The organism is Streptomyces sp. NPDC088762, assembly GCF_044750905.1.
Taxonomy (GTDB): domain Bacteria; phylum Actinomycetota; class Actinomycetes; order Streptomycetales; family Streptomycetaceae; genus Streptomyces.
In genome coordinates this window covers 335,683-391,424 of the sequence record NZ_JBIVKT010000005.1, presented here as the reverse complement: position 1 = coordinate 391,424, position 55,742 = coordinate 335,683, and the positions used below count along the sequence as shown (strand labels likewise).

Annotated in this window: 49 protein-coding genes and 1 pseudogene (2 of these 50 only partly in view); 20 read left to right on the top strand and 30 right to left on the bottom strand. The window is 74.0% G+C overall.

Annotated elements, in window-relative coordinates; genetic code table 11:
- Positions 1-717, top strand: partial view of a serine hydrolase gene (locus tag ACIP5M_RS15975; protein WP_401197129.1) — the final stretch only. The gene continues 1,044 nt to the left of window position 1, outside the view; 717 of the gene's 1,761 nt are visible here — the last part of the coding sequence; its start codon lies beyond the left edge, outside the window; its stop codon occupies positions 715-717.
- Positions 718-757: 40 nt separating this feature from the next.
- Here ACIP5M_RS15975 and ACIP5M_RS15970 read toward each other — a convergent pair whose 3' ends face one another.
- Positions 758-1,135 carry a VOC family protein gene (locus ACIP5M_RS15970; protein WP_401197127.1) on the bottom strand — a complete coding sequence of 126 codons (378 nt, stop codon included), beginning with the start codon at positions 1,133-1,135 and terminating at the stop codon, positions 758-760.
- A 124-nt stretch (positions 1,136-1,259) separates the two neighbouring features.
- Here ACIP5M_RS15970 and ACIP5M_RS15965 point away from each other — a divergent pair, with 124 nt between their 5' ends.
- Entirely contained in the window at positions 1,260-1,709 is a 450-nt protein-coding gene (locus ACIP5M_RS15965; protein WP_401197125.1) for a nitroreductase family deazaflavin-dependent oxidoreductase, read from the top strand.
- A gap of 13 nt (positions 1,710-1,722) precedes the next feature.
- Here ACIP5M_RS15965 and ACIP5M_RS15960 read toward each other — a convergent pair whose 3' ends face one another.
- From ACIP5M_RS15960 to ACIP5M_RS15950, 3 genes are read right to left on the bottom strand one after another with little or no spacing between them, the layout of a single operon-like run.
- Positions 1,723-3,303: a phytoene desaturase family protein gene (locus tag ACIP5M_RS15960; RefSeq protein WP_401197122.1), complete on the bottom strand. Its 1,581-nt coding sequence runs from the start codon at positions 3,301-3,303 to the stop codon at positions 1,723-1,725.
- Positions 3,300-5,480 (bottom strand): tetratricopeptide repeat protein, encoded by a 2,181-nt coding sequence (locus ACIP5M_RS15955; RefSeq protein ID WP_401197120.1) that lies wholly within the window; start codon positions 5,478-5,480, stop codon positions 3,300-3,302. Before ACIP5M_RS15955 ends, ACIP5M_RS15960 begins: the two co-directional genes overlap by 4 nt.
- Entirely contained in the window at positions 5,462-6,439 is a 978-nt protein-coding gene (locus tag ACIP5M_RS15950) for an oxygenase MpaB family protein (protein WP_401197117.1), read from the bottom strand. The genes ACIP5M_RS15955 and ACIP5M_RS15950 overlap by 19 nt, the downstream gene beginning before the upstream one ends.
- 249 nt (positions 6,440-6,688) lie before the next feature.
- On the opposite strand from ACIP5M_RS15950, the gene ACIP5M_RS15945 reads away from it, so the two are divergent.
- Positions 6,689-7,678, top strand: a complete 990-nt coding sequence (locus ACIP5M_RS15945; protein ID WP_401197115.1) for an Acg family FMN-binding oxidoreductase — start codon at positions 6,689-6,691, stop codon at positions 7,676-7,678.
- 102 nt (positions 7,679-7,780) lie between these two features.
- Here the strand turns inward: ACIP5M_RS15945 and ACIP5M_RS15940 are convergent, their stop codons facing one another.
- The 6 genes from ACIP5M_RS15940 to ACIP5M_RS15915 form a co-directional block, all read right to left on the bottom strand.
- Complete coding sequence (locus ACIP5M_RS15940; protein ID WP_401197112.1) at positions 7,781-8,473, bottom strand: hypothetical protein; 693 nt, start codon at positions 8,471-8,473, stop codon at positions 7,781-7,783.
- Between the two features lie 101 nt (positions 8,474-8,574).
- On the bottom strand, positions 8,575-9,765 hold the full coding sequence (locus tag ACIP5M_RS15935; protein WP_401197110.1) for an acyl-CoA dehydrogenase family protein: 1,191 nt from the start codon (positions 9,763-9,765) through the stop codon (positions 8,575-8,577).
- A 117-nt stretch (positions 9,766-9,882) separates the two neighbouring features.
- Positions 9,883-10,953, bottom strand: a complete 1,071-nt coding sequence (locus tag ACIP5M_RS15930) for a zinc-binding dehydrogenase (protein WP_401197108.1) — start codon at positions 10,951-10,953, stop codon at positions 9,883-9,885.
- Positions 10,950-12,122: an LLM class flavin-dependent oxidoreductase gene (locus ACIP5M_RS15925; protein WP_401197105.1), complete on the bottom strand. Its 1,173-nt coding sequence runs from the start codon at positions 12,120-12,122 to the stop codon at positions 10,950-10,952. The genes ACIP5M_RS15930 and ACIP5M_RS15925 overlap by 4 nt, the downstream gene beginning before the upstream one ends.
- Before the next feature lie 194 nt (positions 12,123-12,316).
- Positions 12,317-13,153 (bottom strand): class II fructose-bisphosphate aldolase, encoded by an 837-nt coding sequence (locus ACIP5M_RS15920; protein WP_401197102.1) that lies wholly within the window; start codon positions 13,151-13,153, stop codon positions 12,317-12,319.
- Positions 13,150-14,052 carry an SIS domain-containing protein gene (locus tag ACIP5M_RS15915; protein ID WP_401197099.1) on the bottom strand — a complete coding sequence of 301 codons (903 nt, stop codon included), beginning with the start codon at positions 14,050-14,052 and terminating at the stop codon, positions 13,150-13,152. The genes ACIP5M_RS15920 and ACIP5M_RS15915 overlap by 4 nt, the downstream gene beginning before the upstream one ends.
- Before the next feature lie 159 nt (positions 14,053-14,211).
- Here ACIP5M_RS15915 and ACIP5M_RS15910 point away from each other — a divergent pair, with 159 nt between their 5' ends.
- Positions 14,212-14,991 carry a DeoR/GlpR family DNA-binding transcription regulator gene (locus tag ACIP5M_RS15910; RefSeq protein ID WP_401197096.1) on the top strand — a complete coding sequence of 260 codons (780 nt, stop codon included), beginning with the start codon at positions 14,212-14,214 and terminating at the stop codon, positions 14,989-14,991.
- Positions 14,992-15,064: 73 nt separating this feature from the next.
- Here ACIP5M_RS15910 and eno read toward each other — a convergent pair whose 3' ends face one another.
- Entirely contained in the window at positions 15,065-16,363 is a 1,299-nt protein-coding gene (eno, locus tag ACIP5M_RS15905) for a phosphopyruvate hydratase (protein ID WP_401197093.1), read from the bottom strand.
- A gap of 144 nt (positions 16,364-16,507) precedes the next feature.
- Between eno and ACIP5M_RS15900 the strand changes: the two genes are divergently transcribed.
- Positions 16,508-16,996 carry a MarR family winged helix-turn-helix transcriptional regulator gene (locus ACIP5M_RS15900; protein ID WP_401197090.1) on the top strand — a complete coding sequence of 163 codons (489 nt, stop codon included), beginning with the start codon at positions 16,508-16,510 and terminating at the stop codon, positions 16,994-16,996.
- A 29-nt stretch (positions 16,997-17,025) separates the two neighbouring features.
- Here ACIP5M_RS15900 and ACIP5M_RS15895 read toward each other — a convergent pair whose 3' ends face one another.
- From ACIP5M_RS15895 to tdh, 3 genes are all read right to left on the bottom strand, one after another.
- Positions 17,026-17,940, bottom strand: coding sequence for a LysR substrate-binding domain-containing protein (locus ACIP5M_RS15895; protein ID WP_401197088.1), 915 nt, complete (start codon positions 17,938-17,940; stop codon positions 17,026-17,028).
- Between the two features lie 12 nt (positions 17,941-17,952).
- Positions 17,953-19,155, bottom strand: a complete 1,203-nt coding sequence (locus ACIP5M_RS15890; protein WP_401197085.1) for a glycine C-acetyltransferase — start codon at positions 19,153-19,155, stop codon at positions 17,953-17,955.
- A gap of 261 nt (positions 19,156-19,416) precedes the next feature.
- A complete protein-coding gene (tdh, locus tag ACIP5M_RS15885) occupies positions 19,417-20,445 on the bottom strand; it encodes an L-threonine 3-dehydrogenase (RefSeq protein WP_401197082.1) in 1,029 nt (342 codons plus the stop codon).
- 211 nt (positions 20,446-20,656) lie between these two features.
- On the opposite strand from tdh, the gene ACIP5M_RS15880 reads away from it, so the two are divergent.
- Complete coding sequence (locus ACIP5M_RS15880) at positions 20,657-21,565, top strand: alpha/beta hydrolase fold domain-containing protein (protein ID WP_401197079.1); 909 nt, start codon at positions 20,657-20,659, stop codon at positions 21,563-21,565.
- Positions 21,566-21,580: 15 nt separating this feature from the next.
- Here the strand turns inward: ACIP5M_RS15880 and ACIP5M_RS15875 are convergent, their stop codons facing one another.
- Both ACIP5M_RS15875 and ACIP5M_RS15870 read right to left on the bottom strand, forming a co-directional pair.
- Entirely contained in the window at positions 21,581-22,321 is a 741-nt protein-coding gene (locus tag ACIP5M_RS15875; RefSeq protein WP_401197076.1) for a class I SAM-dependent methyltransferase, read from the bottom strand.
- A gap of 169 nt (positions 22,322-22,490) precedes the next feature.
- A complete protein-coding gene (locus ACIP5M_RS15870) occupies positions 22,491-23,402 on the bottom strand; it encodes a LysR family transcriptional regulator (protein ID WP_401197074.1) in 912 nt (303 codons plus the stop codon).
- A 127-nt stretch (positions 23,403-23,529) separates the two neighbouring features.
- Between ACIP5M_RS15870 and ACIP5M_RS15865 the strand changes: the two genes are divergently transcribed.
- From ACIP5M_RS15865 to ACIP5M_RS15855, 3 genes are all read left to right on the top strand, one after another.
- Positions 23,530-24,957, top strand: coding sequence for an MFS transporter (locus ACIP5M_RS15865; RefSeq protein ID WP_401197072.1), 1,428 nt, complete (start codon positions 23,530-23,532; stop codon positions 24,955-24,957).
- A gap of 17 nt (positions 24,958-24,974) precedes the next feature.
- Positions 24,975-27,176 (top strand): SpoIIE family protein phosphatase, encoded by a 2,202-nt coding sequence (locus ACIP5M_RS15860; protein ID WP_401197070.1) that lies wholly within the window; start codon positions 24,975-24,977, stop codon positions 27,174-27,176.
- Positions 27,177-27,486: 310 nt separating this feature from the next.
- Positions 27,487-28,893 carry an APC family permease gene (locus ACIP5M_RS15855; protein WP_401197067.1) on the top strand — a complete coding sequence of 469 codons (1,407 nt, stop codon included), beginning with the start codon at positions 27,487-27,489 and terminating at the stop codon, positions 28,891-28,893.
- Between the two features lie 52 nt (positions 28,894-28,945).
- Here the strand turns inward: ACIP5M_RS15855 and ACIP5M_RS15850 are convergent, their stop codons facing one another.
- Positions 28,946-29,974, bottom strand: a complete 1,029-nt coding sequence (locus ACIP5M_RS15850) for an NAD(P)-dependent alcohol dehydrogenase (protein WP_401197066.1) — start codon at positions 29,972-29,974, stop codon at positions 28,946-28,948.
- Positions 29,975-30,101: 127 nt separating this feature from the next.
- Between ACIP5M_RS15850 and ACIP5M_RS15845 the strand changes: the two genes are divergently transcribed.
- Entirely contained in the window at positions 30,102-30,929 is an 828-nt protein-coding gene (locus tag ACIP5M_RS15845) for a helix-turn-helix domain-containing protein (protein ID WP_401197064.1), read from the top strand.
- A 75-nt stretch (positions 30,930-31,004) separates the two neighbouring features.
- On the opposite strand, the gene ACIP5M_RS15840 is transcribed toward ACIP5M_RS15845, so the two are convergent.
- Together ACIP5M_RS15840 and ACIP5M_RS15835 are read right to left on the bottom strand one after the other, a co-directional pair.
- Positions 31,005-32,798: a glycoside hydrolase family 15 protein gene (locus tag ACIP5M_RS15840; RefSeq protein WP_401197063.1), complete on the bottom strand. Its 1,794-nt coding sequence runs from the start codon at positions 32,796-32,798 to the stop codon at positions 31,005-31,007.
- A 63-nt stretch (positions 32,799-32,861) separates the two neighbouring features.
- Complete coding sequence (locus ACIP5M_RS15835; RefSeq protein WP_401197060.1) at positions 32,862-33,428, bottom strand: DoxX family protein; 567 nt, start codon at positions 33,426-33,428, stop codon at positions 32,862-32,864.
- Between the two features lie 130 nt (positions 33,429-33,558).
- Between ACIP5M_RS15835 and ACIP5M_RS15830 the strand changes: the two genes are divergently transcribed.
- On the top strand, positions 33,559-34,023 hold the full coding sequence (locus tag ACIP5M_RS15830) for a MarR family winged helix-turn-helix transcriptional regulator (RefSeq protein WP_401197057.1): 465 nt from the start codon (positions 33,559-33,561) through the stop codon (positions 34,021-34,023).
- 43 nt (positions 34,024-34,066) lie between these two features.
- Positions 34,067-34,357 (top strand): YkvA family protein, encoded by a 291-nt coding sequence (locus tag ACIP5M_RS15825; protein WP_401197054.1) that lies wholly within the window; start codon positions 34,067-34,069, stop codon positions 34,355-34,357.
- Positions 34,358-34,375: 18 nt separating this feature from the next.
- On the opposite strand, the gene ACIP5M_RS15820 is transcribed toward ACIP5M_RS15825, so the two are convergent.
- From ACIP5M_RS15820 to ACIP5M_RS15805, 4 genes are all read right to left on the bottom strand, one after another.
- The gene (locus ACIP5M_RS15820; RefSeq protein WP_401197053.1) at positions 34,376-35,038 is read right to left on the bottom strand and encodes an alpha-ketoglutarate-dependent dioxygenase AlkB; all 663 of its coding nucleotides are present in this window, start codon (positions 35,036-35,038) and stop codon (positions 34,376-34,378) included.
- A gap of 56 nt (positions 35,039-35,094) precedes the next feature.
- Complete coding sequence (locus tag ACIP5M_RS15815) at positions 35,095-37,005, bottom strand: potassium channel family protein (RefSeq protein ID WP_401197223.1); 1,911 nt, start codon at positions 37,003-37,005, stop codon at positions 35,095-35,097.
- Between the two features lie 87 nt (positions 37,006-37,092).
- Positions 37,093-38,079, bottom strand: coding sequence for an NAD-dependent epimerase/dehydratase family protein (locus ACIP5M_RS15810; RefSeq protein ID WP_401197051.1), 987 nt, complete (start codon positions 38,077-38,079; stop codon positions 37,093-37,095).
- Between the two features lie 122 nt (positions 38,080-38,201).
- The gene (locus ACIP5M_RS15805; RefSeq protein WP_401197048.1) at positions 38,202-38,618 is read right to left on the bottom strand and encodes a VOC family protein; all 417 of its coding nucleotides are present in this window, start codon (positions 38,616-38,618) and stop codon (positions 38,202-38,204) included.
- A 190-nt stretch (positions 38,619-38,808) separates the two neighbouring features.
- Here ACIP5M_RS15805 and dhaK point away from each other — a divergent pair, with 190 nt between their 5' ends.
- The 3 genes from dhaK to ACIP5M_RS15790 are packed head-to-tail and all read left to right on the top strand — an operon-like array spanning position 38,809 to position 40,888.
- The gene (gene dhaK / locus ACIP5M_RS15800) at positions 38,809-39,810 is read left to right on the top strand and encodes a dihydroxyacetone kinase subunit DhaK (RefSeq protein ID WP_401197046.1); all 1,002 of its coding nucleotides are present in this window, start codon (positions 38,809-38,811) and stop codon (positions 39,808-39,810) included.
- Between the two features lie 56 nt (positions 39,811-39,866).
- Complete coding sequence (dhaL, locus tag ACIP5M_RS15795) at positions 39,867-40,472, top strand: dihydroxyacetone kinase subunit DhaL (RefSeq protein WP_401197044.1); 606 nt, start codon at positions 39,867-39,869, stop codon at positions 40,470-40,472.
- Positions 40,469-40,888: a PTS-dependent dihydroxyacetone kinase phosphotransferase subunit DhaM gene (locus ACIP5M_RS15790; RefSeq protein ID WP_401197042.1), complete on the top strand. Its 420-nt coding sequence runs from the start codon at positions 40,469-40,471 to the stop codon at positions 40,886-40,888. Before dhaL ends, ACIP5M_RS15790 begins: the two co-directional genes overlap by 4 nt.
- A 30-nt stretch (positions 40,889-40,918) precedes the next feature.
- Here the strand turns inward: ACIP5M_RS15790 and ACIP5M_RS15785 are convergent, their stop codons facing one another.
- The gene (locus ACIP5M_RS15785; RefSeq protein WP_401197039.1) at positions 40,919-41,308 is read right to left on the bottom strand and encodes an RNA-binding S4 domain-containing protein; all 390 of its coding nucleotides are present in this window, start codon (positions 41,306-41,308) and stop codon (positions 40,919-40,921) included.
- A 228-nt stretch (positions 41,309-41,536) separates the two neighbouring features.
- Here ACIP5M_RS15785 and modA point away from each other — a divergent pair, with 228 nt between their 5' ends.
- From modA to ACIP5M_RS15770, 3 genes are all read left to right on the top strand, one after another.
- Positions 41,537-42,346, top strand: a complete 810-nt coding sequence (modA, locus tag ACIP5M_RS15780) for a molybdate ABC transporter substrate-binding protein (RefSeq protein WP_401197037.1) — start codon at positions 41,537-41,539, stop codon at positions 42,344-42,346.
- Positions 42,347-42,608: 262 nt separating this feature from the next.
- Positions 42,609-44,534 (top strand): ABC transporter permease, encoded by a 1,926-nt coding sequence (locus ACIP5M_RS15775; protein ID WP_401197035.1) that lies wholly within the window; start codon positions 42,609-42,611, stop codon positions 44,532-44,534.
- 46 nt (positions 44,535-44,580) lie between these two features.
- On the top strand, positions 44,581-45,279 hold the full coding sequence (locus ACIP5M_RS15770; RefSeq protein ID WP_401197033.1) for an alpha/beta fold hydrolase: 699 nt from the start codon (positions 44,581-44,583) through the stop codon (positions 45,277-45,279).
- A 53-nt stretch (positions 45,280-45,332) separates the two neighbouring features.
- Here the strand turns inward: ACIP5M_RS15770 and ACIP5M_RS15765 are convergent, their stop codons facing one another.
- From ACIP5M_RS15765 to ACIP5M_RS15755, 3 genes are all read right to left on the bottom strand, one after another.
- A complete protein-coding gene (locus ACIP5M_RS15765; RefSeq protein ID WP_401197030.1) occupies positions 45,333-47,432 on the bottom strand; it encodes a SpoIIE family protein phosphatase in 2,100 nt (699 codons plus the stop codon).
- Positions 47,433-47,595: 163 nt separating this feature from the next.
- A complete protein-coding gene (locus ACIP5M_RS15760; protein WP_401197027.1) occupies positions 47,596-48,258 on the bottom strand; it encodes a response regulator in 663 nt (220 codons plus the stop codon).
- A gap of 14 nt (positions 48,259-48,272) precedes the next feature.
- Complete coding sequence (locus tag ACIP5M_RS15755) at positions 48,273-49,463, bottom strand: sensor histidine kinase (protein ID WP_401197025.1); 1,191 nt, start codon at positions 49,461-49,463, stop codon at positions 48,273-48,275.
- A 126-nt stretch (positions 49,464-49,589) separates the two neighbouring features.
- On the opposite strand from ACIP5M_RS15755, the gene ACIP5M_RS15750 reads away from it, so the two are divergent.
- A complete protein-coding gene (locus tag ACIP5M_RS15750; RefSeq protein WP_401197024.1) occupies positions 49,590-49,829 on the top strand; it encodes a hypothetical protein in 240 nt (79 codons plus the stop codon).
- Between the two features lie 358 nt (positions 49,830-50,187).
- Here the strand turns inward: ACIP5M_RS15750 and ACIP5M_RS15745 are convergent.
- Positions 50,188-51,513, bottom strand: a pseudogene (locus tag ACIP5M_RS15745) (DUF6777 domain-containing protein); the annotation flags it as partial.
- Positions 51,514-51,607: 94 nt separating this feature from the next.
- On the opposite strand from ACIP5M_RS15745, the gene ACIP5M_RS15740 reads away from it, so the two are divergent.
- The gene (locus ACIP5M_RS15740; RefSeq protein WP_401197021.1) at positions 51,608-52,858 is read left to right on the top strand and encodes a streptophobe family protein; all 1,251 of its coding nucleotides are present in this window, start codon (positions 51,608-51,610) and stop codon (positions 52,856-52,858) included.
- A 35-nt stretch (positions 52,859-52,893) separates the two neighbouring features.
- On the opposite strand, the gene ACIP5M_RS15735 is transcribed toward ACIP5M_RS15740, so the two are convergent.
- Both ACIP5M_RS15735 and ACIP5M_RS15730 read right to left on the bottom strand, forming a co-directional pair.
- On the bottom strand, positions 52,894-53,574 hold the full coding sequence (locus ACIP5M_RS15735; protein WP_401197018.1) for a hypothetical protein: 681 nt from the start codon (positions 53,572-53,574) through the stop codon (positions 52,894-52,896).
- A protein-coding gene (locus ACIP5M_RS15730) for an FHA domain-containing protein (RefSeq protein WP_401197016.1) crosses the window boundary here: on the bottom strand, positions 53,571-55,742 show its 3' portion. The gene runs 201 nt beyond the window's last position; 2,172 of the gene's 2,373 nt are visible here — the last part of the coding sequence; the start codon falls outside the window, past its right edge; the stop codon is at positions 53,571-53,573. Before ACIP5M_RS15730 ends, ACIP5M_RS15735 begins: the two co-directional genes overlap by 4 nt.

Genomic DNA, 55,742 nt, shown 5'->3' with positions numbered 1-55,742 from the left:
GACGACCACGGTCTGGGTTTCGAGCTCTACCAGCACTGGTACATGGGCGCCATGGCCACCCCGCACTCCGCGGGCCACACCGGCTTCACCGGCACCTCCCTCGTCCTCGACCCCTCCACCGACTCCTTCCTGATCCTGCTCGGCAACTCCGTGCACCCCGTGCGCACCTGGCGGGCCGGCAGCGCGCCCCGCGTCGCCGTCGGCAACCGCTTCGCGCGCGCCGTCCCCGTCCGTACGAGGCACGGAGGTCCCGCCTGGTACTCCGGCATGGAGACGGGCGGCTCGGGCACCCTCACCCTGCCCCCGCTCTCCCCGGCCACGGGCTCCGCCCGGCTGCGCTGCGCCGTGTGGTGGGACACCGTGCCCGGCGAGGGGGCCTTCCACCTGGAGGCCTCGCCCGACGGGCAGCGGTGGGAGCCGCTGCCGTTCAGCACCGTCCGGGCCACGGGCGGCGCCGCCGAGCCGTGGCCCCGGGGCTCCGCGGGCGGCTGGTCCGGCCGCATCTGGCACCGCCTGGAGGCCCCCCTCACGGCCGCCTGGGCGGGCCGCGAGGTACGGCTCCGCTTCCGACACACCGCGACCGGCCGCTACGTCGGCCGCGGGGTCTACGTGGACCTCATCCGCGTGTCGGAACCGGCCCGCCTGCTCTTCGCGGAGGACCGCCCCGCGGACGCCGCCCGCATCGAGGCGACGGGCTGGACGCGTTCGGCGGACTGAGGGCCCCGGCAGGCGGTTCGCGTGCGGACCGAGCGAAGGCTCAGTGCCGGACCAGGCAGAACGGATGCCCCGCCGGGTCCGCGTAGACGTCCCAGCCGCGGTCGGCGGATCCCTCCTCGAGCAGGGTCGCGCCGGCCGCCAGGGCCTCCTCCCGCGCCGCCCGCAGGTCGGGGACGCCGAAGTCCAGGTGGAACTGCTGCGGGCGGGCGGGGTCGCCCCACTGCGGCGGCCTGTGGTCCGGAGACCGCTGGAAGGCGAGGACCAGGCCGGCCGGGGTGTGCAGCGTCGCCCAGTCCTCGTCGGTCTGCCACCGGCGGTCCCGGCGGTTGACGGTGCCGCCCAGCAGGGACCGGTAGAACGCGGCGAGCCGCCCCGGATCGGGACAGTCGAGGACCACGCACTGCAGCTCAGCGATCATGGCTGGATGCTAGCGCTGCGGCCGGGCGCGCGCTCCGCCGTCCCGGGACGAAGCACGTGCCCGCGGGTGTTGGTGCTCGTTGTCGAGGTTCGTTGACCGTTCAACACGAAGGCAGGCAGACCGCATGACCATCGGCATCGACTGGGACAACCCAACCGACCCCAGGCCGGGAAGCCGGCAGTTGGACCACGTCGAGCAGTACGTGGGCTCGAACGGAGCCGAGGGCCACTACTGGAACGGCACCCAGACCCTCCTGCTCACCACCGTGGGCCGGATCTCCGGGAACCCCGTGCGGACCCCCCTCATCTACGGGGAAGACGACGGCCGTTACCTCCTCGTCGCCTCCAAGGGCGGCGACCCGGCCCACCCGCTCTGGTACCGGAACCTCACCGAGCACCCCGAGGTCCGCATCCAGGTCGGCTCCGAGACCCTGGAGGGGGCCGCCCGCACCGCGACCCCGGAGGAGCGCACCGCGTACTGGCCGGTCATGGTCCGGCACTGGCCCTCGTACGACGCGTACCAGGCCAAGACCGACCGCGAGATCCCGATCGTCGTCATCGAACCGGTTCGCTAGCGCGGCCGGCGGCTCAGTGCCCGAGCACCGCCATCGCCGCGTTGTGCCCGGGGACCCCGCTCACGCCGCCGCCCCTGACCGCCCCCGCGCCGCACAGCAGTACGTTGCGGTGGGCGGTCTCCACGCCCCACCGGCCGCCCGCGCCGGCGTACGGCCACGACAGGTCCCGGTGGAAGATGTGGCCCCCGGGCAGCCGCAGGTCGCGCTCCAGGTCCAGCGGGGTCTTCGCCTCGATGCAGGGGCGGCCGTCCGCGTCGAAGGCGAGGCAGTCGGTAAGCGGTTCGGCCAGGTGCGCGTCGAGCTGCGCCAGGGTGGCGGTCAGCAGCACCTCGCGCGCCTGCTGGTTGTCGTGCCGGAAGAGCCGGGCCGGGGTGTGCAGGCCGAAGAGGGTCAGCGTCTGGTAGCCCTGCTCCACCAGATCCGGCCCGAGGATCGTCGGATCGGTCAGCGAGTGGCAGTAGATCTCCGAGGGCGGTACGGACGGCAGTTCGCCGGACGCCGCCTCCGCGTGAGCCCGCGCGAGCTCGGCGTACCCCTCGGCGATGTGGAAGGTGCCGCCGAAGGCCTCGCGCGGGTCGACGGCGGTGTCCCGCAGCCGCGGCAGGCGCCGCAGCAGCATGTTGACCTTGAGCTGGGCGCCCTCGGGGGCCGGCTCCGCCGCCGGGGCTTCGCCGAGGAGTTCGGCCAGCGCCTGCGGCGAGGCGTTCACCAGCACCGTGCGGCCGACGACCCGCCCCTCCCCCGCCGCGGTACGGAACACCACCTCGGCCGGGGCGATCCCGTCCGCGTCGATCCGCAGCACCTCGTGCCCGGTGGCGATCTCCGCCCCGGCCTCCCGGGCGGCCGCCGCCAGGGCGTCCGTCAGGGCGCCCATGCCCCCGACCGGGACGTCCCAGTCGCCCGTGCCGCCGCCGATGACGTGGTAGAGGAAGCAGCGGTTCTGTGCGAGCGAGGGGTCGTGGGCGTCGGCGAAGGTGCCGATGAGCCCGTCCGTCAGGACCACGCCCCGGACCAGGTCGTCGGTGAAGTGGGCCTCGACCGCCCGCCCGAGGGGTTCTTCGAACAGCATCCGCCAGGCGGCGTCGTCGTCGATCCGGGCCCGCAGCTCCTCGCGGGTGGGCAGCGGCTCGGTGAGGGTCGGGAACACCTTCTCGGCGACCCGGCCCGTGGTCCCGTAGAAGGCGCGCCAGCTCTCGTACTCCCGCTCCGAGCCGGTCAGCCGTGCGAAGGACTCCCGGGTACGGGCCTCACCGCCGCCGACCAGCAGGCCGCCGGGCCGGCCGCCGCGCTCGACGGGCGTGTAGGAGGACACCGTGCGCCGGCGCACCGAGAAGCGCAGCCCCAGATCGCGCACGATCTTCGCCGGGAGCAGGGAGACGAGGTAGGAGTAGCGCGACAGCCGGGCGTCGAGGCCGGCGAAGGGGCGGCTGGAGATCGCTGCCCCGCCGGTGTTCCCGAGGCGTTCCAGGACCAGGACCGAGCGGCCCGCCCGGGCCAGGTAGGCCGCGGCGACCAGGCCGTTGTGCCCGCCGCCCACGATCACGTCGTCGTATACGTCGCGCCCGAAGGCACCGGAGCCCCGCATGGCTGTCATGGCTCTTGGTAGCACACCTGGCCGAGCCGCTCCAGGCAGTGCGCCTCGTCGGCGTGGGCCAGGGCGGTGTCGGGATGCTCGTCGCCGAGGGACCGTTCGCGGATGCCCGCGAGGTCCCGGTAGATGGGCAGCGCCTCGTCCCAGCGGCCCAGCCGGCCCAGTCCGGCGGCCAGTTCGCGGCGGCTGACCAGGGTGTCGGGGTGCTCGGGCCCGAGGGCCCTGGCCCGGGCGGCGCCCACCTGCCTGGCCTCGGCGACGGCCTCCTCCCAGCGGTCCAGGCGGCCCAGGTTGACGCCGAGGACGTGCCGGGCGCGCAGCGTCTCGGGGTCGTTGGCCCCGTAGGCGCGGGTACGGTCGCGGACCAGGGCCCGGAAGAGGTCGAGGGCCTGGGCGCTGTTGCCGGTACGGCCGAGCGCGATGCCGACCTCGTAGCGTGCGGCGAGGGTGTCGGGGTGGTCGCGGCCGAGGACGCGCTCGCGTACGGCGGCGACCTCGCGGAAACCGGCCAGGGCCTCCTCCCAGCGGTCCAGCCGGCCGAGCGCGTACGCCACCTCGTAGCGGGTCAGGAGCGTGTCCGCGTGCTCTGCTCCGAGCACGGCCTCCCGGTCGGCGGCGACCTCGGCGGCGGCGTTGTGGGCCTCCGAGAACCGGCCGAGGGCGCCCAGGGCGCAGGCCAGGTTGTGGCGGCAGCGCAGGGTGTCGGGGTGGAGCGGCCCCATGGTGCGCCGGCGGGCGGCGAGCACCGCGACGTAGATGTCGTAGGCCTCCCGGTGGCGTCCGAGCCTGCCCAGTTCGTACGCCGCCTCCTGGCGCGCGGCGAGGGTGTCGGCGTGGTCCGGGCCGAGGGTCCGGGTGCGTCCCTCGGCCACGGCTTCGTACACGGCCAGGGCTTCCTCGGGCCGGCCCGCGCGGCTGAGGGCGAAGGCCCTGGTGTGGCCGGCGGCGAGGGCCTCGGGTCCGGTTTCCCGCGGGCCGGGGACGCGCGGGATCCCGTAGGCGGCGGTGAGCCGCGGGTCTTCGTCGGGGGCGGGCCGGACGATCCGCTGGGGGCCGCTCGGGTGCGGGGCGGCGTGCTCGCCGCTCGGGCGGGGAACGGCGGGCGTGGCCGGATGGGCGGGCGTGGCCGGGTGGGCGGGCGTGGCCGGCTGTTCGGGGGTGGTCCGCTGCTCGCCGCTGGGGCGCGCGGCCGCCCAGGAGCCGGTGAGGACGGCCCATTCGCCGCTCGCGGGGCGGGCGTCGATGCCGGCCTTGCGGCCGGCCGTCATCCCGCGGGCCCAGGCCGGCAGCGGGGCCTGCGCGCCGGCCGGGCCGCCGGGGCCAAGGCGGGCCTCGACGAGGCGCCGGTGCAGGTGGCGGGCGTCGCCGGGACGGTCCTCGGGGCGCTTGGCGAGCAGGTCGAGGACGGCCCGCTCGAAGTATGCGGGCAGTTCGGGACGGTGCTCTCGGGGCGGCACGGGCGGGGTGTCGCGGTGGCCGACCAGGACCGACCAGGAATCGCCGAGGTCGAAGGGCGGGGCGCCGGTGGCGATCTCGTAGAGGACGCAGCCGAGGGAGTAGAGGTCGCTGCGGTGGTCGACCTCGCCGCCCGCGATCTGCTCGGGCGACATGTAGTGCGGGGTGCCCATGGCCATGCCGCCGCCGGTGAGCTTGGCGGTGAAGCCGATGTCGTGTGCGAGGCGGGCGATGCCGAAGTCGCAGATCTTCACGGTGCCGTCGGCGAGCCGCATGATGTTGGCCGGCTTCAGGTCGCGGTGGACCACGCCCTGGTCGTGGGTGTAGCCGAGGGCGGCGGCCATCTGCTCGGCGATGTCGACGACCACGTCCACGGGGAGCGGGCGGCTCTCGTTGTCGGCGAGGAGCTGGCTGAGGTTGCGGCCGTCGAGGAGCTCCATGACGAGGTAGAGGGGGCCGCCCGCGGCGCTGTCGTCGCCGAAGTCGTGGACGACGGTGACGCCCCGGTGCTGGAGGGACGCGGCGACGCGGGCCTCGCGGCGGAACCGCTCGCGCAGCACCTGGGTGAAGTGGGCGTCCTGCTCTGGTCCGAGCGGTTTGAGGCACTTCACGGCGACCTGTCGGCCCAGCGACTCGTCTCGGGCGCGCCACACCTCGCCCATGCCGCCGCGGCCGATCAGATCGAGCGACCTGTACCGGCCCTGGATCAGTCTGGACTCCGCCATGTCTTGAAGCCGCCCCCGTCGTCGTGCGATGCCCTCCCCGGCCGGTCCAGTATGGCCGCTGATGTGCGCAGTGTGTACGGCGAGGGGCGACTCCCGGGGCCCATGCGGCGCATCGCTCTCAAGATGTGACCTGGCGGCAGCTTCCAGCGCAGACCTGCGGGAATGCTGCGCAGCACGCGTCCGGTGAGGCGCAGGCGGCGGGTGGTGAGGTGCGGGGCCGGTGCGGGGTGCCCGTACAGCTGGTGCGCCCAGCCGGGGAGGGTGTCGTAGGCGAGGCGGGAGAGGGGGCGCCACAGCAGGTTTCGGCCAGGGACGAGGAGCGGGTGGACGGGTGGCGCGTACAGGAAGTCGTACACGTCGTGGGCGTCGGGGCCGGCGGCGAGCTCGGGGCGGACCGTCTCGAAGTAGGCGGCGAGCGCCGCCGTGTCGGCCGGTACTCCGGCCGGGTCGAGGCCGACGAGGCGGGCGTTGACCCGGTTCTCGTCGACGTAGCGGTCGGCCTGGGCGGGGGTGAGCGGGACGCCGGAGCGGAGCAGGACGTGCAGGAAGCTGTCGATCTGGGCGCAGTGCACCCAGAGCAGGAGCCCGGGGTCATCCACGGGGAAGCGCTCGCCGGTGTCCGGGTCGGTGGCGGACAGCGTGCGGTGGATGGCCCGCACCCTGGCGCCGGCGCGTTCGGCGGTCTCGGTCGTGGCGTAGGTGATCGCCCCGACGAAATCGGCGGTGCGCAGCAGCCGTCCCCAGGCGTCCTTGCGGAAGTCTGAGTTCTCCATGACGCCTCGGACGGCGCGCGGGTGCAGGGCCTGCAGGTAGAGCGCGCGGACGCCGGCGATCCACATCACCGGGTCGCCGTGGCACTGCCAGGTGACGGAGTCCGGCCCGTACAGCCCGGGGTCCGCACCGGCCGCCGCGCCGGTGCCGGTGTCGCCGCCGGATGCGGGTCGCGCGGTGTTCTCCACCCCGCACCTCTACCCGCACGAGCCGCCGGCGATGCGCACGGGGCTTCTTCGGCGTCACGACCCGGCGCCCGCCGGGGCACACCGTTGCCGGGGCCGACACGGCCGTTTCCGCTCAGGGAGGGCCGCTCGGCCCTACCCCGGAGCCCGGGCGGCGGCGGATCCTGGAAGCGGCGAACATCGCATATCGGGAGGAACATCATGTCGAACCGGTGGTCCCCGCCTCCGGGCCGCACAGACAGGACCAGTGCCGTGACCGCACCACGCCTCGACACCGAAACCGTCGCCCTGCTGGTCGGTGACGCCGTCACCGCGCCCTCCATGCACAACGCCCAGCCCTGGAAGTTCGTCTTCCGCCCCGGCGCCGACGTCATCGAGCTGCACGGCGACCCGGAACGGGCCATGACCCGCACCGACCCCGATCACCGTGCGCTCCACCTCGGCTGCGCCGCGGCGCTGCTCAATCTGCGCGTCTCCGCGGCCCGGGCGGGGCTGCCGGCCCGCGTGGAGCTGCTGCCCGACGACTCCGAGCCGTGGCTGCTGAGCAGGGTGTGCTTCGACGCGTCCGAGGGCGAGGACCAGGATCTGGCTCCGCTGCACGATGCGCTGCGGCGCCGGCACACCAGCCGTCACCCGTTCAGCGACGAACCCGTGCCGGACGCGCTGCTGGACGGCCTGTGCGCCGCGGCCCGCTTGGAGGGCTGCCGGCTGACCGTCCCGGACGACTGGCACACCGACACCCTGCTGGGGCTCCTGCGCGACGCGGAGCACCGGGAGGAGACGGATCCGCTCGTCCGGGAGGAGACGGCCGCATGGACGACCGGGGCGCCGGGCGCGTCCGCGACGCGCCCGGACGGCATTCCCGCGGCGGCGTTCGGCCCGCGGAGCTCCGGCGGGCCGGCCCCCGTGCGCGATTTCGGCCGGGCCGGCCCGGTACCGGACCGCGGGTGGGCCGTGTTCGAGAAGCGGCCCCGGCTGGCCCTGCTGGGCACGCCGGGGGACACCCGGACCGACTGGCTGCGCGCGGGCCAGGCACTGGAGCGCGTCCTCCTCCAGGCCACGGTCGACGGCCTGGCCACCTCGATGACCTCCCAAGCCCTGGAGTGGCCGGAGCTGCGGTGGACCGTACGCGACCCGGTCGCGCCCACGGGCCACGTCCACATGGTCTTGCGCCTCGGCTACGGCCCCCAGGGAGCCGCCACACCGCGCCGCCCGGTGACGGAGGTCCTGGACATCCGGTGACGCCCCCTGGGGGGCGGGCTGCGATGCACACCCGAGGACCCGGGGCGACGGGCGCCTCCACCTCCGTGTGGTGCGGAAGGGAGGGCGCCCCCGTGGGAGACGTCAGGCGGCGGCGGCCGCGTAGTGATCGGCGTATGCCTGAAGGCGGGGAGCGAGTTGCCCTTCCGCGTCGGCGGAGTCGAGCTGCACCCACAGCTCGTTCTCCACGACGAAGCGGTACGCGAACTCCTCGAAGGAATCGGCGCACCGTATCAGCGAGCCGGCGGCGGCCTCCCGGAACTCATCGGCCCGCTCCCCGGCCAACCAGTCCTCGGCGGACTCCAGCTCGATGTGCGAGCACACCACGAACGCTTCCCCCGAGGTCCGCAGGTACAGGTACCAGATGACGCAGTCCTGCTGGTCCCGCAGGAACCGCACGAGACGGGCGCCCTCCTCGGCCGGGCTGCGCAGCGCCGCGGACAGATCGGTCCAACAGGCCGTCACCGACACCTCGTCGAAGGCGCGGCAGAGTCGCTCGCTGCTGTAGAACGCGGCGAAGTCCGAAGGCAGCGTGAGCCCGACCGCCGCCAGCTCCCGTTCCAGCGCCTCCAGATGCGCCACGTGCTCCGACGGCCCGGTGCTCCCGCCGCCCATCCACCCGAACCCGCCGTCGAGTCCCACGGCGTCCAGCGGCGGCAGGCTGTCCAAGGGGTAGACCTCGTAGGTGGAGTCGCAGGGTCGGAACCGGCCCAGGTCGGTGGCGCACCAGCCGGTGGGGAAGCGGACGGACGCGGCGTCGGATACGGCAATGGACATGGGTAACCCCTCGTGATGAGCCCGGATCAGCGGTACGCATCCATCGTGCCGATCACCACTGACAACGGCCGCCGGAGCCGTCCGGTGCCCCCATGAGGCCCTCAGCGGCGGACGCGGGGCATGCCGAGGCCGATCCAGGAGATGATCTCGCGCTGGATCTCGTTGTTGCCGCCGCCGAAGGTGAAGATGACGGCGCTGCGGTAGCCGCGTTCGAGTTCGCCGTGCAGGACCGCGCCGGCGGAGCCGTCCTTGAGGGGGCCGGCCGCGGCGACGATCTCCATGAGCCAGGCGTACGCGTCCCTGCGGGCTTCGGAGCCGTAGACCTTGACGGCGGACGCGTCCTGCGGGGTGAGGGTGCCGTCCTGGACGGCGCCCACCATCTGCCAGTTGAGGAGCTTCATCGCGTCGAGCCGGGCGTGGGTGCGGGCGAGGCGGCCGCGGACCCAGGAGAGGTCGATGACGCGGCGGCCGTCGGCGAGCTTGGTCTCGGCGGCCCAGCGCTGGACGTCGTGCAGGGCGCGGATCGCCATGGTGCCGTGGGCGGCGAGGGTGACGCGCTCGTGGTTGAGCTGGTTGGTGATCAGGCGCCAGCCCTTGTTCTCCTGGCCGACGCGGCGGCTCGCGGGGACGCGGATGTTCTCGTAGTAGCTGGCGGTGGTGTCGTGCGAGGCGAGGGTGTTGATGAGCGTGCAGGAGTACCCGGGGTCGGAGGTCGGCACGAGGAGCATGGTGATGCCCTTGTGTGCCGGGGCGTCGGGGTCGGTGCGGACGGCGAGCCAGACCCAGTCGGCGGTGTCGCCGTTGGTGGTCCAGATCTTCTGGCCGTTGACGACGTAGGTGCCGGTCTCCTCGTCGCCCTCGCGGACGGCCTTGCACTTGAGGGCGGCGAGGTCGGTGCCGGCGTCGGGCTCGCTGTAGCCGATGGCGAAGTCGATCTCGCCGGAGAGGATGCGCGGGAGGAAGTACGCCTTCTGCTCGTCGGTGCCGAACTGCATGATGGTCGGGCCGACCGTGTTGAGGGCCATCAGGGGCAGCGGCACGACGGCCTGGGCGGCCTCGTCGAAGAAGATGAACTGGTCCATGGGCGACATGCCGCGCCCGCCGTACTCCTTGGGCCAGCCGACCCCGAGCCAGCCGTCGGCGCCGAGGCGGCGGATCGTCTCCCGGTAGAAGCGCTTCTGGGCGGCCGGGTCCTCGTAGCGTGCGTAGACGTCCTCGGGGATCAGCTCCGCGAAGTAGGCGCGCAGCTCGGTGCGCAACTGCTGCTGCTCAGGCGTGTATTCGAGGTGCACGGCCCCTCCGGGAGTCTCGCGGTCCAGCCGGTCGCTGTGTGGCGGCGGTCAGAGTAGAACCTGTTGCAAGAATCCGGAAGGGCCGCCGCGGGCCTCCGCCGCGCGGTCAGTAGTAGCTCAGCTCTTCACCTTTGTGATGCCGGCCCCCGCCCGCTCCGGTCTGATGAGGACCTTGATGTGCTCCTCCGGACGGCGCAGCGCGGCGAAGGCCGCGTCCATGCCGCCGAAACCGGCCTCGCCCGTGACCAGCGCGGCCGGATCGATCCGGCCGGCGGCGAGGCGGGCCAGGGTGGCGCCGAATTCCCGCGGCGGGTAGGTCAGGCACATGCGGAGGGTGACGTCCTTGTAGATGCCGACGACCGGGCGGATCACGTCCTCGGTCATCACCCCGCCGATCTGCAGGATCTCGGTGCCGCGCGGGACGGTGTGCAGGAGCCGGTTCAGCATGCCGGGCACGCCCACGCAGTTGACCACCACGGTCGGACGCGCGGAGCTCCCGGCCAGCTCCGCGCAGCGGGCCACCGGGTCCGCGCCGACCGCCGGATCCACCACCGCGTGCGCGCCCAGCCGGGACGCGGCCGCGCGGCGCAGCGCCGAGGGGTCGGAGGCGACCACCGGACCGGCGCCGCGCTCCAGGAGGACCGCGACGGCACCCAGCCCCACGGGACCGCAGCCGATGACCACGGCCGGGGTGCCCGCGCCGGCGCAGCTGCGCGCGACGTTCCCGAAGCCGACGGCCAGCGGCTCGGTGAGGGAGGCCAGGGCCAGGTCCAGGGAGGCCGGTACGGGCAGCAGCGCCTGAGCCTGTACGACGATCCGCTCGCCGAACCCGCCGGGGAAGGCGTTGCTGTACCCGACGGTTCGGACCACTCCCCCGGCATCGACCGCCCAGGGCAGGCCGACCACCCCGGTCCCCGGCTCCGGTCCGCTCGCGCCGGGTCCGTAGGCGAGCACCCGGCCGGAGAACTCGTGGCCCATGACCAGGGGCCGGTCCGGGTCGAAGAGGAAGCCGGCGGTGCCGCTGTCCCGGGAGGCCCGGAGGAACTCGTCGGTGTGGGCGACCGCGCTGAGGTCGGAGCCGCAGATGCCGCAGGCCGCCGTCTCGACGAGGGCCTGTCCGGGTCCGGGCACGGGGTCCGGGTACTCCCGTACGAGGAAGCGGCCGTCCTCCAGTACCGCCGCCCTCAACGGACCTCTCCCTTACGGGCGATGGCCTCGAGGGTGGAGCGGCGCACGGCCCCGGTGAACCGCTCGCTGTTGCGGCCGGCCCAGGCGAGGCTTGCACGGCGGGCGTCGGTGGTCCCGGTCAGGCGCGGTACGACGCGTTCGGCGAAGAGCTCCAGGCTGCGCAGGGCGGCCGCGGGCTCGGCGATGTCGAGCTGGAGGATCAGGAAGGTGCCGAAACCCCCGGTTTTAGACGCGAGTTGGCCGATCCGCTCGACCGCGTCGTCCGCGGTGCCGATGACGGCCCGGCCGAACGTGGGCAGCCCCTCCGTGACCCAGCGCTCCACGGCAGAGGCGGGCGTGCCGCAGCCTTCGGGCCGTGTTCCGCCCAGCGTCTCGATGTAGGACACGAGGTCCGGCGTGCCGAACCGGGCTTCCCGCAGGGCCTGTTCGCGGGTCTCGGCGAGGTGTACGGGGGTGACCAGCCGCCAGGAGGACCGGTCGGCGGCGCGGCCTGTCTCGGCGCAGGCGCGTTCGTACGCGGCCCAGTTGGTGTCGAGGGCGGCGTAGCCCGCCGGATCGGCGGCGGCCAGCGAGAGCATGCCGGCGCCGTGCCGCCCGGCCAGGACCGCGCCGGTGGGCGATACCGCCGAGGCCACGGCCACGTCCAGTTCCCGCCCCCGGTAGGGACCGAGCTGGAGTCTGGCCTCCTCCAGCGCGAACCAGTCGGTGGCGGCCGTGACCGTCTCCCCGCGGAGCAGCCGCGTGATCACGTCCAGCGTGTCGGCCATCATCGCGCGGGAACGCAGCGGGTCGACGCCCATCATGAAGGCATCGGAGGGGAGTTGGCCGGGGCCGACTCCTAGCATGGCGCGGCCGCGCGACTGCTGGTCGAGCTGGCAGATCCGGTCGGCGAGGATGAGCGGCTGGTGGTACGGGAGGGAGTTGACCCCGGTCCCGAGCCTGATCCGGCCGGTCCGCTCGGCGGCCGCCGCGAGGAACAGCTCGGGCGAGGCGATGATCTCGTACCCGGCGGAATGGTGCTCCCCCACCCACACCTCCTCGTACCCGAGCCGGTCGAGCGCCTCGACGAGGTCGAGGTCCCGGCGCAGCTGGAGCGCGGGATCGCGGTCGGGCCGGTGGTAGGGGGCGAGGAACACCCCGTGTGAGGTGGGGAGACAAGGCTGCGGCATCAGCGGTCCGTCCTTCCGTCGCACGGCTCGGCAGGTCTGCCGTACGACGGAACACCGCGCGCGCCGCACCTTCAATGGCGCCGCGGCCGCGCTCCCGCTGAGTGGGATCGGAGGCGGGATCGGAGGCGGGATCCCGCGGTCGGGAACGGAGGATCTACCTCCGGCAGGCCCGCTCCGGTTCAGTTCAGTTCAGTTCAGTTCAGTGCCATGAGCATGGCCTGGGCCGTTGCCGCCATCGCGGTGCGGGCCGCCGTCAGGTAGGGGCGGGGGTCGGCCGGGGTCAGGTGGGTGCGGATGGCTCCCGTCATGGCCACGTTGAGCGCGGTGCCGATGTTGACCTTGCGGATGCCGCCCGCGACGGCGGCCGCGAGTTCGGCGTCGGGGAGCCCCGAGGAGCCGTGCAGGACGAGGGGTACGTCCACCGTCTTGGCGAGGCGGGCCAGCAGCGCGTGGTCCAGGGCGGCCGTCCGGCTGGTCATGGCGTGGCTGCTGCCGATGGCCACGGCCAGCGCGTCGACCCCGGAGTCGGCCACGAACCGGCGCGCCTCGTCGGGGTCGGTACGCGCGCCGGGCGCGTGCGGGTCCAGCGGGGCGGCGCCGTTCTTGCCGCCGACCTCGCCCAGCTCGGCCTCGATCCACAGCCCGTTGGCGTGCGCCCAGTCGGCGGCGGAGCGGGTCGCCTCCAGGTTCTCGGCGTACGGGAGGTGCGCGGCGTCGTACATGACGGAGCCGTATCCGGCGTCGGCGGCCTGGCGGAGCAGCTCGGAGCTCTTGACGTGGTCGAGGTGCAGGCCGACGGGGACCGCGGCGGCCTCGGCGCAGGCGGCGGCCGCCCGGGAGATGGGCAGCAGTTGGCCGCCGCGGAACTTCACCGCGTTCTCGCTCAGCTGGAGGATCACCGGGAGCCCCGCCGCCTCGGCTCCGGCGACGACCGCTTCGGCGTGCTCCAGGGTGATGATGTTGAAGGCGGCGATGGCGCGGCCCGCCCCGGCCGCCTCCCGGACGAGTGCGCCGGCGGGGACCAGGCTCATCGGACGGCCTCCTCGCCGGTGGTGAGGATCACCGAGCGGGTGAGGTGGCGGGGCGCGTCCGGATCCAGACCCTGGTGCTCGGCGACGGCGAGGGCGAGACGGTGCACCCGGACCAGTTCCGCGAGCGGGTCGAGCCGCCCGGCCACCCACTGGGCGCCGGTGGCCCGCACCTGCTGGGCGAGCCCGTCGGGCGCCGCGTCGAGCGACCAGGTGGCGGTGCCGGGCCCGGAGACGCTGATGGGCCCGTGCCGGTACTCCATCGCCGGATAGGACTCGGCCCAGGAGAGGGAGGCCTCGCGCATCTTCAGCGCGGCCTCGTGCGCGAGGCCGACGCTCCAGCCGCGGCCGAGGAAGGTGAACTGGCCCCGGGAGGGCAGCTCGGCGGGGAGCGGCTCGGCGAGCGCGGTACGGGCGTCGGCGACGGCGTCCTCGGTGTGCAGGCCCGTGTGGGCGCGCAGGAGGGTGAGGGCGGTGGTCGCGAAGCGGGTCTGGACGACGGACTGCTCGTCGGCGAAGTCGAGCACGACGACCTCGTCGGCGAGGGTCATCACCGGGGTCGCCGGATCGCCGATGACGGCGGTCGTCGGCACGCCGGCGTCGCGAAGCGCGCCGAGCAGCTCCAGCACCTCGGTGGTGGTCCCGGACCGGGTGAGCGCGACGACCCGGTCGTAGCGGCGGTGGCGCGGGAACTCCGAGGCGGGGAAGGCGTCGGTCTCGCCCTGGCCCGCCTCCTCGCGCAACACGGCGGCCGCCTGGGCCATGTAGTACGAGGTCCCGCACCCGACGATCGCGGTACGCTCCCCCGGCTGCGGCAGCACCGACCGCCTGGCGGGGGCCAGTTCGGCGGCCCGCTCCCAGCATGCGGGCTGTGTGCCCAACTCGTACGCGACGTGGCTCATACAGGCTCCCTCTGGTGACAGGCGGGTCCGGCGTTCTGCATTCGTCATGCGTTTTCTTGCAAGATAGCCCCTTGTTTCGCGCAACTTCAAGCAGCCATGAGCTGATGCCCTGGGTTAATGTCTGCGGATAGGCCGAAGGTGAGCGAGAGGGGGCGGCCCATGACCCGCAAAGAGCGGTGGCAGACACTGCTGGATCTGCTGGTGGAGCGGGGCGAGCTGGAGGTGGAGCCGGCCGCCGAGGCCCTCGGCGTGTCCGCCGCGACCATCCGGCGCGACCTCGACCAGCTCGCCGAACAGCAGCTGCTGGTCCGCACGCGCGGCGGGGCGGTGCTCCACGGTGTGTCGTACGAGCTCCCGTTGCGCTACCGCACCTCCCGCCGCGCCGCCGAGAAGGGCCGCATCAGCGAGGCGGTGGCGGGCCTGATCACGCCGGGCGAGGTGATCGGCCTGACGGGCGGTACCACCACCACCGAGGTGGCCCGCGCCCTGGCCGGCCGCCCGGACCTGGCCTCGGGCACTCCGGCGCTGACGGTGGTCACCAACGCCCTCAACATCGCGGGAGAGCTGGTGATCCGGCCGCAGTTCAAGATCGTGCTGACGGGCGGGGTGGCTCGCCCCCAGTCGTACGAGCTCACGGGCCCGCTGGCCGAGCAGGTGCTCGGCCAGCTCGCGGTGGACACGGCGGTGGTCGGCGTGGACGGCTTCGACCCGGCGGACGGCGCGGCGACCCGCCACGAGGACGAGGCCTCGGTCAACCGCCTGCTGTGCGAGCGGGCCCGCCGGGTGGTGATCGCGGCGGACTCCAGCAAGCTGGGCGTGCGCGCCTTCGCCCGCATCTGCCCGACGGCCTCGGTGGACGTCCTGGTGACGGACACGGGCCTGGCGGTGGAGGTCGCGCGCGAGTTCGAGGCGGCGGGCGTCGAGGTGCTGCGGGTCTAGAGGGTGTCGTACGGATCAGGCCGGATGAGGAGAGGTGCGCGGCCCGGGGCGGAGCCGCGCCCTTCGGCGGGCCTCACGCGGTGGGCGCGGCGGCGAATCCGTACATGGCGGACTCCCCCAGTTCCTCCTCGATCCGGATGAGTTGGTTGTACTTGGCCGTGCGGTCCGATCGGGACAGGGAGCCGGTCTTGATCTGCCCGCAGCCCGTGGCGACGGCCAGATCCGCGATGGTCGTGTCCTCCGTCTCACCGGACCGGTGCGACATGACCGCCGCCCATCCGGCCCGCCGCGCGGCGCCCACCGTCCCGAGCGCCTCGGTCAGCGTCCCGATCTGGTTGACCTTGATCAGGACCGCGTTCCCCACCCCCGTACGGATGCCTTCCCGTACCAGGGCCTCGTTGGTGCAGAACACGTCGTCCCCGGTCAACTGGCACCTGCTCCCGACCCGCGCCGTCAGCTCGCGCCACCCGTCGAGGTCGTCCTCGGCCATCGGGTCCTCCACCGAGACGATCGGGTACGCGTCGATCAACCGGGCGAGGTAGTCGACCTGTTCGGCGGAGGTACGCCGGACGCCCTCTCCCGCGTACGTGTACACGCCGCCCCCGTAGAACTCCGACGACGCCGGGTCCATGACGAGGCCGATGTCCGCGCCGGGCCGGTAGCCGGTCCGCTCGATCGCGGCCATGACGAAGTCGAGCGCCTCCTCGGCCGTGCGCAGCGCGGGCGCGAAGCCGCCCTCGTCGCCGACGCCCGTGGAGTGGCCCGCGGCCAGCAGGTCGCGGCGGAGCGTATGGAAGACCTCGGAGCCCATGCGGACGGCTTCCGCGAAAGACCCCGCCCCCACCGGCGCGATCATGAACTCCTGGAAGTCCAGCGGATTGTCGGCGTGGGCGCCGCCGTTGACGATGTTCATCATCGGCACCGGAAGCACGCGGGCGTCGGCCCCGCCCAGGTAGCGGTACAGCGGCTGCCGGTGCGAGACGGCGGCGGCCTTCGCGGCGGCGAGGGAGACCCCGAGCAGGGCATTGGCGCCGAGCCGCGCTTTGGTGGGCGTGCCGTCGAGCGCGACGAGCGCGGCGTCGAGGCCGGCCTGGTCGTCGGCGTCGCGGCCGGTGACGGCATGCGCGATCTCGCCCTTCACGTGGGCCACGGCCCGGTCGACGCCCTTGCCGTGCCAGCGCCGCGGGTCGCCGTCGCGCAGCTCCACCGCTTCGCGGGCGCCGGTGGAGGCCCCGGAGGGGACGGCGGCGCGGCCCAGGGAACCGTCGGCGAGGACGACGTCCACCTCGACGGTGGGGTTGCCGCGGCTGTCGAGGACGGCGCGGGCGGTGACGCCGCGGACGACGGTCGGCTCGACTGTGTGTGCGGGCATGGGGGTTCCTTGTCGTTGTCGCCTGCCGGACCCCGGTGCGACGACGCTGACGCTCGGCCCGGCGCAGCGAAACTCTACAGCAATGCTGTTCAGTTCTGCTGTTCAGTTCGGCTGCACATTGCCGTTGCCGGGTTAAAGTGCCCTATGACCACCCCGGAAGCCGCCACCCTCGCCGCCGAACTGCGTACCGCGATGGGCAAGCTCACCCGGCGCGCGAAGCACGAGGACCGGAACCCGCTCGGACACGCCGCCGCGCTCGGCGTTCGGCACGTGAAGCACGAGGACCGGATCCCGCACGGTCACGCCGCCGTGCTCGGCGTACTGGCCCGCGACGGCGCCATGACCACCAGCGATCTCGCGACCGACCAGGGCGTACGCCCGCAGTCGATGGCCCGCGCGGTCGGCCTCCTCCTCGAACAGGGCCTGCTCACCCGCAGGGCCCACCCCACGGACGGCCGCAAGTCCCTGCTCGAGCTGTCGGACGCCGGCCGGGCCGCGCTGGAAGCGGAGCGCGGCCGCCGGGCCGGATGGCTGGCGCTGGCCATCGAGGCCGAACTCACCGAAGAGGAGCGGGAGTTGCTCGCCCGCAGCACGGCCTTGATGGAACGGCTGGCCACGCGTCAGGGCCTGTAGGCGATCGGGCGGCCCCTGCGGACGGCCCGTCAGTGCGCGGGCAACCGCTCCGACTCCCGTACCAGCGCCGCCAGCACCGGTGCGATCAGGGGGTGGGTCTCGCCGCCCCGGCGGGTGGCGGCGAAGACGCGGCGGGTGGCGGCCGGGCCCGTTACCGGGCGGACCTGGACCTCCTTGAGGTCCATGCCCCGGAGCGCCGAGCGCGGTACGAGGGCCACCCCGGCGCCCGCGCCGACCAGCGCCGTCACCGCGCGGAAGTCGTCGGAGGAGTGCACGAACCGGGGCTGGAAGCCGGCCAGTTCGCAGGCGAGCAGCGTCACGTCGTGGCACGGGTTGCCTGGGTACTGGCCCACCCAGTCCGAATCGGACAGGTCCGCCAGCGACACCGCGGGCGAGTCCGCGAGGGGGTGTCCCGAGGGCAGCACCGCGTCGAAGGGTTCCGCGTACAGCGGGAGGACCGACAGGCGGGCGTCGTCGGCCCCCGGGCCGCCCCGGTACTCGACCGCCAGGGCCACGTCCGCCTCGCCATCGAGCAGCAGCGGCAGGCTCTCGTCACCCTCGGCGTCCCGCACCCGCAGCCGGATCCCCGGGTGGTCGAGCGCGAGCCGGGCGATCGCCGGCGCCAGCACCTCCGCGATCCCGGTCGCGAAGGCGGCCACCGTGACCTCGCCGGCCGAGCCCCCCGCGTAGGCCGCGAGTTCCGCTTCCGCCCGTTCCAGCTGCGCCAGCACCTCGTGGGCGTGGCCGAGCAGGATCTCACCGGCCGCTGTGAGCCGTACGCCCCGCCCGCTGCGGGTGAGAAGGGCGTGGCCCGTCTCCTGTTCCAGCGCGGCGAGCTGCTGGGAGACGGCGGAGGGGGTGAGGTACAGGGCTGCGGCCGCGGCGGTCACCGTACGGTGGTCCGCCACGGCCCGCAGGATGCGCAGCCGGCGGGGGTCGATCACCCCTCCATTGTCTCAGCCGGCCGACGTGCCCAGCGCCGCCCGGGCATCGACGAAGGCGGCCACCGCGCGCTCCACGTCGGCCGTGGAGTGGGCGGCCGAGAGCTGTACGCGGATGCGCGCCGCGCCCATCGGGACGACCGGGTAGGAGAAGCCGATCACGTAGACCCCGCGCTCCAGGAGCAGCTCGGCCATCCGGGCCGCCTCGGCCGCGTCGCCGATCATCACGGGGGCGATGGCGTGGTCGCCGGGGAGGATCTCGAAGCCGGCCTCGGTCATCTTCGAACGGAAGAGGGCGGTGTTGGCGGCGAGCTGCTCGCGCAGGTCGCCGGCCGACTCCAGCAGGTCGAGGACCTTGAGGGAGGCCGCCGCGATGACCGGGGCGAGGGAGTTGGAGAAGAGGTACGGGCGCGAGCGCTGGCGCAGCAGCTCGACGATCTCGGCGCGCGCGGCGACGTAGCCGCCGGAGGCGCCGCCGAGGGCCTTGCCGAGGGTGCCGGTGATGATGTCGACGCGGTCCATGACCCCGTGCAGCTCGGGGGTGCCGCGGCCGCCGGGGCCGACGAAGCCGACCGCGTGGGAGTCGTCGACCATGACCATGGCGTCGTAGCGCTCCGCGAGGTCGCAGATCTCCGCGAGGGGGGCGACGTAGCCGTCCATGGAGAACACGCCGTCGGTCACGATCAGGCGGCGGCGGGCGTCCTGCGACTCCTTGAGGCGCATCTCCAGCTCGGCGAGGTCGCGGTTGGCGTACCGGTAGCGGCGGGCCTTCGACAGCCGGATGCCGTCGATGATCGAGGCGTGGTTGAGGGCGTCGGAGATGACGGCGTCCTCGGCGCCGAGCAGGGTCTCGAAGACACCGCCGTTGGCGTCGAAGCAGGAGGAGTAGAGGATCGTGTCCTCCTGGCCGAGGAAAGCGGACAGCCGCGCCTCCAGCTCCTTGTGCACCTCCTGCGTACCGCAGATGAAGCGGACGGAGGCCATGCCGTAGCCCCAGCGGTCGAGCGCGTCCTTCGCGGCGGCGACGACCTCGGGGTGGTCGGCCAGCCCCAGGTAGTTGTTGGCGCAGAAGTTGAGGACCTCGCCGGCGGCGCCGCCCGCGGTGACGGCGACGGCCGCGTTCTGCGGGGTGCCGATGACGCGCTCGGGCTTGTGCAGGCCGGCGGCGCGGATCTCGTCGAGGGTGGTGCGCAGGTCCTCGCGTACGGACTCGAACATGGTGGGCTTCTCCTTGTGCGGTGTGCCGTCCGGTGGAGTGGAGGGCGGCGGGAGGGGCCGGGTCCCGCGGAGGGGGGAGGGTGTGCGGGACCCGGCCGTAGGGAGATGGTCTGTGGAGTCGGAACGAAAACGGCTCGGAGCCAGGACGGAGCACGGAAGGCGAGCAGCGGACCGGCCACACCGGCCGCCGACCGCCGCGCGCCAGGCGGTGGATCAGCGCCGGGCCGTGTCCCTCCGGGTGTCCCCGGCGCGGCTAAGTGATCACGCGGTCCAGTCGAGGATGATCTTGCCGCTGCGGGCGGTCGACGCCTCGTCGAAGGCGGCCTGGAAGTCGCGGTGCGAGTAGCGGCCGGTGATGACGGGGGACAGGTCGAGGCCGCCCTCCAGCAGCACGGTCATCGCGTACCAGGTCTCGAACATCTCTCGTCCGTAGATGCCCTTGATGGTGATCATCGAGGTGACGACCTTGGCCCAGTCCACGGGGAACTCCTGCGCGGGCAGGCCCAGCATGGCGATCCGGCCGCCGTGCGTCATGTTGTCGATCATGTCGCGCATCGCCTCGGCGCGGCCGGACATCTCCAGGCCGATGTCGAAGCCCTCGCGCAGGCCGAGCTGCGCCTGGGCGTCGGTGATGGAGGTCTCGGCGACGTTCACCGCGAGCGTGGCTCCCGCCTTGCGGGCGATCTCGAGGCGTTCGGGGCTGACGTCGGTGATGACCACGTTGCGCGCGCCGGCGTGCCGGGCCACGGCCGCCGCCATGATCCCGATCGGGCCGGCGCCGGTGATCAGCACGTCCTCGCCGACGAGCGGGAAGGACAGCGCCGTGTGCACGGCGTTGCCGAACGGGTCGAAGATGGCCGCCACGTCCAGGTCGACGGCGGTCCGGTGCACCCACACGTTCTGGGCGGGCAGGACCACGTACTCGGCGAAGGCGCCGTCGCGGCCGACGCCGAGCCCGATCGTGCTGCGGCACAGGTGGCGGCGGCCGGCCAGGCAGTTGCGGCACTTGCCGCACACCAGGTGGCCCTCGCCGCTGACGAGGGCGCCGATCTCGATGTCCCGTACGTCCGCGCCGAGCGCCGCGACCTCGCCGACGAACTCGTGGCCGAGGACGAGGGGGGTCTTGACCGCGCCCTGCGCCCAGCCGTCCCAGGCACGGATGTGCAGGTCGGTTCCGCAGATGCCGGTGCGCAGCACCTTGATGAGCACGTCGCCGGGGCCGTACTCGGGCTCGGGGACGTCCATGAGCCACAGCCCGGGCTCGGCCTTGTGCTTGACGAGTGCCTTCATGGGGGTGGCTCCAGGCATGCGGAAGGGGGCGCCGCGGGCGTGCGGGCCCGGGCGGCGTCGGTGACGGCACCAATCTGCCGACCGGCGCGGTGATCAGTCCATCGAGACTTTCTTAAGCGGGTCGACAGCGCAGCTTCACGCCTATGCTCCTCCCGTGACGGGGCCGGGAACCGGACCGGGGAGGTCCGGGGGGAATGGGGAGGTGAGGGGCGTGCCGAGTCTGCGCAGCAGGGCGCTGTCGGCGGCGCTGATCGCGGTGGGACGGCGAAGACGGCTCGGGAGCGCCGAGGCCGTGCGGGCGCGGGTGGCGCAGTCCGCCCGCCGGCCTGCTTCGCACCTGCCGCCGCGCTCGCTGGGCCGGGTCGCGGAGATCTCGCGGACCTTCGTGGGGGCCTGGCCGGTGTACGACGTGTCTCCGCTCGGGAGCGAGCCGGCGTCCCAGGTGCTGTACGTGCACGGCGGCGGCTACATCGGCGAACTGGTGCGTCCGCACTGGGCGTTGATCCGGACCCTGGTGACGCGGGCGGGGGCGCGGGTGGTCGTACCGGCGTACGTCCTCGCCCCGCGCGGGACGGCCGACCGGACGGTCCCGGTCGCCGCCGACCTCCTCAGCGGTCTGATCGAGGGCGGCGGCGCGGGCGGGACGGTGCTGATCGGTGATTCGGCCGGGGCGGGGCTGGCGCTGGCCGCCGCGCAGCGGCTGCGCGACCGCACGGGGGCGCAGCCCTCCAGGATCGTGCTGATGTCGCCCTGGCTGGACGTGACCATGAGCCACCCGGACCAGGCGGGCCTCGAGGCGGCCGATCCGCTGCTGAGCCGCCCGGGGCTGCGGGAGGCGGGGCGGCTGTACGCCGGCACGCTGGCCGTCGAGGATCCGCTGGTGAGTCCGCTGCGGGGGTCCTTCGGGGGGCTGGCGCCGCTGACGGTGTTCACCGGGACCCGGGACGTGCTGAGCACGGACAGCAGGGAGCTGCTGCGCCGGGCGCGGGCGGCGGGCACGGAGGTGGAGTTCCACGAGGAGGCCGGGCTGCCGCACGGCTATCCCCTGCTGCCGGTGCCGGAGGGGCGGGCCGCGCGCGAGCGGATCGTCGAGCTGGTGCGGGCGGCGGCCGACCTGTGATCCCCGGACATCGCGCTACGCCGTGCAGGTCATGAGCGAGCTGACCGGCCAGGCGCGGTAGGCCGTCCAGTACGCCTCGTCGCGGACGGGGTCGGGGGGCGGAGTGCGGTTCGGCTGCCAGCCGACCGTGGCGAAGCCCGCGTCGACGGCCGCTTCGGCGAGGTCGGCGTGGGACCATTCGCGGAACTCGAAGGGGACCGGCGGCTCCGTGAGAAAGTGGGCCTTGAGCAGCGGTGCGTCGCCCTCGTGGACCCGGTCGAGGATGCGGACCCCGTACGGCGACCAGTCCACGCGCGGGTAGGCCCCCGCGTTGGGGACGATGGCGAGGAGTTTCCCGCCGGCGCGCAGATTGGTGCGGGCGGAGCGGAACATCGCGTGCAGGGAGCTGCGGTCGGGCGCGTAGTTGAAGAGGTAGACGGCGGTGGCGAGGTCGAAGGGCCCGAGGTCGGGGAGGCCGGCGGCGTCGGCGACGAGGTACTCGATGCTGCCCTGCCGCTCCTCGGCCTCCTCGTGCTCGCGGGCAAGTCTGATCATCTCCTCGGAGATGTCCACGCCGACGGTGCGGCGGGCGCCGCCGCGGGCCAGCAGCCGGGTGTTGTAGCCGTATCCGCACGCCAGGTCGAGGGTGTCGAGCCCGCGTACCCCGCCGAGCGCGTCGAGGGCGCCGAGGAGGGTGTGGGTGTCCGCCGCCGAGAAGGCGGCCGTGCTCTTGGACTCCGCGAAGCGCTCGCCGATGGTGTCGTACTGGTACCGCATGCTCTGCCTTCCGGTGGCCCGCCGGGGGAGGGTGACGCGTGCGTATCGTGCCCCGCGGCGCGTCGCAGGACGGCCCGTACACCCGTGCGTCCCCCGGACGAGGGATGCGGTCGGCCTATCGCCGCCGCTCACGGCCGCGTCGGCGGCGTCCACCGGGGTCCCCTCCCGCTCAGGAGGGAGCCAGCTCGCGGGCGCAGGTCCGCAGCCAGGCGTGCGCCGGGTCGGCGTCGTGCCGCGGGTGCCATGCCATCCCGAACGGCAGCGTCGGCAGGTCGAGCGGGACCTCGAAGGTCTCCAGACCCAGCGCGTCGGCGAGCGGCACGGTCCGGGTGGTGAGCAGGCCGACGAGGTCGCTCTCGCGCAGCACGAACAGGGAGGCGGGGAAGGTGCCGACACTGCCCACCACGCGCCGAGTGAGGCCCTGTTCGGCGAGGGCGGCGTCCACCGGGCCTTGCAGGCGGCCGCGCCGGGAGGCGACCAGGTGCTCGGCGGCGGCGAAGCGGCGGGCCGTGACGCGCCCGCGGAGCAGGGGGTGGCCGGGCCGGACGACGGCCAGCATCCGCTCGTCGGACAGGTGCTCGACCCGCACCTCCGGGGAACGGGTGTCGACGACGCCGAGTTCCAGGTCGGCGACGCCTTCGCGCAGGGCCGGGACGTCCACGTGGCTCTCCCCCAGGAAGCGCAGCCGCACGCCCGGCGCCTCCGCCTTCACGCGCGTGAGGAGCGTCGCCGCGTGGACGGCGGTGAAGGCGTCGTTGGCCAGCACCGTGAAGGTGCGGGTGAGGGTGGCCAGGTCGACCTGACCGCCGGTCAGGAACAGCGCCCGGGCCCGTTCGACGACGGCCCGCACCTCGCCCCGTACGGCCAGGGCGTGCGGGGTCGGGACCATCGTCCGGCCGGCCCGGACCAGGACGGGGTCGCCCAGTGCCTTGCGGATCCGGCCGAGGGTGCGGCTCATGGCGGGCTCGGAGAGGTGCAGGCGGGCCGCGGCCCGGGACACGCTCGACTCCTCGAGGAGGACGTCGAGGGCGACGAGCAGGTTCAGGTCCCAGGGCCCGGATCCGGATTGCGTCACGTGCATTCATCCCTTGCAGAACTTGCACTGGAAAGCAGGTCTCCCCAACTCTACGGTGGCTCAAGGGAGATGCCCGTGGCACCTCCGTGTGCCGCATCCCACCGCCACCCGCCACCGACTCCGAGGAGGAGCCGTGCTCCGCCATGCCCAGAATCCGACCCGGGCCGAACCGGCCCCGGGCCTTTCCCGGCCCGCCCTGCTCGTCCTGTGCGCCTGCGTGCTGGTCGCCCAGGGCATGGTCGCGGCCGTCAACCTGCTGATCCCCCAGCTCGCCGCGTCGAGCCTGCGGCCGAGCCCCGGTCAGCTGCTGTGGGCGGTCGACGCGTACGTGATCGTCTTCGCCGCGCTGCTGATCCCGGCCGGTGCGCTCGGCGACCGCTACGGCCGCAAGGGCGCCCTGCTCGGCGGGCTCGCGCTGTTCGCCGCGGGCGCGGCGCTCAGCGCCCTCGCCACGGCCCCCGCGGTCCTGATCGCCGGGCGCGGCGTGTGCGGGGCGGGCGCGGCCCTGATCATGCCGGCCACCATGTCCGTCCTGATCCACCTGAGCCCGCCCGAACGGCGCGGCCAGGCCCTGGCCACCTGGACGCTGTCGGCGGGCCTCGGGGGTCTGGCCGGCAATGTCGCGGGGGGCCTGGCCGGTGAGTTCCTGACGTGGCGGGCGCTGTTCTGGGCCGTCGTCCCGCTCGGTGCGCTGCTCGCGCTCGCGGTCGCCCGTACGGTTCCCCGCACCGCGTCGCGGCCCGACGCGGCCGTCGATCCCCTGGGGGCCCTGCTGCTGGCGGGTGCCCTGCTCGGCGTGGTGTACGGGATCATCGAGGGGCCCTCGTACGGCTGGGGTTCGGTGCGCGTGCTGACGGGTTTCGCGGCCGGTGCCCTGCTGCTGGCGGCCTTCGCGGTGCACGGACTGCGCGCCGCCCGCCCCCTGCTGGACCCGCGGGTGTTCGCCTCGCGCAGGTTGCGCGCCGGGGCGCTCGGCATCGGCACCGCCTTCTTCGGGCTGTTCGCGCTGTTCTTCGTCAACGCCCAGTACCTCCAGTACGCGAAGGGCTTCTCCCCGGCCCTGACGGGCCTGGCGATCGTCCCGCTGACCATCGGGATGGCCCTGGTGCCGCGCTTCGGCGCCCGGCTGCAGGAGCGGACCGGGCCCCGGCTGCCGGTCGGGGCGGGGCTCGGTCTGATCGGGGCGGGGCTGCTGCTGGTCTCCACCGCCGACGCGGGCACCCCGTACGCCGTGTACGCGCTGTACCTGCTCGTGCTGTCCGTCGGCACCGGGCTGTGCGCGCCCGCGCTGACCCTGACGGTGGTCGCCGAGCTGCCCGCGCACCAGGCCGGGCTCGGCTCCGGGCTCAACACCGCGGCCCGGGAGATCGGCGCCGCGCTGGGCGTGGCGGTGGTCGGCACCGTGCTGGCTTCCCGCTTCCACGGGGACCCCCGTGACCCGGCGCAGATCGCGGCCTTCACCGGCGCGATGGGGGCGGCGCTGCGCACGGTGGCCGTGGTGCTGCTGCTCGCTTCGGCCGCCGTGGTGGCCGGGTACCGGAGCGGCGCGCCGAAGGGGTAGCGCGCATCCGGGCCGGGATGCAGGGCACACCGCCGAGGGCGCATGCTGGCGGTGTGACGGGGAGACCGGACAGCAGCGGCCCCGCCCCTGACGCCACGGCCCAGGCGGTCGCCCGGGCCACTGTCGACGTGGTGGCGGCCGTCGGCGGGTACGCGGGCGGGGTCTACCTGCGCTCCGGTACCCCGGACCTGCTCCTGCTGGCCGCGGTCACGGGGCTCCCGGTGCCGCTGTTCCGGCCCTGGCAGCGGATGCAGGTGAACCGCCCGTACCCGGTGGCCGAGGCCTTCCGCTCCGGACAGGCGGTGCACCTGCCCGACGTGGAGTCGGCCATGCGCCGGTTCCCCCAGCTGATGGCCGGGCTGCCCTTCCCCTTCGCCTCGCTGTACGAGCCGGTCACCGCGGGCCGCGAGCGGTTCGGGGTCCTGTTCGTACTGCGCCAGGTGACGCCGGGGCTGCCGGTGGGCGCCCCCGACCGGGAGCGGATGCGCGACACCGCGGACCGGCTGGCCCGGGAGCTGGCGGCGCTGACCGCGGCCGGGCTGCCGGTGGTCTGGGAGGGCGCCCCGGTGGCCGTGTACATGCCGTCGCCGGCGCCCGATGCGACGCCGGGCGGATCCACCGGTGGCACCGGTTCCGGCGAGGCCCGGGCGGCCGTGGACCGGCTGGCGCAGGCCGTGCTGTCCATGGACCGGCAGGGCCGGATCGGCTTCGTCAACGCCGCCGCCGAGGAGCTGTTCGGCAGCAGCCGGGCGCGGCTGCGCGGGCAGGTGCTGTGGGAGGCGCTGCCCTGGCTCGGGCACCCGGCGTACGAGGACCACTTCCGCGCGGTGTTCCTGTCCACCGAGCCGGTGCACTTCGCGGCCCGCCGCGGCCGGGAGCCGACGGTCGAGTGGCTGTCGGTGGACCTGTACCCGGCGCCCGACGGGGTGACCGTGACCATCAGCGCGACCCCGGATCCCGGCTACGCGCCGCCGTCCACGGTCCACCCGGGGGCGGGCCTCGGCTCACCGGCGGACCGGGCGTCCGCGCTGTACCGGCCGGTGGCCCTGGCCATCGCGCTGACCGAGGCGGTCACGGCCCGCCAGGTGTCGGCGGTGGTGACCGAGGAGCTGCTGCCCGCCTTCGGCGGCCGCCAGCTGGCGATCTACCTCCTCGACGAGCGGCACCTGCACCTCGCCTGGGAGACCGGTTTCCCCAAGGGGTTCCTCGACCCGTTCGACGGGGTCGCGCTCGACGTGCGGCTGCCGGGGGTGGAGACGCTCACCTCCGGCCGCCCGCTGTTCTTCGAGTCGATGGACCACCTGGCCTCCGCCTACCCGGGGCTGCCGCTGGACGCCTCGGTCGGCGCCCGCGCCTTCCTGCCGCTGATCGCCTCCGGCCGGCCCGTCGGCTCGTGCATCCTCGGCTTCGACCAGCCGCGGGGCTTCAGCCCGGAGGACCGTACGGTCCTGACCGCGCTCGCCGGGCTGATCGCGCAGGCGCTGGAGCGGGCGCGGCGCTACGACACCGAGGCGGCGCTCGCCCGGGGGCTCCAGGCGGCGCTGCTGCCGCACCGACTGCCGGTGCGCGAGCACGTGGCCACGGTGGGCCGCTACGTCCCCGGCACCGCCGGAATGGACGTCGGCGGCGACTGGTACGACGTCATCGAGACCGCCGCGGGTCCGCTGGCCCTCGTCATCGGGGACGTCCAGGGCCACGGCGTGCCGGCGGCCGCCACCATGGGGCAACTTCGCAGCGCCGTACGGGCCTTCGCGCTCACCGGGAGTACGCCGGAGCAGGTGATGAGCGGCACCAACCAGCTGCTCATCGACCTCGACCCGGGCCAGTTCGCGAGCTGCTGCTACGTGGTCCTCGACCCGGCGACGGGAGCCGCCTCGGCCGTCCGGGCCGGGCACCCCCAGCCGCTGCTGCGCCACCCGGACGGCCGGACGGAGGTACTGGACCTGGCGGGCGGGGTGGTGCTCGGCATCGACGCGCAGGCCTCGTACCCGGTCACGGAGCTGCGGCTGGAGCCGGGCTCGCTGCTGGCCCTGTACACGGACGGGCTGGTGGAGGTGGCCGGCTCCGACATCGACCTCGGGGTGGAACGGCTGCGGATGGCCCTGGCGGCCACCAGCCCGACCCCGCTGACCGAGGCGGCGGACCGGCTGATCGCGGAAGCGGGCAGCGCCCCGGACCGGCCGGACGACATCGCCCTGCTGCTGGCCTCCCGTACCTAGGAGGCACGCCGGGGGGAGGAGTGGATCACCGGCGGGCTGGATCGGGCAAAGCGGAGGGAAATTCTTCGGCGGCCGGGCTGCGGTTCCCGCACACGCCTCTCGGGCAGCGCTTACACCGTCTTTACGTCGTGATCAGCCCCGGCGGGGCTCCCCAACGATGGAATCCGCAGGTGAACAACCCTTGACCTGCGGATCTCGCGGAGATTGCATGTCGGCCCGGGAGCCACGGAACCACCTGCTCACCACCGCCTCGGAGGCGATACCGCTCCCGCGCTCATTCACCGCACCTGCCGATCGGAACCCCGCACCGATGACTGACACCATCAGCGCACCACAGGCCCTCTCCCCCGCCACCGGGCCCGTCCCCCAGAAGCTCAAGCGTTCCATCGGCGTCGTCGGAGGGACCCTGCTCACGCTCTCGTGCGTGACGCCCGCCTCGACGCTCTTCGTCGTCGTACCCGACCTCTTCGCCAGTCTCGGCACCTGGACCGCCCTCACCATCGCCATCGGCTCGCTGCTCTGTATCGGCGTGGCGTTCTGCTACTCCGAACTGGGCACGCTCATCCCCAGCGCGGGCGGCGAGTACGCCATGGTGTCCACGATGGCCGGCCGGCTCGCCGGGTGGCTGGTCTTCGTCCTGTCCCTGCTGGTCGTCATGATCGTGCCGCCCGTGATCGCCATGGGCACCGCCGACTACCTCGCCCCGGTGGTCGACATACCGGCACCGGTCGCGGGCGGCGGCGTCATGCTGCTCGCCACCCTCGCCGGTCTCCTCGACCTGCGGGCCAACGCCTGGATCACCGGCATCTTCCTGGTCCTGGAGGTCATCGCGGCCGCCCTGGTCGCCGTCCTGGGCTTCGCGCACAGCGAGCGCGGCGCCGACGCGCTGGTGCACGGCACCGTCGCCGCCGAGGGCGGTGGCACGTCCACCGTCACCGCGATGATGGTCGTCTCCGGACTCGCCATCGCCCTGTTCATCACCCAGGGGTTCTCGACCGCCGTCTACCTGTCGGAGGAACTGGAGAACCCGCGGCGCAACGTCGCCCGCACCGTGCTGCTCACGCTCGCCATCTCCACCGCCGTCATCCTGGTCCCGGTCATCGCCATCACCATGGGCTCCCCGGACCTGGACGCGCTGGCCGCCGGTGACCTCGGCGGGATGGTGACCGCCTGGTCCAACTCGGCCGTCGGCACCTTCGTGAGCCTGTGCGTCGCCCTGGCCATCATCAACGCGGGCATCGTCATGGTCATCCAGAACTCGCGGGTGCTCTTCGCCTCCGCCCGCGACAAGGCCTGGCCCGAGCCCGTCAACCAGGCGCTGTCCAAGCTGGGCCGCTTCGGCTCGCCGTGGGTGGCCACCCTGCTCGTCGGTGTCCCGGGTGCGGCGATGTGCTTCGTCAACCTCGACACGCTGTACGGGGTCACCGGCGTCTCGGTGACCGGCATGTACCTGCTGGTGGCGGTTGCCGCACTGTTCAGCCGGCGCGGGGCGCACCGCGAGGCGGCCGCCTGGCGGATGCCGCTGTGGCCGGCCGTCCCGGTCCTGCTGATCCTCGTACTCGGGTACATCCTGACCCAGCAGGAGACCCAGTACCTGCTGTGGACCGGCGGGATCACCGCCGCGGCCACCCTGTACTGGGCGCTGTACCTGCGGCCGCGGCGCGAGACGCGCTGGCTGGTCAGCATTCCGGAGGACGGCGAGGGGATCGCCGCGTAAGGAGATCACCGCGTAAGCCGCAGGGGGTGTCCGGCCGTCGGCCGGGCGCCCCCTATTCGGCCACCCGGATGACGACCTTTCCGAAGGGTGCGTCGGTGGCATAGCCGCGGTAGGCGGCGTGCGCTTCCTCGAAGGAGTGCACGCGGCCGATGACCGGGCGCAGTCCGTGGGCCGCGACGGCCCGGTTCATGTCCTCGAACCGGGCCCGGCTGCCGACGAAGACCCTTCGGATCGTCGCCAGGCTCGACGCGTACGCCGCGTGCGAGATCTCGATCCCCGGCCTGCCCGCGCTGCCGGTGACGAGCAGGGCGATCTGGCCGTAGAGGGAAGCGGCGCGCACCGACTGATCGAGGGTCTCCGGCCCGCCGGTCTCCACGACCAGGTCCGCTCCCTGATAGTCCGTCAACTCTTTTACTCTGGCCCCCCATTCCGGCTCGCGCACGTAATCGACGACCGCGTCCGCGCCCAGCGCCTTGAGCCGGTCCGCCTTCTGCCCGTCCGAGGTCGTCGAGACGACCCGGCAGCCCAGGAGCTTCGCGAACTGCACGGCGAACAGGGCGACCGGGCCGGTGCCGAGGGTCAGTACCGTCTGTCCCGGCAGCAGGGGGTCCCCGCCGGTCAGGGCGCTCCACGCGGTCACCGCCGCGCAGGGCAGGGTGGCGGCTTCCTCCCAGGTCAGGTGGGCGGGGACGGGTACGGCACTCTGCTCGTCCAGGACGGCGTACTGCGCCAGCATGCCGTCGAGGGTGCAGCCGGGCTGGTCGACGGCGCCCGGGGTGATCCGGCCGGAACGCCAGCGCGGGAAGTAGGTGCCGGCGACGCGGTCGCCGACCGCGAACCGGGTCACGGCCTCCCCCACCGCCATGACCTCGCCCGCGCCGTCGCTGAGCGCGATGACCCCCGGAACAGCGGGCAGCGGGTAGTGCCCGTGGAGGATCAGCAGGTCACGCCGGTTGAGCGAGGCGGCCTTCACCGCGACGACGATGTCGGTCGGCCCGGCCGGTTCCGGAACGGAAGGGCCGCTGTCGCGCAGCACGATCCCGTCGATGTCACCGAACGCTTCCAGGTGGTACGCACGCATCCCGGCCTCCAGGGCGGTTCCGTCGGTCCGTTGTCCTTCCGGGCCCCGATGCTGCGCGGCGGGAACACGCGCGGCAATTCCCTGCGGGGAATCGCCGGGTCCGCCGGGCGGCGGCTAGAAAGGGGCCATGGCCACCACCGCCCCCACCGCACCTGTTGAGCCCTCCCCCTTCTCCCTCGAAGTGCGCCGGCGTCGGGTGCTGCGCCGGATGAGCCAGCTCGAACTGGCCACGCTCGCCGGCACCACGCAGCGCCACCTCAGCTTCATCGAGAGCGGCCGGTCGCGGCCGGGGCGGGCGATGGTGGTGCGGCTCGCCGAATCCCTGGGGCTCACCCTGCGGGAGCGCAACTCCCTCCTCCTGGCGGCCGGTTACGCACCTGCCTACGCCGAGTCCCCGCAGGACGGGGCCGCCCTGGAGCCGGCCATGACGGCCCTGCGGACCATCCTGACCGGCCACCTGCCCTACCCGGCGGTGGTCGCCGGGGCGCGCGGGGAACTGGTCCTGGCGAACGAGGCCTTCGGGGTGCTCACCGAGGGCGCGGCGGCGCACCTGCTGGAGCCGCCGGTGAACGTGCTGCGGCTGGCGCTGCACCCCGAGGGCATGGCGCCGCGCGTGCTGAACCTGGCGGCGTGGGGGCGGCACATCGTGGAGAACCTGCGGGGCCGCGCGCAGGCCCATCCGGATCCGGAACTGGACGCACTGCTGGCGGAGTTGTGGGGCCATCTGCCGGCGGAGGCGCCGGCGGGGCCGGACCACCTCGGCTTCGCTGTGCCGCTGCGACTGCGCAGCGCGGGCGGCGAGCTGCGGCTGCTGACCACCCTGACCTCCTTCGCCACGGCCGTGGACGTCACGCTGGCCGAACTGCACCTGGAGGCCTTCCTCCCGGCCGACGCGGCCACCGCCGACCTCCTGCGCCGCCGCGAGGAGACCCGCAAGGCCGGCGCACAGCCCTGACATTGCCGCTACCGGCAGCTCTTCCTGCACTCCCGTGCAGCGGAAGCCGACGGGATGCAAGGGGGAGACTTCCGCTCAGTCCCCCTCCTCCTCCCGGGCCAGGGTGAGTGCGGTGTTGACCAGGCCCACGTGGCTGAACGCCTGGGGGAAGTTGCCGAGTTGGCGGCGGGCGACGGGGTCGTACTCCTCGGCGAGCAGTCCCACGTCGTTGCGCACGGCGAGCAGCCGCTCGAAGAGGGCACGGGCCTCCTTGGGCCGGCCCGTCAGGTAGAGGGCGTCGGCCAGCCAGAACGAGCAGGCCAGGAAGGCTCCTTCGTCGCCGGGCAGTCCGTCGACGGAGGGGCCTTCGGTGCTGTAGCGGCGGACCAGGCCGCTTTGGCCCAGCTCCTCCCGGACCGCGTCGACGGTGCCGATGACGCGGGGGTCGTCGGGGGGCAGGAAGCCGACCCTGGGGATGAGGAGGGTGGCCGCGTCGAGTTCGCGGGAGCCGTAGTACTGGGTGAAGGTGCCCCGTTCGGGGTCGTAGCCCTTCTCGCAGACGTCGCGGTGCACCTCGTCCCGCATGGTGCGCCACCGCTCGACGTCCCCGGGCATCGAAGGGTCGTGTTCCAGGGTGCGCACGGCCCGGTCGGCGGCGACCCAGGCCATCACCTTGGAGTGCACGAAGTGGCGGCGCGGGCCGCGTACTTCCCACAGCCCTTCGTCGGGCCGCCGCCAGTTCTGCTCCAGGAAGTCGAGCAGGGCGAGCTGGATCCGCCAGGCGTGGTGCTCGGAGGGGATTCCCGCGGCGCGGGCCAGGTGCAGGGAGTCGAGGACCTCTCCGTACACGTCGAGCTGGAGCTGGTTGACCGCTGCGTTGCCGACGCGCACGGGGGCGGAGGAGGCGTAGCCGCGCAGCCAGGGCAGTTCGACCTCGGGGATCCGCCGCTCGCCCGCGATCCCGTACATGATCTGGAGGTCGGCCGGGTCGCCGGCGACGGCGCGCAGCAGCCAGGCGCGCCAGGCGAGGGCTTCGTCGAGGAAGCCGGTGGCGAGGAGGGAGCCGAGGGTGAGGGTGGCGTCGCGCAGCCAGCAGTAGCGGTAGTCCCAGTTGCGGACGCCGCCGAGCTCTTCGGGGAGGGAGGTGGTGGCCGCGGCGGCGATGCCGCCGGTGGGGGCGTAGGTGAGGGCCTTGAGGGTGATCAGGGAGCGGGTCACGGCCTCCCGGTAGGGGCCTTCGTAGCGGCATTGGGCCGCCCATTCCCGCCAGTCGGCGAGGCTCTGCTCCAGGGCCTGGAACGGATCGATGGGCTCGGGGCGCGGCTCGTGCGAGGGGTGCCAGGTGAGGACGAAGGCGACGCGCCGGCCGGCGGTGATCGGGAACTGGGAGCGGGTGCTGTTGTCCTCGCCCCAGGTGCGGACCGGGGGTTCGCTGCGAAACCAGGCGGAGTCGGGCCCGGCGATGGCGACGCGGTCGCCGTTGATGCGGCGGACCCAGGGGACGACGTGGCCGTAGTCGAAGCGCAGGCGCAGGGTGCTGCCCATCCTGACCCTGCCGGAGACGCCCTCGACGATGCGGACCACGTCGGGGGCGACGTCGCGCTGCGGCATGAAGTCGATGACCTTGACGGTGCCGGTGTCGGTCTCCCAGTAGGTCTCCAGGATCAGGGAGCCGTCCACGTAGGCCCTGCGGGTGCACTGCTCCCCTTCGGCGGCGCCGAGGGGTGCGATGCGCCAATGGCCGTTCTCCTCCTCGCCGAGGAGTCTGGCGAAGCAGGCCGCCGAGTCGAAGCGCGGCAGGCACAGCCAGTCGATGGACCCGTCACGGCCGACCAGCGCGCTGGTCATGAGGTCGCCGATGAGTGCGTAGTCTTCGATGGGTTGTGTCATTTGATCGCTCTTCCCGCGAATGTCCGGGGCCAATCAGGCCGGCCCCGGGCACCCGCGGGTGCGTCAGCTCCGTACGAGGAGCAGCACGCCGGCGAGGACGACGCCGAGGGATACGGCGAGGGCGCCGTGGGCCAGGCGGTGGCTGCGGAGCACGGGCAGGAACCGGTCGACGGCGTAGCGGCCGGGGCCGGTGAGGGCGAGGGCCGCGGCGCCCGCGGTCAGCAGCAGCTCGTACTCGATGCCCTCGGGGGCGAAGAAGGAACCCGCGCCGTGCACGGCGATCGCGTTGATGAGGGTGCCGACGACGGCGGCGCCGGCGAGCGGGGTGAGCAGGCCGACGGCGAGGCCGAGGCCGCCGAGGGTCTCGGTCAGACCGGCGAGGACGGCCATGGCGTCGCCGGCGGGGTAGCCACTGGCGGTGAAGAACCGGCCGGTGCCGCTGACGCCGCCGCCCCCGAACCAGCCGAAGAGCTTCTGGGAGCCGTGCGCGGCCATGGTCAGGCCGAGGACGAGGCGCAGGAGCAGCAGGCCGGTGTCGTGGCCGGGGGTGGACGGGGTGAGGTCATGCGCCGTCAGCGTCGTCCGGGTCTGCGCGGGGGTGTTCGCCGAGGTGACGGAGGGGGTGGTCATCGTGGGGGTTCCTTCCGGTCGGGCGGCCGAGGGTGCGGGGACGGGCAATCGGGTGTTGTTCAAATTCGAACCGCCGGTCAGTGACCCTAACCAGTGATTCAAATTCGAACAACCCGTGTACCCTGATCCCATGGCTGAAACGAGATGGCTGGACGAACGCGAAATGCGGGCCTGGAGCGGGTTCCTCGCCGCGTCGGCCCTGGTGAACCGCCGTCTCGACCAGCAGCTGAAGGACGACTCAGGACTCTCCCACCCGCAGTACGAGATCCTCGTGCGCCTCGCCGCGGCACCCGGGCACGAACTGCGCATGACCGAACTCGCCAATGGCCTGATCAACTCCAAGAGCGGGCTGACCTACCAGATCACTCAGATGGAGAAGGCCGGGCTGGTCCGCCGCCGCAGCTGCCCCTCCGACGTGCGGGGCGTCTTCGCCGTCCTCACCGAGGCCGGCCGCGCCCGGCTGGACGAGGCGGCGCCGGGTCACGTGGCCACGGTCCGCGAGATCCTCGTCGACGTGCTCACCCCCGAGCAGCTCGACGCGCTCGCCGACGGACTGGGCGAGGTCGGCCGGCGGCTGCGCGCGCAGGGCGCCTGAGCAGCCCCGGTACGCGGGCACCCGATCCGGGTATACGAGCGCAATGGACGGAAAGGTCTGGCTCATTCTGGCGGCGGTCATCGCGGCCGGACTCGCGCTCTGCGCGGCCGTGCTGCTCGTGCGGGTCTTCAAGGCGCGGCGGCTGCTGCTCGACGCGGGGATCCCGCTGCGCGACAAGGCCCTGTTCTGGGTCGCCGTCCTCTACACGATCTCACCGGTGGATCTGATTCCGGATCCGGTGTACCTGGACGACATCGGCGTCCTGCTGCTGGCCCTGCGCTCCCTCCACGCGGCGGCGGCCCACCTGCCCGGCAAGGACCCGGCCACGCCGTGAGCAGTGCGGGCCGGACGGTCAGCGGACTCCCCGGGTACGGAACTGGATGCTGATGCGGGGGCCGACGGCCCGCGCCGTCTTCGGGACCGCGTGCTCCATGGTCCGCTGGCAGGAGCCGCCCATGACGACGAGGTCCCCGTGGCCCAGCGGCAGCCGCAGCAGGGTGGGGCCTCCGTCCCGGGGGCGGAGGGCGAGATCGCGGGGGTCGCCGACCGACACGATCGCGACCATGGTGTCCTGGGTGGAGGAGCGGCCGGTCCGGTCGCCGTGCCAGGCCACGCTGTCACGGCCGTCGCGGTAGAGGCAGAGCCCGGCGGTGACGAAGGGCTCACCGAGTTCGGGGGCGTAGTGGCGGGTGAGGGTTTCACGGGCCTCGGTGAGGACGGGGTGCGGGAGCTCCTCCCCTTCTCCGTAGAAGGCGAGGAGCCGCGGCACCTCGACCTCGCGCTCGTACATCTGGCGCCGCTCGGCCTGCCAGGGCACCTCGGCGGCGAGCCGCTCGAAGAGCGCGTCGGCGCCGCTCAGCCAGCCGGGCAGGTGGTCCACCCAGGCGCCCGCGCCGAGCGCGGTGCGCCGGAGGCCGGCGAGCGGGCCGAGCAGGATCTCGTCGCCCTGGTCGAAGAGGGATCCCTGCAGGCCCGGCAGTGCCCGGTTTCCCTGGGCTCCTCGGACTGCGTGCATGCCACCACTCTAACCCCACGAACCGAACATCTGCGCGAATAGCGGGGCCCGCTCGTTCACGGCCCCGGAGTGCGGGCCGCCCTGCGGCCGAGGATCTCGGCGAGGCCACGGCGGGTCGCCGCCAGCACGACGCGGTCCTCGGCCTTCAGCACGTAGCCGGGGTGCAGCTGCCACACCAGCCCGGGCTGCCGGGCCGGATCCTCGGCGTGGGCGGTGGACAGGTCGGGACGGCGGTCCTCGGGTGCGTCCGTGTCGAGGGCGATCACCCGCCAGGCCCCCGGCCGGAAGGAGTCGGCGATGGTCAGCCCCTCCAGCTGCGGATGGCCGGCCACCTCGATCGCGGCGAAGAGCAGGACGCGGCGCTCCACGGGTATGGCTCCGAGGATCTGCCGGCCCATCATCGCCCCCGCGAACGCCGGGGCGGCGAGGTGCGTCACGCTCCTGCTGCGGGTGAGGGCGGCGGGGTGGGCCGCGCGCAGGGTGCGGTAGACGGCCGTCGCGAAGTCGTCCTCGAACAGGCGCATCACCACCCGCAGGCCGGGTTTGACCGTTCGGGCGTACAGGGCGGCTTCCAGGTTGGTGGTGTCGGAGCTGGTGAGGGCGAGGAGCGAGTGCGCCCGGTGGACCCGGGCCGCCTCCAGCACGCCTTCCTCGGTGACGTCGCCGAGGACCACAGGAACGCGCAGGCTCCGGGCGAGGGCCAGACCGCGGGCCTGCGGGTGCGACTCCACGCACACCACCGGGATGTCCAGCTCCCGCAGCCGCGCCAGGACCCGCGTTCCGATCTTGCCCAGTCCGAGCAGGACGACGTGACCCGACTGGCCGCGGGACGGGCGGCGCAGGACGCTGGCCGTCCGGAAGGCGCCGAACGCCTCCAGTGCGGCGGCCACGAGGACCGGCAGGAGGAGCAGGCCGACGAATCCGGCCAGGATCTGCAGCGTCTTGCGCTCGGGGGGCTGACCCAGGGCCGGATCGTTGATCGCGAAGATGTCCAGCAGCGTGATGTAGGCGGCGTGCAGCGGATGGTCGCCCGTGGTCACCCACGACGCCACGGCGAGAGCGGTCACGGCCAGCACGATGCCGGCCAGTGACCAGCGCAACCGCCGCGAGAAGAGGTAACCAACCGGCAGGGAAGCGGCGTTGAAACGTGCCGCTCGCCGCGCCGGGGCCTGCCCCGGCCCGACATGGGTGATTGCCTCCAGGGCCACGATGCCCCGCCCGGTCGCGGCGGCCACCGCGGGGGCGTCCGGGAGGAGTTGCAGGCCGCGTTCGCCGCCGAGCACGGAACTCTCGCTGCCCGCCGGGTCGGTGGCCGTCGCCGACAGCAGGGCGAGCGTGCACAGGCCCGGGTCGGCCACCTCACCCGGGCCCGGAGGCGTGCGCTCCACCGCGCGCAGCAGCAGCCCGTCCGCCTGCACCACCTTGCTCGTTCCGGCGATCGCGCTGGCGGCCAGGGCGGGGGCCGCCGTATCGGCGTCCGAGAGCACCGTGGTCGAGGAGTCGAGCTCCCGCCGGTCGAGTTCCGGCTCGGCGACGATCGCCGCCTGGTCCAGCAGCTCTTCCAGGTGCTGGCCGAGCTTGCGGTTGTAGAGCCGGATCACCAGCCGCAGCCTCGGGTTGAGGCGCCGGGCCACCAGGGCGGCCCGGATGTTGGTGTCGTCGTCCTCGTAGACGAGCGCGAGCGCGGCGGCTCCGGCCACCCCGGCCGCGGCCAGCACCTCCTCGTCCGGCTCGGCCGCCTCCAGTACCCGCAGCTCGCTCTCGGGCGGTCGCCCGGCGGCCGTCGTACGGGACCGGGCCGCCGGTACGCGGCCGAACAGTGCGAGGCCTCGGCCGGTTCCCCGGTGCCCGAGTGCCGGCCGGGGGTTCCGGGCGGCGGGCACCACGAGCGTCACGCGCTCCTCGTACACGTCGCGGAGTTCGGCCGCGAGCCGACGGGACAGGCCGTCGTCGCCGCACACGACCATCCGGCCGTCGGCGTCGGGGAGTTGGTTCTGGGAGAGGTTCGGCTGCACCCGCACAGGATGCCCTGCCGGAACGGCAGGACGGCGGGATCAGCCGAGGGCGTCGAGCAGCTCGCGCTCGCGCGAGGAGCTGAGGCCCGAGCGGCGGCTCCGGTCCAGGCCCTGCTCGCGTTCCCAGCGCAGGGTGTCGGCCACCAGCTCCGCCCGGGGCCGGTGCCGGAGTCCCGCGGCGCGCGCCGCGGCCCCGTGGCGGGCGGACCAGCCGGTCCAGCCCGGGTCTACCAGCCACATGGGCAGGGACTCCTCCCCCATGTACTCGGCCACCCCCTGCGCGAGCAGCCAGGCCGAGTCGGCCGTGACCACCGGGCCGGTGTGCCCGCCCGCGGCGCGGCACAGGTCGATCCATTCGGCGAACGGAACGACGGGCCCGACGGCGTCGTAGGTGCCGGTGGTCCCCGCCTCCGCGGCATCGAGGAGCCAGCCCGCGAGGTCCCGCACGTCGACCGTCTGCGTGGGCAGCGCCGGTTCGTCGGGAACCAGCATGGGGCCCCGGGGATCGCGTGCGGCGCGGGCGGCCCAGTAGCCCGAGCGGCCGCTGTGGTCGCCCGGGCCGCCGATGAGTCCGGCGCGGGCGATGAGGAGGCGCTCGCCCACGGCGGCCGCCGACGCCTGCTCGCAGGCGACCTTGGACTCGCCGTACAGGGAGCGGTCGGTCTCGCTCCGGTCGGTCGGGGGAAGGAGGGCCGCGGACTCGTCCGCGCCCGGGGCGTCGTGGGAGGCGTAGGCGCTGACGGAGGACACGTACGTCCAGTGGGCGGCCGCGCCACCGAGTGCGGCGAGCGCCGCCCGGACGAAGCCGGGCTGCCACGACACCTCGAAGACCGCGCCCCACTCCCGGTCGGCGAGGGGTTCGTACGCCGCGGGGTCGCGCCGGTCGGCGGCCACCAGCCGTGCACCGGGGGCCACGTGACCGCTCTCGCCACGTGCCAGGCACGTCACCCGGTGCCCGCGCTCCAGGGCCTGGCGCGACAGCTCGCGGCCCACCCATGCCGTTCCGCCCAGAACCAGTATGTCCATCCCGACACCCAAGCACCGCGCGCCCCGGGCGGACAGCCGCCTTCGCTGACAGCGGAGCCGGCCGGCCGGGACCCACCCGGCCTGCACCGACCCGGACGGCCCGCCCCGGCCCGCCCTGCCGCCTATCCCTGCCGCTGGTTGATGTTGACCAGCCAGGTGATGCCGAACCGGTCCGTGCACATGCCGAACACGTCGCCCCACATCTGCTTCTCCAGCGGGACCGCGACCGTGCCGCCGGCGGAGAGCTTCTCCCAGTAGCCGCGCAGCTCGTCGGCGTCCTCCCCGCTCACGCTGACGGAGATGTTGTTGCCGGGCTTGAACGGCTGCCCGGGCGGGTTGTCGGCGCCCATGAGCGTGAAGCCGCTGTCCGTCTCGAGCATGCTGTGCATGATCCTGTCGGCGGCGTCTGCGGCCTCCTTGGCCCCGAACTCGCCGTAGGTGTGCGTCTTCAGGTCGCCGCCGAAGATCCCCTGGTAGAACTCCATGGCCTGCCGGGCGTCTCCGTCGAAGCTGATGTACGGGTTGAGGCGAGAAGGCACGAGGTCTTCCTTTCGTGGTGCGCGATCGGTTCCGGTGACCCCCCGGCTCCAGACTGATGGCGGTGGTCGCACGTCGCGCGCCAGGCACGCCGCACCGTGTGGGTGAACGCCCGGCGCCTGGCGAGTCGTCAGGAGAGCCGCACATGGGCCAGCATGGTGGCCCATCTGTCAGGCCCACCGGGAGATACGCATGAGCATGCTGATCAACAGCCCGCAGACCGTGGTCGCCGACGCCCTGCGGGGGATGGCGGCCGCCCATCCCGAGCTGGACGTCGACGTGGAACGCCGGGTGGTCGTACGGCGGGACGCGCGGGAGGGCGGGCGCGTCGGCCTGGTGTCCGGGGGCGGTTCCGGACACGAGCCGCTGCACGCCGGGTTCGTGGGGTACGGGATGCTGTCGGCCGCGTGTCCCGGGGAGGTGTTCACCTCTCCCGTGCCCGACCAGATGCTGTGGGCCGCCGCGGCCGTGGACGCCGGGCAGGGGGTGCTGTTCGTCGTCAAGAACTACACCGGGGACGTGCTGAACTTCGAGATGGCCGCCGAGCTCGCCGAGGAGGACGGCCTGCGGATCGAGCGGGTGCTGGTCAACGACGATGTGGCGGTCACCGACAGCGTGTACACCGCCGGGCGGCGCGGCACCGGAGCCACCCTGTTCGTCGAGAAGATCGCCGGGGCGGCCGCCGAGGAGGGCGCGCCGCTGGAGCGGGTCGCGGCGGTCGCCCGGCGGGTCAACGCGTGCTCGCGCAGCTTCGGGGTGGCCCTGAGCGCCTGCTCCACGCCCGCGAAGGGCGGTCCGACCTTCGATCTGCCGGCCGGGGAGCTGGAGCTGGGGGTCGGGATCCACGGCGAGCCGGGCCGGGAGCGGCGCGCGGTGATGCCGGCGCGGGAGATCGCGGAGGTCGCGGTGGGCGCCGTACTGGAGGAGCTGGCGGAGGTGGGGCCGGCCGACGGGCCGGTGCTGGCGCTGGTCAACGGGATGGGGGCCACGCCGCTGCTGGAGCTGTACGGGTTCCACGCGGAGGTGGCGCGCGTGCTGGGTGCCCGCGGCGTGCCGGTGGCGCGGGCGCTCGTCGGAAACTACGTCACCTCGCTGGACATGGCGGGGTGTTCGGTGACGCTGTGCCGCGCCGACGAGGAGCTGTTGCGGCTGTGGGACGCGCCCGTCCGGACGGCGGCGCTGCGCTGGGGGTAGGGGGTGTCCGTAAGGTTGCGGTGGGACTGGCCGTAGGTGCGAGGCGAGGAGATCCGGTGCGGGACGCAGACTTCTTCCGGCGGTGGATGGCGGCCGCCGCGGCCGCGGTGGAGCGCGAGGCGGACCGGCTGACCGAGCTCGACTCCCCCATCGGGGACGCCGACCACGGGAGCAATCTGCTGCGGGGCTTCACCGCCGTGCGCGCGGCTCTGGACGCACAGGCCCCGGCGGCACCCGGGGCGGTGCTCCAGCTCGCCGGGCGGACGCTGATCTCGACGGTCGGCGGCGCCTCGGGACCGCTGTACGGGACCTTGCTGCGGCGCACCGGCCGGGAACTCGGGGAGGCCGCCGAGGTCTCGGACGACGACCTGCGCAAGGCCCTGTACGCCGGGGTCGGCGCGGTGGCGCAGCTGGGCGGGGCGGCGCCGGGTGACAAGACGATGCTGGACGCCCTGGTGCCGGGGGTCGCCGCGCTGAGCACCTCGTACCGGGCGGCCGGGGACGCGGCGGAGAACGGGGCGATGGCGACGGTTCCGATGGTGGCGCGCAAGGGCCGGGCGAGCTACCTGGGCGAGCGGAGCGTCGGTCACCAGGACCCGGGCGCCACTTCGTCGGCGCTGCTGCTGGGGGCGCTGGCGGACGTCGCGGACGGCGTGCTGTGACGGGCGCGCAGGAGGGCGACGGCCTGGTCGGCATCGTGCTGGTGTCGCACAGCGCGTCGGTCGCCGCTTCTGTGGCGGAGCTGGCCAAGGGCTTGGCGGGGGGTGGCCCGATGGCCCCGGTGGCCGCGGCGGGCGGCACGGCCGACGGCGGCATCGGCACGAGCGCGGAGCTGATCGTCGCGGCCGCGCGGGAGGTGGACCGCGGCGCCGGGATCGCCCTGCTGGCGGACCTGGGAAGCTCGGTGCTCACGGTGAAGTCACTGCTGCTGGAGGACGAACTGCCGCCCGGCTCCCGGCTGGTGGACGCGCCGTTCGTGGAGGGCGCGGTGGCGGCGGTGGTCGCCGCCTCCGCGGGAGCCGCGCTGCCGGCGGTCGAATCGACCGCCGGCGAGGCGTACGCGTACCGCAAGGCCTGAGCGGGCCCGTAGCGCAGGCGCCGGCCAGGGTCAGCGCCCGCGGAGGGATTCGATCTCGCGGCGTTCGCGCTTCGTCGGGCGGCCCGCTCCGCGGTCGCGGATGCCCACCACGGCGGCCTCGATGGGCGTGGGCGGCGGAGGACTCTTGTCGATGAGGCATTCGGCGGCGACCGGAGCCCCCACCCTCTTCGACACGGGCCGGCGGACGACGACGATCCGCTCTCGCCCCGCGTGGAAGAGCCGTACCTCGTCGCCCGCGCGCACCGGCTGCGCCGGCTTGGCCCGCTCCCCGTTGACCTTCACGTGGCCCGCCCGGCAGGCGGTGGCCGCGACCGAGCGGGTCTTCGTCAGGCGCACGGACCAGATCCACGCGTCCACCCGCACGGTGCCCGTTTCCGTTCCCGTTACGTCTTCTGCCATGTCCCCGACTCTAGCGAGCGGGGCGTGGGAAAGCGGAACGACTTTTGGGGGATTGAACAAGAGGGGCAGCACTTGCCACGTATACCAACCCAAGAGAATTGCAAATGCGCCAAGCTTGGCCCTACCTTGTCGCACATGCAGTCCCGCTCCGCCCGTCACCGGCGCGGGTCGCCCGCCCGGGCGGAACCGGCACCCGCCGTCCGCAGACCCGACCGAGGAGCTCCGCCCATGTCCCTGAACGCGTCCCGCCGCCGCGCCGCCGCCGCGCTGACCGCCGCTCTCCTGGTCCCGCTGACCGCCTGCGGCAACAGCGGCGACGGCGAGAAGAAGGGCGGGGCCGGCGCTTCCTCCTCCGCGTCCGCCGAGCCCAAGGCCGTGAACCTCACGGTCCTCGCCGCCTCCTCCCTCACCGACGTGTTCAACGCGGCGGGTGCGGCGTACGAGAAGTCCCACCCGGGTACGAAGATCACCTTCTCCTACGCCGGTTCGCAGGAGCTCGCGGCGCAGGTCAAGCAGGGCGCGCCCGCCGACGCCCTGGCCACGGCCGACACGAAGACCATGGACGGTCTGCGGGCCGAGACCGGCGAGGCCAAGGTCATCGCCAAGAACCGCCTGGTCATCGCCACCGGCAAGGGCAACCCCTTCAAGGTCGACGACCTCAAGGACCTGGCCGACGGCAAGATCAAGGTCGTGCTCGCCGCGCCGGAGGTCCCGGTCGGCCGGTACAGCAGGGAAATCCTGGACAAGCAGGGCGTCACGGTGAAGCCCGTGTCCCAGGAGCCGAACGTCCGGGCCGTCCTGAGCAAGGTCGAGCTGGGTGAGGCCGATGCCGGTCTCGTCTACAAGACCGACTCCGCCAAGTCCGGTGACAAGGTCGCCGCCGTGGACATCCCGGACGACCAGAACGTGGTGGCCTCCTACCCGGCCGCCACGCTCAAGCAGTCCAAGAACGCCGCAGCCGCGGCCGCGTTCCTGGCCTGGCTGAGCACGCCCGAGGCGCAGAAGATCTTCCAGGAAGCGGGCTTCCAGCAGCCGTAGTCCTCGCCCTGCGTCCGGCACGCCGTGAGGGACTGCCCGGTCCGGGGGGACAGGCAGCCCCTCACGGCGTTCACGCGGGCCCGACCGTACGGAGAGGGCCGGCCCGGGGGCGCGCGGTGGACGCCGGACACGAGCCCCACGCCGTGGCCCGGCCCCACCGGCCACCGGCAGCCCGTACGTCGGCAGCCCCGGGCGGCACCCGCGTACGCTTCCCCCGCAGCCGCCCGCTCCCCCGCCCCGCCCGCCCCAGCCAGGAACCCCGATGAGCAGATTCCGCACCAGCACCCGGCCCCCCGTGACCCTGGCGCTCCCCGCGCTGCTCGCCGTCGCGTTCCTGCTGCTGCCGCTGATCGGCATCCTCGCCCGCACCCAGTGGGGCGAGCTCGGCACGCACCTCACCAGCCCCGGCGTGGTCCAGGCCCTGCGCCTCTCGCTCGTGGTGTCCCTGTGGGCCCTCGGCCTCTCGCTCCTGCTCGGCGTGCCCCTCGCCTGGCTGCTGGCCCGCGTGGAGTTCCCGGGCAAGGCCCTGGTCCGCTCGCTCGTGCTGCTCCCCATGGTGCTGCCGCCGACCGTGGGCGGTGTGGCCCTGCTGCTCGGCTTCGGCCGGCGCGGGCTGCTCGGGCCCTGGCTGGAGGACACGTTCGGGGTCACCCTGCCCTTCCACACCTCGGGCGCGGTCGTCGCGGCCACCTTCGTGGCCATGCCGTTCCTCGTCATCAGCCTGGAGGGCGCCCTCGGCGGCCTCCGGCAGAGCTACGAGGAGACCGCCGCCTCCCTCGGCGCCTCGCCGGTCCGCGTGTTCTTCACCGTGACCCTGCCCATGGTGGCCCCGGGCCTGGTCGCCGGAGCCGCCCTGACCTGGGCCCGCGCGCTCGGCGAGTTCGGCGCGACCATCACCTTCGCCGGCAATCTGCCCGGCACCACCCAGACCCTGCCGCTCCAGGTGTACCTGCTGCTCCAGGACCGGCCCGAGGCCGCCACCTCCGTCTCGCTGCTGCTCCTCGCCATCGCCATGGCCGTACTCATCGCCCTGCGCGGCCGCTGGACGGGCGCCCCGGTCGCCCGCAGGGCCGCCGAGCCGGCGGCGGTGGCCGAGGAGAACGGCGCCCAGGACGTGGTCGCCGCGCCGGCGGCCGCGCCGCACGACTCCGGCCACTGGCCCCTGCACGCCACCGTCACCGGCTTCAACCGGCTCACCCTCGACGCCGAGCCCGGCACCACCATCGCCGTCGTCGGCGAGAACGGCGCCGGCAAGACCACCCTGCTGCGCGCCCTGCTCGGCCTGACCCCGAGGGCCCGCGCCGAGCTCAGGCTCGGCGACACCGACGTCACCGCGCTGCCCCCGCACAAGCGGCAGGTGGCCTGGGTCCCGCAGGACGGTGCGCTGTTCCCGCACCTGAGCGCCCTGGCCAACACGGCGTACGGGCTGCGTGCCCGCCGGGTGCCGCGCGCCGAGGCCCGCCGCGAGGCGCAGGCCTGGCTGGACCGGCTCGGGGTCGGGCACCTCGCCCAGCGCCGGCCGGCCCAGCTGTCCGGCGGGCAGGCCCAGCGCGTGGCCCTGGCCCGGGCCCTGGCCGCGCGCCCCCGGCTGCTGCTGCTCGACGAGCCGCTGGCCGCCCTCGACCAGACGACGCGGGCCCACGTCCGGCACACGCTGCGCACGCATCTGGCCGGCTTCGGCGGGGTCTGCCTCATCGTCACGCACGACCCCGTCGAGGCGGTGTCGCTGGCCGACCGGGTCCTCGTACTGGCCGACGGGCAGACCCTCCAGGACGCGCCGCCCGCCGAGGTGACCCGGCATCCGCGCTCCCCGTGGGTGGCCCGGATGCTCGGGCGCAACGCCTGGCCGGGCACCGCGTCGGCCGACGGGCTGGCCCTCGCCGCCGGGGGGCGGCTGGTGGTCGCCGAGGCGCTGCCCGAGGGCGCTCAGGCGCTGGCGATCATCGCCCCGGAGGCGGTCTCGGTGCACCGGAGGCAGCCGGACGGCAGCCCCCGCAACGTCTGGCGGGGCACCGTACGGGAGATCACCGCGGTCGGCAGCCGGCTGCGCGTGCTGATCGCCCCGGCCGGGGCCCCCGACCTGGTCGCGGAGATCACCCCGGAGGCGGCGGCCGAGCTGGGCCTCGTCGACGGCGCCGAGGTGTGGGCCAGCGTGAAGGCCACCGAGGTCACCCTCGTCCGCCTCTGAACCCAGTGCGGGGGGCGTTGTCAGACCCCTCGACTACGGTGCGGTCATGGCTGACTTCGTACTGGTGGCAGGTGCTTGGCTCGGATCGTGGGCGTGGGACGCGGTGGCGCCGCGGCTGCGCGCCGCCGGCCACGGCGCACATCCCCTGACCCTCTCCGGCGTGGCCGAGCGGCGGTCCGTGCCGGCCGGGCAGCAGACCCACGTCCAGGACATCGTGGGCGAGATCGAGCGGCTCGATCTGCGCGAGGTCGTGCTGGTCGGGCACAGCTACGCGGGCATACCGGTCGGCCAGGCCGCCGAGCGCATCGGCGACCGGCTGGCCCGGGTGGTCTTCGTGGACGCGAGCATCCCGGCCGACGGAGAGTCGTTCGTCTCGACGTGGTGGGAGGGACCGGAGAAGCTGGCGGCCGAGATATCCGGCAACGGCGGTTTCTGGGCTCCGCTGACCGCGTCCGACTGCGAGGGCCAGGACCTGGGCGCCGAGGAGATCGCGCGGATGCTCGCCGGTGCCACCCCGCACCCGGGTGCCTCGCTGTCCGAGCCGGCCGTCCTGGCCCGCTCCCTCGGCGGACTCCCGGCGACGTACGTCAAGTGTCTGCTCGACGGCCCCGAGCCGACGGGGGACGTGGCCCGGCTGCTGGCCGGCGGGAACTGGCGGCTGGTCGAGATGGACACCGGTCACTGGCCGATGTTCTCGCGGCCGGAGGACCTGGCGGAGATCCTCCTCGCCGCGGCCGCTTCCTGACCCGGGCCGGCCGGAACGCGGGGCGGCGGGCGCGGGGCTGACGTGCTCCTCGGTCAGGCGGGCGCCGGCGCCGGGGCGGCCGCGGCGAATTCGCACCACACGCATTTGCCGCCGCCCCGGGGTTCCACGCCCCATGCGTCCGAGAGGTTGTCCACCAGCATCAGGCCGCGGCCCGACACCGCCCAGTCCCCGGCTTCGCGCGGCCGGGGCAGGGCGCTGCTGGAGTCCTCGACCTCGATGCGGATCCGCCCCTCCGCCGTCAGCCGCATGCTGACCTGGCCGCCGCCCTCCGTGTGGACCAGGGCGTTGGTCATCAGCTCGTCCGCGGCCAGTTCGATCTCGTCGGCCCTGTCCCGCGCTCCCCAGGCCGCGACGGCCGCCCGGATCAGGTGGCGCGCCATCGCCGGGGCCTCCGGGTCGCCCGGTTCCAGCCGCTGGCGCAGCGGGCCGCCGCCGCGCGCGGCGGGGGTACCGCGGCGGCGCAGGACCAGCAGGGCCATGTCGTCCCCGCCGCCCGAGTCGCCGACGAGGTCGCACAGCACGTCGGCGAGTTCCTGCACGTCGACCGGGCCGCCGTGGACCGCGGTGATCAGCTCCCGCAGGCCGGTGTCGGGGTCCTCACCGGGCCGTTCGATCAGCCCGTCGGTGCACAGCAGCAGGGTGTCGCCCGGGTGGAGTTCGAGGCTGGTGACCGGGTAGCCGGTGCCCGTGTCCGCGGCCGTACCCGCACCGGAGGGGTCTCGGTGGGGCAGCCCGAGCGGGAGACCGCCCGCCACCTGGATCCGGTGGACGCTGCCGTCGCCGCGCCGCAGGAGGGGGTCCAGGTGGCCGGCGCGGACCAGGCGGAGCATCCCGGTGGTGAGGTCCACCTCGGCGTACGTACAGGTGGCGAACCGTTCCGTCTCCAGGTCGCGAAGGAAGGCCGACGCCCGCGCCATCGCCGTGCCGGGAGTGTGCCCCTCGGCCACGTACGCCCGCAGCGCGATGCGCAGCTGCCCCATGACGGCGGCCGCGTCCGTGTCGTGCCCCTCCACGTCGCCGATCATCACCCCGACCCGGCCCTCGCCGAGCGGGATCACGTCGTACCAGTCGCCGCCGACGTCCCGTCCCATCCGGGCGGACCGGTACCGTACGGCGATCCGCACGCCCGGCACCTCCGGGATCCGGCGGGGCAGCATGGCCCGCTGGAGCCCTTCCGCGAGGTCGTGCTCCTGCTCGAAGAGAATGGCCCGCTGCAGGCTCTGCGCGATGCCGCTGCCGAGCGCCATCAGCAGGTTCCGCTCCTCGTCCGTGAACTCGCCCTCCCGGGCGTAGAGCAGCCCGAGCGCGCCGATGGGCCTGCCCTGGGCTATCAGCGGCAGGTAGACCCCGCTGCGGACGGACAGCGGCTCGATGTACGGCCACAGCCGCGGATAGCGGACCTGGAACTCCTCCCGCGAGGCGAGGTAGACGGGCTGCATGGTGCGCACGGCCTCGCTCATCGGGAACTGCGCGTCGATCCTGGTGTACTCGATCTCGGGCACGTACGCGCCGAGCTGCCCCTCCGCGACCAGGTGGATGCGGCCCCCGTCGACGATGCCGAGCATCACGCTGACGGCGCCGAGGTGGCCGAGGGCCTGCGGGTCCTTGAGGATGTCGGTCACGTCGTTGACGGTGCGGGCGTGGGCGAGGATGGCCGTCGTCCGCTCGACGACTCCGGTCATCCGGCGCCTGCCCTCGGCCTGTTCCCCGGCGGCCCCCGCCGCCCCGGGTTCGCCGGGGTCGTGGGCGGCGTCGCGGAGGATGCCGATGACGCGGTACGGGCGACCCCGCCGGTCCCGCACGATGTGCCCCTGGATGTGGGTCCAGGCCGGTGTCCCGTCCCGGCGGCGGCTGCGCACGTAGGCGCCGTAGTGGCTGCGGCCGTCCTTGAGCGCCTGCGCGACCCGGGCGTCGAGCCGGGCCGCCTCGGCGGGCGCGAGGCGCGCCCGCAGCCCCTCGGACGTTCCGGTGAACTCGTCCGGGCGCAGGTCGAGGACCTCGAGGGCGGTCGGGTCCAGGTGCAGGCGCCCGCTCTCGAGGTCCCAGTCGAAGGTCCCCATGCGGTTGAGCGCAAGGCTCGTATCCGGCCGCGCGGGCCAGTCGACCTCGGGGTTCCGTCCCCTCAGGGCCATGCAGCCAGGGTCTCACTCCCGCCCGCCGGTGTCCCTGCGGGAGGGGCCGGACCCGGAAAACGGGCCCGCCCGGCGGCCCCCGGGACGCCCCGGCAGCCGCGTCCGGGGCTGCGGTTGCCGCGCGTACGGCCCGAGGGGGTGGGGCGGGGGCGGGGCGGGCCCGTCAGGGCCGGTCGGCCGCGGTCGCGTCGTGGACCAACAGGGCGATCTGGACACGGTTGTTGAGGTCCAGCCGGGTCAGGATCCGCGACACGTGCGTCTTCACCGTCGGCAGCGCGAGGTGCAGTTCCCGCGCGATCTCCGCGTTGGACAGGCCGCGCCCGACCGCCAGGGCCACCTCCCGCTCGCGTCCGGCCAGCAGTTCCAGCCGCGCGCGGGCGGTGGCCGCCCGGGTGTCCTGCCCCGAGCCGCCCGCCACCTGGGCCATCAGGCGGCGGGTGACCGCCGGGGACAGTACCGGGTCCCCGGCGGCCACCGTCCGGATCGCCGTCACGATCTCGGGCGGCGGGGTGTCCTTGAGGAGGAACCCGGCCGCGCCCGCGCGCAGCGCCCGCAGGACGTGCGCGTCGGTGTGGAAGGTGGTGAGGACCAGCACCTCCGGCGCGCCGGGCCGGGCCCGGAGCGCCTCGGTGGCCGCCAGCCCGTCGACGCCCGGCATGCGGATGTCCATCAGGACCAGGTCGGGACGCAGCTCGGCCACGAGTGCGGGCACCTCGGCCCCGTCGGCGGCCTGCCCGACGAGCTCGATGTCCGGGGCGCCGCCCAGCATCAGGCTCAGTCCGGCCCGGACGATCGCGTCGTCGTCGACCAGCAGTACCCGGATCACCGGCCCCCCTTTCCTCAGCCCTGCCAGGGTAGCCAGGCGTGCACCCGGAACCCGCCGTCCGAGGGGCCGGCCGTGAGCTCGCCGCCCGCCAGCCTGGCCCGCTCGGCCAGGCCGATGAGCCCCTGTCCGCCGCCCTCGCCGATCCCGGGATCCGGTCGGGGCGGCCGGGGCGGGCGGGCGTTGCGGACTTCCACCGTCAGCCCGTCCGCCGGGCGCCCGGCCACCGTCACCTCGACCGCCGCCCCGGGGGCGTGCCTGCGTACGTTGGTCAGCGCCTCCTGCACGATCCGGTACGCCGTACGCCCGGCCAGCGGCGACGGCGCGGGCGCCGCGCCGGCCGGCCCCGTCAGCCCGCTCAGCCCCGTCAGCCCGATGCGGCCGCCCGCGGCCCGGGCCTCCGCCACCAGCCGTTCCAGGTCGGCCAGTTCGGGCTGCGGGCGGTCGTCCGCCGCCTCCTTCCCCGATCCGGTCCGCAGGACCCCGATCACCTCGCGCAGATCGTGCAGGGCCAGGTGGGCGCTCTCCCTGATGACCCCGGCGGCCCGCGCGATCTCCGCCGGCGGGGCGCCCGGGTGGTACTCCAGGGCGCCCGCGTGCACGCTCAGCAGCGAGAGCCGGTGCCCGAGCACGTCGTGCATCTCGCGGGCGATCTCCTCGCGCGCCTCCATGCGCGCCCGCTCGGCGCGTGACTCGGCGTCCGCCTCGGCCAGTTCGGCGCGCTCCCGCAGCGAGGCGATGAGCTGCTGCCGGGAGCGCCGGAACAGTCCCCACCCGATGGACCCGGCGATCAGGGCGAAATACGTCACCGCCGGCCCCGCCCGGTCCTCGGCCATGTCCGGCAGCTGCCACAGGAAGACCGGCAGCGGGGCGAACGCCAGCGCCGCCACCCACCCCGTGACCCGCCACGGCCGGGTCGCGGCGACCGTGAACACCGCCACCATCGAGGGGCCGGTCAGATAGTGCGCCACGCTTCCCGCGAGCAGCAGTGCCACCGCCAGCTGCACGGGCAGGCGCCTGCGCAGCAGGAGCACCGCGCAGCCGAGCCCGCCGGCCACCTGGTCGGCGGCCCGCCACGCCGGACCGAGGGTCTCCGACACCGGAACGGACCGTGAACTGATGGCGGCGAAGCAGGCCGCGAAGAGGAGGAGCCCCAGGTCGGCGGCCCAGTCGCGGCGGGTGCGGTGGACGCGGTGGAAGTGGCGCATGGAGGGGAAATCTACGCGGGCCCCGGCCCGGGCCCGGGCTCCGCGCGGCGATTGAATACTTAAGTACGACACCCGGACATCCAACGGCCGATCCGCCGCCCGGCGCGGCCCGCCTACGGTCGGACCATGACCTCAAGCACCCAAAAGTCCCCCGTGGCCGCCGTGTCGGGCCTGCTCTGCTTCGTCCTCGTCGTCGGCGGCGCGAGCGGACTGCTGCACGAGTGGTTCGGCTGGATCCGCTTCATGGGTTTCGTCCGCTTCCTCGCCCCCGAGGGCTACGAGACGTACAGCTACGTCGTCATGGTCGTCCTCGGCCTCGCCGTGGGCGTGGCGGGCGACGCGATCTCCCGGCACCGGCGCGTCTAGGAGGTGCCGAAGTCCCGGTCCGCCGGAAGGGCTCGGCACGCACGGGCACCTCACTCTCGCCGCGCGGGAAGAGTGAGGTGCTTGCGCGGTTCGCCTACTCGGTGTCGTTGCCGGGAGGAACGGGCTCCTCCGGCGGCTGCTCGGGCTCCGGCTGTTCCTGCTCCGGCTGTTCCTGCTCCGGTTGTTCCTGCCCCGGAGGCGAGGGCTGCGGCTCGGGCTCGTTGGCCGTGCGCTCCGGTACCTGCGGAGACGGGGGCGGGACGATCAGGGCCGACGGCGACGGCTCCAGGAACCGGGGCGAGGCCGAGGGCGACTCGCCCTTGACTTCCTTCGAAGGCGAGACCGGCGGGGATTCAGGCGGTGACTCCGAGGGCGATACCGGCGGCGACTCGGGCGGTGACTCCGACGGGGACTCCGAGGACGATGCCGGCGGCGACTCGGGCGGTGACTCCGACGGGGACTCCGAGGGCGATACCGGCGGGGACTTCGACGGCGGCTCCGAAGGCGATACCGGCGGGGACTTCGAAGACGACTCCGAAGGCGAAACCGGCGGGGACTTCGAAGACGACTCCGAAGGCGAAACCGGCGGGGACTTCGACGGCGACACCGAGGCCGATCCCGACACGGTCTTCGAGTTCGTGGGCGACACGGTCGCGGTCGGCGTCTTGGGCGTGCCGGTCGGGAACACGGTCGTCGTGACCGGCGGCGTCGGGAACACCGGCGGCGGCACCCGCTTGTCGCGCTTGCCGCGGTGGTCACCGCGGGGGCGCTCGTACCAGTGCCGGTTGTGGGGGTCGTAGATCACGAACACGTTCACGACGGTCACCGACGGCGCGACGACCACCACCCGCGACGGCTGGTACGAGTTCCACGTCTGGCCGTACCGCTTCGGGTTGGCCTTGAGCGCCACGGGCGGGCCCAGCGGGTTCCCGCACGCGCAGCGCACCCGCGGCACCCCGCGGTCGTCCACGAGCACGGCCGTCCCGGCCTGGAGCACGGCCTGGTAGGGGGTGCCCCGGTCGTTCTGGAAGCGGTGGTTCGTGACGCGGGTGTCCATCCGCAGCTGCACGGGGGTGAGCGAGCGGAGGTAGCCGGGCACGCCGGCCGGCTGGATGCCGAGGGACGAGGCGAAGGCGCTGTTCTTCGCGGGCTGCGCGGACAGCGCCCTGACCTGCTTCTCGACGTCGCAGCTGGGGGCGTTCTGCGTGCCCGTGTAGACGCCCGGCGAGGCCCCGCTGACGCTCCGGGTGGCCGTCTGGGTGCCGGTGGTCGCCGGGGCCGTGGTCGGCGCCGTGCCCTTGGTGGCGCTGGCGGGCGGCGGCGGGGTCTCCGGCAGCGGCTTGGCCTGCTCCGCCACGGTGGACTCGGTGAACGGGTCCGGGCCCGAGGCGGCCACCGGCTGGAGGAACACCTCACCGCCGGCCTGGTCCTTGCCGCTGGGCCGGGTCAGCACCACGGCCAGGGCAACGGCCGCCACCACCGCGACGAGCGCGGTGACGAGCCGGGGTACGGATCGCCACCACGGGCCGCCGGACTTGCCCCCGCCGCCTGGCGGCGCGGGTGGTGGCGGCGGTGCAGGCGGCCCCTGCCGCCCGCCCGAAAGCGGGCCTGAGGGCGGCCCCGTGGGGCGTTCCGATGACGGTGGCTGATGCTGGGGCCGTGGGCGGTCCGGTTGGGTGCTCATGGGCTCTTCTTCCAGGCGCGGAAAGTCCCCTTGCGGACCATTGTGTGCGCCGTCCGGGTGGTGCCCGCAAGCCGAGGCTGCCTACGGTGAACCCGTGAGCCCAACTCCCCGGGGATGGCGGGACGCCCTCGTGGCGGTCGTGGCGGCTTTCGCGGTCATGACCGCGGTCGCCGCCGCCGGACTGGCGTTCGCCGGTGCGGGCGATCTGCCCGGCGGCGCCTTCCCGCACGTGGCGGCGGCCGTCGTCGTGATGGCGGCCGGCGGCTCGGTCGAACTGTCGGGCGACGCCGGTCTCCTCGCGGGGGCCGACGCGAGCCTGTCCGTGCTCCCGCTCTCGGTGAGTGTGGCCGGAGCCCTCACCGCCGGGTACTGCTTCCTGCGCCCCCTGCACAACCGGGCGGTCGCCCGGCCCCTCGAACTGCTGGCCCGTGCACTCCCGTTGGTGCTTCTGTGGCTCGTGACGCTCAGCGGGGCAGCGCTCCTCGCCCGCCAGACATTCGGCATCGTCACCAAGGACTCCCCCGTCGGGCGCATCGGCGAACTCCTGGACTCCGCGCCGACGGTGGGTTTCCGGGCCGACCTTCCCGGCACCCTGCTCTTCGGACTGCTGTGGATCCTGGGCATGTTGCTCATGTCCCTGCTGGTCTCCCGCCGCGCACCGCTGCCCGCCGGACTGGTGCGCTTCCATGCGGCCGTGCGCCCGGCGGCCTTCGCCGCGACCCTGCTGCTCCTCGCCTACGCCGGCCTCGGCCTCGGCGTCGGCCTGGTGGTGGCCGCCACCCAGGGCCACGGCGCCCGCACCCTGGCGGTGCTCCTGCTGGCGCTGCCGAACCTGGCCTGGCTCGCGCTCACCGTCGGCTTCGGCGGCGCCTGGGAGGGCAGGGTGGACGGCCCGTTCGGACTGCCGATGCCGCAGTTGCTGGACCGTGCGCTGCGCGGCCCCGACCTGTCCACGGTCGACGTGGCCTCCCTGGCGCGGCAGGACGCCCGGGCGTGGTGGCTGGTGGTCGTGGCCGCCGTCCTGCTGCTCGGCGCGGGCGTGCTGGCCGCCGTACGCTCCCCGGCGCACGTCCGCCCGTGGCAGCACGCGCTGCACTTCGGCGTGGCCCTGGCCCTGGCGGTGCTGACGGTCTGTCTGCTCGGCAGGGTCGAGGCGCAGTTCGGCCTGTCCCTGCTCGGCCTCGGCGACGGGGACGCCGTCGGCGGCAGGGCGCGGCTCACGCCCGTGCTGTGGCGTACGGTCGGCCTCGCCCTCCTGTGGGGTGCGGTGGCCGGGTTCCTGGGCGCCTTCGCGGCCCGCCCGCTCCGCCGCCGCGGCCGCGTCGACGGGCCCGCTGCGGGCTGACGTTCGCGGCCTCAGCCTCACTCCTGGGCCGCGCCTCACTCCTGGGCCGCCCCGGGGGTGTCCACGATCCGGGTCGGGTCGTGTTCCGTCCCCCGCGGCGGGGCGGGCGGGGTGGCCCCGACCGGGCCGGCCGGTGGTGTCTGCCTTTCCCGTACGTCGGCCACTCGGTGCACGCCGGTCTGCGTCGGCGGCGGCCCGGGCGGGTGCGGGGCACCCGGTCCCGCGGCGACCGCGTAGGTCGCCAGTCGGGTCCCGTCGCCGTACATCCACCGTCCCGCCGTTTCGTCGTAGACCCAGACGGACTCCCCGTCGATCACGATCCCGGCCCGCAGGTTCCGCAGGGAGCGGGCGAACTGCTCGCTGTCGACCCGGCCTCCGGCGAGGTCGTCGACGGCCTGCCGGTAGAGGTCGAGGGCGTCGGCGGTCCGGTCCAGGTGCGGCCGCGGGTCCTCGGCACGGGCCGGCGCCGGCCCCCCGGCGGTGGGCGGCGGCTGCGGCACGGCGACCAGCAGCCGCCCGTCCACCCAGGCGGACCAGCCGTTGGCGCACAGGATCTCGCCCCATTCCCCGCTGCGGGACAGCAGTTGCACCGGCAGGAAGGGGTCCAGGGGCGCGGTCGGCCGGGTCACGTCGGGGGCCTCCCAGGCGGCCATGCCCTCCTGCGGGACGACGTGGGTGGGGTGGAAGTCGGGGACTTCGTCGCCGGGGAACTTCATCGCCGCGGCTGCTTACGCATGACGGCCGGCTCGGACCGGCGCAGCAGCCGGGCCACCACCACGCCGAAGAGGAGGCACAGGGCCAACGGCATGACCACGTTGAGCAGCCACACACCGGGCTCGTGGTCGAAGATCGGGTCCTGGGTGAGTTTTCCCGGGACGACCGCACCGAGGTCGATGGTGCCGCCCATCGCGCCCATCGCCCACCGGGCCGGCGCGAACCACGCCACCTGTTCGAGGACGGGGACGCCGGCGAGTTTCAGCAGGGTGCCGCAGAAGACGACCTGGATGATGGCGAGGAGCACCAGCAACGGCATGGTCACCTCCTCCTTGCGTACCAGGGCGGAGATCAGCAGTCCGAGCATCATGGCGGTGAAGGACAGCAGGGCGACGACGAGGGTGATCTCGATCAACGGTGGCATGAGTACCCCCTCGCCACCCGGGGCGTTGAGTTTCACGCCGGCGAGGGCGACGAGGGTCAGGGCCACCGCCTGGCCGACGGTGATCGCGCCGAGCACCACCACCTTCGACATCAGGTAGGCGGATCTGGACAGCCCGACGGCACGTTCGCGCTGATAGATCACGCGTTCCTTGACGAGTTCGCGGACGGCGTTGGCGGCGCCGGTGAGCACTCCGCCGATGGTCAGGATGAGCAGGGCGTTCAGCGCCGTCTCGGCGGTGAGGCTGCTCCCGGCGAGGGCGCGGGCCATGGCCCCCATCATGAACGGCAGCGCGACCATGATGATCAGGAAGGTGCGGTCGGCGCCGAGCACGGCGGCGTACCGGCGCACCAGGGTGGACAGCTGGGAGCCCCAGCTCTGCGCCTTGGGCGGCGGGGGCACGGTTTCCGCGGCCCGTCCGGCTTCCCCGGAGACCTGGGATGGGCGGGCGGTGACCTCGACGTAGCGGCGGTGGACGGGCGAGGCGCGGTAGTCCCCCGCCCAGTCGCGGCCCTGCTGGGTCTCGAACGCCTCGAAGGCCTCCGGCCATTCGTCGAAGCCGAAGAAGGCGAGGGCCTCGTCGGGCGGCCCGAAGTAGGCGACGCGGCCGCCGGGGGCGAGGAAGAGGAGCCGGTCGCAGACGTCGAGGCTGAGCACGCTGTGGGTGACCACGATGACGGTGCGGCCGTCGTCGGCGAGGCCGCGCAGCATGTGCATGACGGAGCGGTCCATACCGGGGTCGAGGCCGGAGGTGGGTTCGTCGAGGAAGAGCAGGGACGGCTTGGTGAGCAGTTCGAGGGCGACGGAGACCCGTTTGCGCTGGCCGCCGGAGAGGCTGTGGATGGGCTGGTCGGCCCGTTGCACGAGGCCGAGTTCGCGGATCACCTCGTCGACCCGGGCTTCGCGTTCGGCCTTGGCGGTGTCCTGCGGGAAGCGCAGTTCTGCGGCGTAGACGAGGGCGCGGCGGACGGTGAGCTGGGCGTGCAGGATGTCGTCCTGGGGCACGAGGCCGATGCGGCTGCGCAGTTCGGCGTAGTCGCGGTACAGGTCGCGGCCGTCGTAGAGGACGGTGCCGCTGTCGGCGGGGCGCAGGCCGGTGAGGGCGCCGAGCAGCGTGGACTTGCCGGCGCCGCTCGGGCCGACGACGGCGAGCAGGCAGTCGGCGCCGACGGGGAAGGAGACGCCGTCCATGAGGACCTTGCGGCCGCCGTCGACGGCGACGGTGAGGTCCTGGACGTCGAGCGAGACCGAGCCCGTGTCCACGTACTCCTGGAGCTGGTCCCCGACGAGGCAGAAGGCGGAGTGGCCGATGCCGACGATGTCGCCCTCGGCGACGGGGGCGGTCCGCTCGACGCGGGCGCCGTTGAGGTAGGTGCCGTTGTGGCTGTCGAGGTCGGCGATCTCGTAGGTGCCGTCGGCGTGGGCGCGCAGTTCGGCGTGCCGGCGGGAGACGATGAGCTCGTCGATGACGAGGTCGTTCTCGGGGGCGCGGCCGATGCGCACGGCGGTACGGGCGGCCATCGGGCGGATGCTGGTGGGCTGCCGGAAGGTGCCGGTCTGTGACGGTTTCCAGACGCCGGAGGGCCTGGAGGTGGCGGCGCGGCGCGGCGCGCGGCCGACGAGGACGGCGCGCGGGCCGTCCTCGGGGTTGCCGAAGCGCAGTTCGCTGCCGGCTCCGACAGTCCGTGCGTTGATGCGGCGGCCGTCCGCCCACGTGCCGTTGGTGCT

Coding starts and splice junctions, on each gene's coding strand:
- ACIP5M_RS15855 (WP_401197067.1), top strand. CDS start 27,487: ATGACTGACACCATCAGCGCACCACAGGCCCTCTCCCCCGCCACCGGG.
- tdh (WP_401197082.1), bottom strand. CDS start 20,445: ATGAAGGCACTCGTCAAGCACAAGGCCGAGCCCGGGCTGTGGCTCATG.
- ACIP5M_RS15965 (WP_401197125.1), top strand. CDS start 1,260: ATGACCATCGGCATCGACTGGGACAACCCAACCGACCCCAGGCCGGGA.
- ACIP5M_RS15840 (WP_401197063.1), bottom strand. CDS start 32,798: ATGACACAACCCATCGAAGACTACGCACTCATCGGCGACCTCATGACC.
- dhaK (WP_401197046.1), top strand. CDS start 38,809: ATGAGCATGCTGATCAACAGCCCGCAGACCGTGGTCGCCGACGCCCTG.
- ACIP5M_RS15750 (WP_401197024.1), top strand. CDS start 49,590: ATGACCTCAAGCACCCAAAAGTCCCCCGTGGCCGCCGTGTCGGGCCTG.
- ACIP5M_RS15825 (WP_401197054.1), top strand. CDS start 34,067: ATGGACGGAAAGGTCTGGCTCATTCTGGCGGCGGTCATCGCGGCCGGA.
- ACIP5M_RS15900 (WP_401197090.1), top strand. CDS start 16,508: ATGACCACCCCGGAAGCCGCCACCCTCGCCGCCGAACTGCGTACCGCG.
- ACIP5M_RS15970 (WP_401197127.1), bottom strand. CDS start 1,135: ATGATCGCTGAGCTGCAGTGCGTGGTCCTCGACTGTCCCGATCCGGGG.
- ACIP5M_RS15830 (WP_401197057.1), top strand. CDS start 33,559: ATGGCTGAAACGAGATGGCTGGACGAACGCGAAATGCGGGCCTGGAGC.
- ACIP5M_RS15755 (WP_401197025.1), bottom strand. CDS start 49,463: ATGCGCCACTTCCACCGCGTCCACCGCACCCGCCGCGACTGGGCCGCC.
- ACIP5M_RS15915 (WP_401197099.1), bottom strand. CDS start 14,052: ATGAGCCACGTCGCGTACGAGTTGGGCACACAGCCCGCATGCTGGGAG.
- eno (WP_401197093.1), bottom strand. CDS start 16,363: ATGCCCGCACACACAGTCGAGCCGACCGTCGTCCGCGGCGTCACCGCC.
- ACIP5M_RS15785 (WP_401197039.1), bottom strand. CDS start 41,308: ATGGCAGAAGACGTAACGGGAACGGAAACGGGCACCGTGCGGGTGGAC.
- ACIP5M_RS15925 (WP_401197105.1), bottom strand. CDS start 12,122: ATGCCGCAGCCTTGTCTCCCCACCTCACACGGGGTGTTCCTCGCCCCC.
- ACIP5M_RS15860 (WP_401197070.1), top strand. CDS start 24,975: ATGCAGGGCACACCGCCGAGGGCGCATGCTGGCGGTGTGACGGGGAGA.
- ACIP5M_RS15775 (WP_401197035.1), top strand. CDS start 42,609: ATGAGCAGATTCCGCACCAGCACCCGGCCCCCCGTGACCCTGGCGCTC.
- ACIP5M_RS15820 (WP_401197053.1), bottom strand. CDS start 35,038: ATGCACGCAGTCCGAGGAGCCCAGGGAAACCGGGCACTGCCGGGCCTG.
- ACIP5M_RS15845 (WP_401197064.1), top strand. CDS start 30,102: ATGGCCACCACCGCCCCCACCGCACCTGTTGAGCCCTCCCCCTTCTCC.
- ACIP5M_RS15835 (WP_401197060.1), bottom strand. CDS start 33,428: ATGACCACCCCCTCCGTCACCTCGGCGAACACCCCCGCGCAGACCCGG.
- ACIP5M_RS15770 (WP_401197033.1), top strand. CDS start 44,581: ATGGCTGACTTCGTACTGGTGGCAGGTGCTTGGCTCGGATCGTGGGCG.
- modA (WP_401197037.1), top strand. CDS start 41,537: ATGTCCCTGAACGCGTCCCGCCGCCGCGCCGCCGCCGCGCTGACCGCC.
- ACIP5M_RS15910 (WP_401197096.1), top strand. CDS start 14,212: ATGACCCGCAAAGAGCGGTGGCAGACACTGCTGGATCTGCTGGTGGAG.
- ACIP5M_RS15875 (WP_401197076.1), bottom strand. CDS start 22,321: ATGCGGTACCAGTACGACACCATCGGCGAGCGCTTCGCGGAGTCCAAG.
- ACIP5M_RS15815 (WP_401197223.1), bottom strand. CDS start 37,005: ATGGTCGTGTGCGGCGACGACGGCCTGTCCCGTCGGCTCGCGGCCGAA.
- ACIP5M_RS15960 (WP_401197122.1), bottom strand. CDS start 3,303: ATGACAGCCATGCGGGGCTCCGGTGCCTTCGGGCGCGACGTATACGAC.
- ACIP5M_RS15955 (WP_401197120.1), bottom strand. CDS start 5,480: ATGGCGGAGTCCAGACTGATCCAGGGCCGGTACAGGTCGCTCGATCTG.
- ACIP5M_RS15850 (WP_401197066.1), bottom strand. CDS start 29,974: ATGCGTGCGTACCACCTGGAAGCGTTCGGTGACATCGACGGGATCGTG.
- ACIP5M_RS15765 (WP_401197030.1), bottom strand. CDS start 47,432: ATGGCCCTGAGGGGACGGAACCCCGAGGTCGACTGGCCCGCGCGGCCG.
- ACIP5M_RS15940 (WP_401197112.1), bottom strand. CDS start 8,473: ATGTCCATTGCCGTATCCGACGCCGCGTCCGTCCGCTTCCCCACCGGC.
- ACIP5M_RS15735 (WP_401197018.1), bottom strand. CDS start 53,574: ATGAAGTTCCCCGGCGACGAAGTCCCCGACTTCCACCCCACCCACGTC.
- ACIP5M_RS15810 (WP_401197051.1), bottom strand. CDS start 38,079: ATGGACATACTGGTTCTGGGCGGAACGGCATGGGTGGGCCGCGAGCTG.
- ACIP5M_RS15890 (WP_401197085.1), bottom strand. CDS start 19,155: ATGTTCGAGTCCGTACGCGAGGACCTGCGCACCACCCTCGACGAGATC.
- ACIP5M_RS15920 (WP_401197102.1), bottom strand. CDS start 13,153: ATGAGCCTGGTCCCCGCCGGCGCACTCGTCCGGGAGGCGGCCGGGGCG.
- ACIP5M_RS15870 (WP_401197074.1), bottom strand. CDS start 23,402: ATGCACGTGACGCAATCCGGATCCGGGCCCTGGGACCTGAACCTGCTC.